Annotated in this window: 53 protein-coding genes (2 of these 53 cut by a window edge); 32 read left to right on the forward strand and 21 right to left on the reverse strand. The window is 70.7% G+C overall.

Features of this window, described 5'->3' with window-relative positions:
• The 3 genes from V1351_RS00560 to V1351_RS00570 all read left to right on the forward strand — a co-directional run.
• Positions 1-957, forward strand: partial view of a DUF4365 domain-containing protein gene (locus V1351_RS00560; protein WP_338749694.1) — the final stretch only. 1,818 nt of this gene lie to the left of the window's left edge; the window shows 957 of its 2,775 coding nt (coding positions 1,819-2,775); the start codon falls outside the window, past its left edge; its stop codon occupies positions 955-957.
• A gap of 491 nt (positions 958-1,448) precedes the next feature.
• Positions 1,449-2,519: an IS110 family transposase gene (locus V1351_RS00565; protein ID WP_338749696.1), complete on the forward strand. Its 1,071-nt coding sequence runs from the start codon at positions 1,449-1,451 to the stop codon at positions 2,517-2,519.
• 754 nt (positions 2,520-3,273) lie between these two features.
• Entirely contained in the window at positions 3,274-3,696 is a 423-nt protein-coding gene (locus V1351_RS00570; protein ID WP_338749698.1) for a hypothetical protein, read from the forward strand.
• Between the two features lie 92 nt (positions 3,697-3,788).
• On the opposite strand, the gene V1351_RS00575 is transcribed toward V1351_RS00570, so the two are convergent.
• Positions 3,789-4,610 (reverse strand): GIY-YIG nuclease family protein, encoded by an 822-nt coding sequence (locus V1351_RS00575; RefSeq protein ID WP_338749700.1) that lies wholly within the window; start codon positions 4,608-4,610, stop codon positions 3,789-3,791.
• A gap of 180 nt (positions 4,611-4,790) precedes the next feature.
• On the opposite strand from V1351_RS00575, the gene V1351_RS00580 reads away from it, so the two are divergent.
• A complete protein-coding gene (locus V1351_RS00580) occupies positions 4,791-5,501 on the forward strand; it encodes a DUF429 domain-containing protein (protein WP_338749702.1) in 711 nt (236 codons plus the stop codon).
• Positions 5,502-5,679: 178 nt separating this feature from the next.
• Complete coding sequence (locus tag V1351_RS00585) at positions 5,680-7,254, forward strand: DUF4041 domain-containing protein (protein WP_338749704.1); 1,575 nt, start codon at positions 5,680-5,682, stop codon at positions 7,252-7,254.
• A gap of 196 nt (positions 7,255-7,450) precedes the next feature.
• Here the strand turns inward: V1351_RS00585 and V1351_RS00590 are convergent, their stop codons facing one another.
• Positions 7,451-8,665, reverse strand: a complete 1,215-nt coding sequence (locus V1351_RS00590; RefSeq protein ID WP_338749706.1) for an ATP-binding protein — start codon at positions 8,663-8,665, stop codon at positions 7,451-7,453.
• Positions 8,666-8,921: 256 nt separating this feature from the next.
• Here V1351_RS00590 and V1351_RS00595 point away from each other — a divergent pair, with 256 nt between their 5' ends.
• Positions 8,922-10,400 (forward strand): NAD-dependent malic enzyme, encoded by a 1,479-nt coding sequence (locus V1351_RS00595; protein WP_338749708.1) that lies wholly within the window; start codon positions 8,922-8,924, stop codon positions 10,398-10,400.
• Positions 10,401-10,518: 118 nt separating this feature from the next.
• Positions 10,519-11,298: a fructosamine kinase family protein gene (locus tag V1351_RS00600; RefSeq protein ID WP_338749710.1), complete on the forward strand. Its 780-nt coding sequence runs from the start codon at positions 10,519-10,521 to the stop codon at positions 11,296-11,298.
• A gap of 3 nt (positions 11,299-11,301) precedes the next feature.
• Here V1351_RS00600 and V1351_RS00605 read toward each other — a convergent pair whose 3' ends face one another.
• Positions 11,302-13,065: an AMP-binding protein gene (locus V1351_RS00605; RefSeq protein WP_338749712.1), complete on the reverse strand. Its 1,764-nt coding sequence runs from the start codon at positions 13,063-13,065 to the stop codon at positions 11,302-11,304.
• A 180-nt stretch (positions 13,066-13,245) separates the two neighbouring features.
• Here V1351_RS00605 and V1351_RS00610 point away from each other — a divergent pair, with 180 nt between their 5' ends.
• The 3 genes from V1351_RS00610 to V1351_RS00620 are packed head-to-tail and all read left to right on the forward strand — an operon-like array spanning position 13,246 to position 16,064.
• Positions 13,246-14,544 carry a sensor histidine kinase gene (locus V1351_RS00610; protein WP_338749714.1) on the forward strand — a complete coding sequence of 433 codons (1,299 nt, stop codon included), beginning with the start codon at positions 13,246-13,248 and terminating at the stop codon, positions 14,542-14,544.
• On the forward strand, positions 14,541-15,212 hold the full coding sequence (locus V1351_RS00615) for a response regulator transcription factor (RefSeq protein WP_338749716.1): 672 nt from the start codon (positions 14,541-14,543) through the stop codon (positions 15,210-15,212). The genes V1351_RS00610 and V1351_RS00615 overlap by 4 nt, the downstream gene beginning before the upstream one ends.
• A gap of 3 nt (positions 15,213-15,215) precedes the next feature.
• Positions 15,216-16,064, forward strand: a complete 849-nt coding sequence (locus V1351_RS00620; RefSeq protein ID WP_338749718.1) for a hypothetical protein — start codon at positions 15,216-15,218, stop codon at positions 16,062-16,064.
• A gap of 84 nt (positions 16,065-16,148) precedes the next feature.
• Here V1351_RS00620 and V1351_RS00625 read toward each other — a convergent pair whose 3' ends face one another.
• The 3 genes from V1351_RS00625 to V1351_RS00635 form a co-directional block, all read right to left on the reverse strand.
• On the reverse strand, positions 16,149-16,565 hold the full coding sequence (locus V1351_RS00625; RefSeq protein WP_338749720.1) for a hypothetical protein: 417 nt from the start codon (positions 16,563-16,565) through the stop codon (positions 16,149-16,151).
• Between the two features lie 92 nt (positions 16,566-16,657).
• Positions 16,658-17,518: an Fpg/Nei family DNA glycosylase gene (locus tag V1351_RS00630; RefSeq protein WP_338749722.1), complete on the reverse strand. Its 861-nt coding sequence runs from the start codon at positions 17,516-17,518 to the stop codon at positions 16,658-16,660.
• On the reverse strand, positions 17,511-18,587 hold the full coding sequence (locus V1351_RS00635; RefSeq protein WP_338749724.1) for an App1 family protein: 1,077 nt from the start codon (positions 18,585-18,587) through the stop codon (positions 17,511-17,513). The genes V1351_RS00630 and V1351_RS00635 overlap by 8 nt, the downstream gene beginning before the upstream one ends.
• Before the next feature lie 28 nt (positions 18,588-18,615).
• Between V1351_RS00635 and V1351_RS00640 the strand changes: the two genes are divergently transcribed.
• Together V1351_RS00640 and V1351_RS00645 are read left to right on the forward strand one after the other, a co-directional pair.
• A complete protein-coding gene (locus tag V1351_RS00640; protein ID WP_338749726.1) occupies positions 18,616-19,761 on the forward strand; it encodes a hypothetical protein in 1,146 nt (381 codons plus the stop codon).
• 4 nt (positions 19,762-19,765) lie between these two features.
• Positions 19,766-20,086: a putative quinol monooxygenase gene (locus tag V1351_RS00645; protein ID WP_338749728.1), complete on the forward strand. Its 321-nt coding sequence runs from the start codon at positions 19,766-19,768 to the stop codon at positions 20,084-20,086.
• 101 nt (positions 20,087-20,187) lie between these two features.
• Here the strand turns inward: V1351_RS00645 and arsC are convergent, their stop codons facing one another.
• From arsC to V1351_RS00665, 4 genes are read right to left on the reverse strand one after another with little or no spacing between them, the layout of a single operon-like run.
• Positions 20,188-20,544 carry an arsenate reductase (glutaredoxin) gene (gene arsC / locus V1351_RS00650; protein ID WP_338749730.1) on the reverse strand — a complete coding sequence of 119 codons (357 nt, stop codon included), beginning with the start codon at positions 20,542-20,544 and terminating at the stop codon, positions 20,188-20,190.
• A 20-nt stretch (positions 20,545-20,564) separates the two neighbouring features.
• Complete coding sequence (locus V1351_RS00655; RefSeq protein WP_338749732.1) at positions 20,565-21,929, reverse strand: PQQ-binding-like beta-propeller repeat protein; 1,365 nt, start codon at positions 21,927-21,929, stop codon at positions 20,565-20,567.
• A 38-nt stretch (positions 21,930-21,967) separates the two neighbouring features.
• Positions 21,968-22,894, reverse strand: coding sequence for an exodeoxyribonuclease III (locus V1351_RS00660; protein WP_338749734.1), 927 nt, complete (start codon positions 22,892-22,894; stop codon positions 21,968-21,970).
• Between the two features lie 10 nt (positions 22,895-22,904).
• Entirely contained in the window at positions 22,905-23,219 is a 315-nt protein-coding gene (locus tag V1351_RS00665; RefSeq protein ID WP_338749737.1) for a GNAT family N-acetyltransferase, read from the reverse strand.
• 160 nt (positions 23,220-23,379) lie between these two features.
• On the opposite strand from V1351_RS00665, the gene gdhA reads away from it, so the two are divergent.
• Positions 23,380-24,735, forward strand: coding sequence for an NADP-specific glutamate dehydrogenase (gdhA, locus tag V1351_RS00670; RefSeq protein ID WP_338749739.1), 1,356 nt, complete (start codon positions 23,380-23,382; stop codon positions 24,733-24,735).
• 225 nt (positions 24,736-24,960) lie between these two features.
• The gene (locus V1351_RS00675) at positions 24,961-26,433 is read left to right on the forward strand and encodes a DEAD/DEAH box helicase (RefSeq protein ID WP_338749741.1); all 1,473 of its coding nucleotides are present in this window, start codon (positions 24,961-24,963) and stop codon (positions 26,431-26,433) included.
• Positions 26,434-26,517: 84 nt separating this feature from the next.
• Here V1351_RS00675 and V1351_RS00680 read toward each other — a convergent pair whose 3' ends face one another.
• Together V1351_RS00680 and V1351_RS00685 are read right to left on the reverse strand one after the other, a co-directional pair.
• Positions 26,518-27,300, reverse strand: coding sequence for an acyl-CoA thioesterase (locus V1351_RS00680; protein ID WP_338749743.1), 783 nt, complete (start codon positions 27,298-27,300; stop codon positions 26,518-26,520).
• Between the two features lie 20 nt (positions 27,301-27,320).
• Positions 27,321-28,142 (reverse strand): NAD-dependent epimerase/dehydratase family protein, encoded by an 822-nt coding sequence (locus tag V1351_RS00685; protein ID WP_338749745.1) that lies wholly within the window; start codon positions 28,140-28,142, stop codon positions 27,321-27,323.
• Positions 28,143-28,176: 34 nt separating this feature from the next.
• Between V1351_RS00685 and V1351_RS00690 the strand changes: the two genes are divergently transcribed.
• Together V1351_RS00690 and V1351_RS00695 are read left to right on the forward strand one after the other, a co-directional pair.
• Positions 28,177-28,977 (forward strand): maleylpyruvate isomerase family mycothiol-dependent enzyme, encoded by an 801-nt coding sequence (locus V1351_RS00690; RefSeq protein WP_338749747.1) that lies wholly within the window; start codon positions 28,177-28,179, stop codon positions 28,975-28,977.
• Between the two features lie 33 nt (positions 28,978-29,010).
• Positions 29,011-30,021, forward strand: a complete 1,011-nt coding sequence (locus tag V1351_RS00695) for an aldo/keto reductase family protein (protein WP_338749749.1) — start codon at positions 29,011-29,013, stop codon at positions 30,019-30,021.
• Positions 30,022-30,040: 19 nt separating this feature from the next.
• Here V1351_RS00695 and V1351_RS00700 read toward each other — a convergent pair whose 3' ends face one another.
• The 4 genes from V1351_RS00700 to V1351_RS00715 are packed head-to-tail and all read right to left on the reverse strand — an operon-like array spanning position 30,041 to position 33,289.
• Positions 30,041-31,393: a cryptochrome/photolyase family protein gene (locus V1351_RS00700; protein WP_338749751.1), complete on the reverse strand. Its 1,353-nt coding sequence runs from the start codon at positions 31,391-31,393 to the stop codon at positions 30,041-30,043.
• Positions 31,390-32,403, reverse strand: a complete 1,014-nt coding sequence (locus V1351_RS00705; RefSeq protein WP_338749753.1) for an NADP-dependent oxidoreductase — start codon at positions 32,401-32,403, stop codon at positions 31,390-31,392. The genes V1351_RS00700 and V1351_RS00705 overlap by 4 nt, the downstream gene beginning before the upstream one ends.
• Before the next feature lie 5 nt (positions 32,404-32,408).
• Positions 32,409-32,831: an organic hydroperoxide resistance protein gene (locus V1351_RS00710; RefSeq protein WP_338749755.1), complete on the reverse strand. Its 423-nt coding sequence runs from the start codon at positions 32,829-32,831 to the stop codon at positions 32,409-32,411.
• Positions 32,828-33,289 carry a MarR family winged helix-turn-helix transcriptional regulator gene (locus tag V1351_RS00715; protein WP_338749757.1) on the reverse strand — a complete coding sequence of 154 codons (462 nt, stop codon included), beginning with the start codon at positions 33,287-33,289 and terminating at the stop codon, positions 32,828-32,830. Before V1351_RS00715 ends, V1351_RS00710 begins: the two co-directional genes overlap by 4 nt.
• 67 nt (positions 33,290-33,356) lie before the next feature.
• Between V1351_RS00715 and V1351_RS00720 the strand changes: the two genes are divergently transcribed.
• From V1351_RS00720 to egtD, 5 genes are all read left to right on the forward strand, one after another.
• Positions 33,357-33,971 carry a hypothetical protein gene (locus tag V1351_RS00720; RefSeq protein ID WP_338749759.1) on the forward strand — a complete coding sequence of 205 codons (615 nt, stop codon included), beginning with the start codon at positions 33,357-33,359 and terminating at the stop codon, positions 33,969-33,971.
• A gap of 106 nt (positions 33,972-34,077) precedes the next feature.
• Positions 34,078-34,515 carry a hypothetical protein gene (locus V1351_RS00725; protein WP_338749761.1) on the forward strand — a complete coding sequence of 146 codons (438 nt, stop codon included), beginning with the start codon at positions 34,078-34,080 and terminating at the stop codon, positions 34,513-34,515.
• Positions 34,508-34,843, forward strand: a complete 336-nt coding sequence (locus V1351_RS00730; RefSeq protein ID WP_338749763.1) for a helix-turn-helix transcriptional regulator — start codon at positions 34,508-34,510, stop codon at positions 34,841-34,843. The genes V1351_RS00725 and V1351_RS00730 overlap by 8 nt, the downstream gene beginning before the upstream one ends.
• A gap of 149 nt (positions 34,844-34,992) precedes the next feature.
• Positions 34,993-36,243: an ergothioneine biosynthesis protein EgtB gene (gene egtB, locus V1351_RS00735; RefSeq protein ID WP_338749765.1), complete on the forward strand. Its 1,251-nt coding sequence runs from the start codon at positions 34,993-34,995 to the stop codon at positions 36,241-36,243.
• Positions 36,240-37,178 carry an L-histidine N(alpha)-methyltransferase gene (gene egtD / locus V1351_RS00740; RefSeq protein ID WP_338749767.1) on the forward strand — a complete coding sequence of 313 codons (939 nt, stop codon included), beginning with the start codon at positions 36,240-36,242 and terminating at the stop codon, positions 37,176-37,178. The genes egtB and egtD overlap by 4 nt, the downstream gene beginning before the upstream one ends.
• Position 37,179: 1 nt before the next feature.
• Here the strand turns inward: egtD and V1351_RS00745 are convergent, their stop codons facing one another.
• Positions 37,180-40,695 carry a DUF2126 domain-containing protein gene (locus V1351_RS00745; RefSeq protein ID WP_338749769.1) on the reverse strand — a complete coding sequence of 1,172 codons (3,516 nt, stop codon included), beginning with the start codon at positions 40,693-40,695 and terminating at the stop codon, positions 37,180-37,182.
• A gap of 69 nt (positions 40,696-40,764) precedes the next feature.
• Between V1351_RS00745 and V1351_RS00750 the strand changes: the two genes are divergently transcribed.
• Positions 40,765-41,937 (forward strand): MFS transporter, encoded by a 1,173-nt coding sequence (locus V1351_RS00750; RefSeq protein ID WP_338749771.1) that lies wholly within the window; start codon positions 40,765-40,767, stop codon positions 41,935-41,937.
• Positions 41,938-42,027: 90 nt separating this feature from the next.
• Here the strand turns inward: V1351_RS00750 and V1351_RS00755 are convergent, their stop codons facing one another.
• The gene (locus V1351_RS00755; protein ID WP_338749773.1) at positions 42,028-42,690 is read right to left on the reverse strand and encodes a VOC family protein; all 663 of its coding nucleotides are present in this window, start codon (positions 42,688-42,690) and stop codon (positions 42,028-42,030) included.
• 61 nt (positions 42,691-42,751) lie between these two features.
• Between V1351_RS00755 and V1351_RS00760 the strand changes: the two genes are divergently transcribed.
• Positions 42,752-44,212: an HAD-IB family hydrolase gene (locus V1351_RS00760; RefSeq protein WP_338749775.1), complete on the forward strand. Its 1,461-nt coding sequence runs from the start codon at positions 42,752-42,754 to the stop codon at positions 44,210-44,212.
• A gap of 64 nt (positions 44,213-44,276) precedes the next feature.
• Here the strand turns inward: V1351_RS00760 and V1351_RS00765 are convergent, their stop codons facing one another.
• Complete coding sequence (locus tag V1351_RS00765) at positions 44,277-44,918, reverse strand: Ltp family lipoprotein (RefSeq protein WP_338749777.1); 642 nt, start codon at positions 44,916-44,918, stop codon at positions 44,277-44,279.
• Between the two features lie 140 nt (positions 44,919-45,058).
• Between V1351_RS00765 and V1351_RS00770 the strand changes: the two genes are divergently transcribed.
• The 4 genes from V1351_RS00770 to V1351_RS00785 are packed head-to-tail and all read left to right on the forward strand — an operon-like array spanning position 45,059 to position 48,336.
• Complete coding sequence (locus tag V1351_RS00770; RefSeq protein WP_338749779.1) at positions 45,059-46,318, forward strand: sensor histidine kinase; 1,260 nt, start codon at positions 45,059-45,061, stop codon at positions 46,316-46,318.
• A complete protein-coding gene (locus tag V1351_RS00775) occupies positions 46,315-46,980 on the forward strand; it encodes a response regulator transcription factor (protein ID WP_338749781.1) in 666 nt (221 codons plus the stop codon). The genes V1351_RS00770 and V1351_RS00775 overlap by 4 nt, the downstream gene beginning before the upstream one ends.
• Positions 46,981-47,005: 25 nt before the next feature.
• A complete protein-coding gene (nagB, locus tag V1351_RS00780) occupies positions 47,006-47,821 on the forward strand; it encodes a glucosamine-6-phosphate deaminase (RefSeq protein WP_338749783.1) in 816 nt (271 codons plus the stop codon).
• Positions 47,818-48,336 (forward strand): gluconokinase, encoded by a 519-nt coding sequence (locus tag V1351_RS00785; protein WP_338749785.1) that lies wholly within the window; start codon positions 47,818-47,820, stop codon positions 48,334-48,336. Before nagB ends, V1351_RS00785 begins: the two co-directional genes overlap by 4 nt.
• A 112-nt stretch (positions 48,337-48,448) precedes the next feature.
• On the opposite strand, the gene V1351_RS00790 is transcribed toward V1351_RS00785, so the two are convergent.
• Entirely contained in the window at positions 48,449-49,579 is a 1,131-nt protein-coding gene (locus tag V1351_RS00790; protein ID WP_338749787.1) for a diacylglycerol/lipid kinase family protein, read from the reverse strand.
• 96 nt (positions 49,580-49,675) lie between these two features.
• Between V1351_RS00790 and serS the strand changes: the two genes are divergently transcribed.
• Together serS and V1351_RS00800 are read left to right on the forward strand one after the other, a co-directional pair.
• Positions 49,676-51,007, forward strand: coding sequence for a serine--tRNA ligase (serS, locus tag V1351_RS00795; protein ID WP_338749789.1), 1,332 nt, complete (start codon positions 49,676-49,678; stop codon positions 51,005-51,007).
• A gap of 139 nt (positions 51,008-51,146) precedes the next feature.
• Entirely contained in the window at positions 51,147-53,864 is a 2,718-nt protein-coding gene (locus V1351_RS00800; protein ID WP_338749791.1) for a helix-turn-helix transcriptional regulator, read from the forward strand.
• 53 nt (positions 53,865-53,917) lie between these two features.
• Here the strand turns inward: V1351_RS00800 and V1351_RS00805 are convergent, their stop codons facing one another.
• Complete coding sequence (locus V1351_RS00805) at positions 53,918-54,565, reverse strand: DedA family protein (RefSeq protein ID WP_338749793.1); 648 nt, start codon at positions 54,563-54,565, stop codon at positions 53,918-53,920.
• Positions 54,566-54,658: 93 nt separating this feature from the next.
• Here V1351_RS00805 and V1351_RS00810 point away from each other — a divergent pair, with 93 nt between their 5' ends.
• The 3 genes in view from V1351_RS00810 to V1351_RS00820 are tightly spaced (at most 40 nt apart) and all read left to right on the forward strand, a layout consistent with a single transcriptional unit that may run on beyond the window.
• Positions 54,659-55,282 (forward strand): TrmH family RNA methyltransferase, encoded by a 624-nt coding sequence (locus V1351_RS00810; RefSeq protein ID WP_338752422.1) that lies wholly within the window; start codon positions 54,659-54,661, stop codon positions 55,280-55,282.
• A gap of 40 nt (positions 55,283-55,322) precedes the next feature.
• On the forward strand, positions 55,323-55,943 hold the full coding sequence (locus V1351_RS00815; RefSeq protein ID WP_338749795.1) for a LysE family translocator: 621 nt from the start codon (positions 55,323-55,325) through the stop codon (positions 55,941-55,943).
• A gap of 34 nt (positions 55,944-55,977) precedes the next feature.
• A protein-coding gene (locus tag V1351_RS00820; RefSeq protein WP_338749797.1) for a pyridoxal phosphate-dependent aminotransferase crosses the window boundary here: on the forward strand, positions 55,978-56,606 show its 5' portion. 571 nt of this gene lie beyond the right edge of the window; 629 of the gene's 1,200 nt are visible here — the first part of the coding sequence; it begins with the start codon at positions 55,978-55,980; the stop codon falls past the right edge of the window.

The raw sequence follows: 56,606 nt of genomic DNA on the forward strand, positions 1-56,606 counted from the left end.
ATCGCGACCGCTGACCTAGGAATCACACGCATCAACAGACTTCTAAAGGCGGCAGTCAAGCGCGGGGACCACTACGCCATTGACCTGCTCGAGATACTCGGGCCCGCCAGCCCTGGTGCCATCGCGGAGCTCCGAAAACACTCCGCTGCCGGCAGCAAGAACGCCACCCGCTCACTTCTGGTCGCCGGCTCCACCGAGCGCCAGGACTTCATCGCGTTCGGGAGGAGCGCCGCGGAGACCGTGCGAACGATGATCGAGGACGCCCGCGGGAAGGACGGATCCATGGCAGTGAGCGGCTACGTCAACGACCAGCTCGACGACCTCGTCCTCGCCGCGATCAACACCAACGACCAGAAACTTTGGAAGGAAGTGACGGACGCACTCGAGGCGTGCCTTATAGAGCAGACCCAGCAACAACGCGCAGTGCGCCGCCTCGCCGCCCGATTCTCTGACCTGCCTGCGCACATTCAGCGAAAGCTGAAAGCCGTCGCCCCAAGACTGCACGGACGTTCGTTCGGCAGCCCGTTCGGATCACCCAACGAGTTCCCGGCTGCCGTGCAGCATCTGCAGATCGCCGCCGGGATCGTGCCCGACCTTGAAGTCGAGGCGCTGCTCTTACACCAGCGACGGAATGACCCGGTTGGGTTCGTCAAGACCCTTGGGGCCTGGAACTCCGAAAGGAAGTTGCCGTTCCTCGCCATGATGATCGTCGACGATGATCCGACCGTGCGCGCCCATGCTGGTTTCAGCGTTGTCCAGCACGCCACCCACTACCCAGGTGATCGTGACCGAGCGTTTGCGGTCATCCGCAGCGCACTGATGCAGGACAAGGGTTGTGCACTGGCCGACGGGCTTGCAAAGGGACTGGCTGCCTACCCGACGAACCTACTCGCGGACCTGGACAAGAGCCTCCGGGGGCACAGGTCGGCCGTCGTCCGAAAGCGGTTCGTCAACTAGGACAAAGCGCCACGTCCGTTTAGTGTCCGTAGAGGCCAACGGCTGTGGGCCAAGAGTGGTCTGCCGTGTCGGTCTGCCAACATGACCGTAACAGCCGCCGCATCGCGGCGCGTCTAGCGACGATCCGCGCCTGCATCGGTATGTGCAGCTAGAGCAGGGAGGTTGTGTTAGCGCGCTTCGAGCCCGCCACGTCGATGCGACGGTGGAGACGGCTCGCGAATCCCAGGTACTCGAGGGCCTGCCGCGCGTGCAGGTTTACGGGCGAGGCCGTGGCGATATCCGAGCTCGGCGAGGCGGCTCTCGACCGAGCGTTGGCCGATCCAGCGTGGCTAGACGGTATGGAGTGACCGCTTGGGGCGTCTGAGTGGTTGCGGGCCGGGGCCTCTCTCACACATGTTCGTGGGTTACCGAGTAGGGGCTGCCTGCTCGGCCTGTCCGACAGTTGTGGGAGGCCCCGGGTGTTTACCGAGCGTACGAGTGTTGGGCTCGACGTGCACGCACGATCGGTCGCGGCGGCGGCGATCGATGGCGTCACGGGCGAGCTGTTCCAAGCGAAGCTGACTCCATCACGCGAGCACGTCATCTCCTGGGTGCAGGCCCTGCCGGGCCCTGTGGCGGTGACCTATGAGGCCGGGCCGACCGGATTCGGGCTGTACCGGGCACTGACCCAGGCGGGGGTCCGCTGCGAGGTCGCCGCGCCGAGCAAGCTGCAAAAGCCCTCTGGTGATCGGGTCAAGACCGACGCCAAGGACGCGCTCCACTTGGCTCGACTGTTGCGGCTGGACGAGGTCATATCGGTGGCGATCCCGAGCGTGGATCAGGAGGCCGCCCGGGACTTGGTCCGTGCCCGTGAGGATTGTCGCGGTGACCTGATGCGGGCTCGGCACCGGTTGTCGAAGTTGTTGCTGCGTCACGGGATCGTCTACTACAACGGCGCGGCGTGGACGGGCAAGCACGATGTGTGGCTAGGCACCGAGGCGCTGGCGCAGCTGACCAGCCAAGCCACCCGAGTGACCTTCGACTCCGATTACGAGGCCGTGTTGACGGTCAAGGCACGCCGCGATCGACTCAACGCGGCGATCCAGGAAATGGCCGAGGACGGCGAGTACACCGACCTGGTGCACCGGCTTGGGTGCCTGCGCGGGGTTGGTGCCCTGACCGGTTTCGCGTTGGCGGTCGAGGTCGGCGACTGGCACCGGTTCACCGGTAACAGCATCGGGTCTTTCGTCGGGCTCGTACCCAGCGAGTACTCCTCCGGCAGCTCGCGCGTGCAGGGATCGATCACCAAGACCGGCAACACCCATGTACGTCGGTTGCTGGTCGAGGCCGCGTGGCACCACCGCCCCAGCTACCGAATCGGCAAGACCATGCGTGATCGGTGGGACCTGGCCCCCGCTGCCGCGAAGTCCCGCGGGGACGCGGGCAACCGGCGCCTGCACGAGCGGTGGGTGAGGTTCAACGAACGCAAGAAGAGGCCCACTATCGCCAACGTCGCGATCGCTCGCGAACTGGCCGGCTGGTGCTGGTCCCTGGCAGTGCTCGAGGAGCCGTCCATGTCATAGGCCCCACGAACTGCTTCGTCGCCGCGCCGGTACTGGTAGCAGCGCGTGGAGCGATCCGCGAAACACCTATGAGCAGCCCGACCCGCTCGGGCGACGCTCGTTGCTAGACACGCGGTTCCCGCTCCTGCCGAAAGCACCGTCCTGCGGTAACCAACCCGCGCATATCAGTCTGACCGCGCGTCGGGAAACGACACGCTCGCCAGCACCACGACGACGAAGCACGAGGCGCCCGCCCCCTTGATCCGGGGACGGGCGCCTCACCCTGCCACTTGACAGGAAGTCACTCCATATCAGCTGTAGCAGCGGCTGGCAACGTTGCTGACCGAAGGCCCGAGAATGGAAGCGATGCGTCCTTAGCCGACCTGGACTCGGTGGCCGCCTACGTACTCAGATAGGTCTTGTCAGTCGGAGCGCCCCCGGTACCCGAGCATGCAGCACCCTAGTTTGCGCGTAGCTCGAGCTCCCCAGCCCGAGGCGGGTGTCCGGCCAAGAAGACACCGAGGCAGTTGACGACCTTTCACTGGCGCGTCCTCCCGTCAGAGGATTTCAGGGAGCCATAGCAAGATGTCTGCATGCAGGTTGCGTCACTCACCATCTCTGTCCTCGCTTGCTCTTTACAGTCGCTACCTTCTGGTGGTTGTGGGCCCGTAGAGGTTCGGTGGTGAGCTTTCCGGTGACCGCCTACGCCGCCGCCTACGCCAACGACACGTTCAGGATCAGGGTCCCAGTCGTCTTGGCCAACCGAGGTGCAGCTATGCGCGTGGTCGTCGATGCGAGGCTGTGCGTGGAAGGTCAACACGGGAGGTCGATCCTGAAGTGGGGTCTTACGCGCAAGACCCTCCAGCCCGGATCCGACGACGTCGAGGACTTTCCCACTCCGCAAACGATGCCAGGGCGCAGCGCTATTCGCATCCACATGGAGTTCCGAGGTGACCTACTCGAGCATTTGCCTGAACCGGTCGACTACAAGTTCACGATCGAGTTGCTGCTGGACGACTCCATAGCTTGGCAAGTGGCAGGAACCGGAGTGTTGCGCTTCGGTCACATGGTGCATCCCGATCGCTACATCACGTACGACAACTCAGCGGAGCCCTGCTCACCGAATGAGCCAATCGAGGCCCGAGAGGCACTGGTCGCACTTGCTAGCCGCCAGAACCTGACCCTGCCCTGGCAGTGAGGTGCCCAGCATCCTGAGCGCCTGGACGAGGGTCATAGCGCCGCATGTGGCTTGACGGATCGAACGGGAATGCGAGCTTGGGCGCTCGCACGTCAGCCGAGGTTGAGCCCGAACTCCCGACTGAGCAACTTGCCCTTCCAGTAGGACTCAGTCTGCTCGATTGTCTCGTCGGGGGTGTTTTCATCGACCACCTCGAGTACAGAGACCTGATAAGTCGGTCGACCCATCTTGGTCGCCTCTTTGAGCGCCAGGTTGCCACCGTGGCCGTCGGTCGCGTAATCCATCCATCTACCCAGCAGACTGTCCTCTCCTTTGGCCGAGCCGACGTACTGCTGGCCGGTCTCTACGTCGACGAGGAGGTAGACACCCTTGACGCTGCGAAGCACTTGTTGCCATCCGCTGGGCAGCGTTGGGACGTCGTCGACGAGCCGAATGAAACGACGGAAGCCTGGGAACTTCGGCTCGTACTGCTCGGCGAGCTCGATTACCGGCTTGGCCTGATTTGCTGCCTGTTGAACCCAGACCCTTGTGCCGGGCCCCCACTCGATGGCGAGCTTGTCGCGGTATTCGGACAGCACGTCGAGCAGCTGCAGGTCGTACTTGAACTGGCCGGAGACATCGCTGTTTAGGAGGGCATCGGTCGTACCAGGTGGACAGCTGCCGACGCTGCCGACGCTGTACATCCCCACGAATACCGTCTTGCCGGCATCGGTGACGATGAAACTGGCCAAGAAGGCGTCGATGGGGAAGACGTCGCGCACCTGGGCGCTCTGGTAGTTCTCGAAAGTCTCCCGGTCGTTGTGCCACGCCTCGTAGAGCCGTCCCGCACGGAGGCGTCGGTCCTGGTGTCGTACGAGACGCACCTGTCTCGGGTCGACGCCTTGGAGAGTCAGCAGATCGTTGAATGTCAGCACCAGCGCCTCCGACTGGTCAAGAATTGATCGTGACTCGAGGCTATCCGCTGCGGGGACTCGGGTGGGCTGTCCGGAGCGTCACGTAGTTACCGACGCCATGGGGCTGCCGCGAGGCCCGGATTAGCCGGACGACGCCCGTTCCGCCGCGAGCGGGCGTCTTCATTCCACCACAATGAAGGCATGAGTCCCCATACGTCACGTCTCGGTGTTCAACGCCCACGGGTCGTGGGTATCGACGCCTGCAAGCAAGGCTGGATCGGCGTGACAAACGACCTCCGCGGGTACTTCGGTGCGAACATCACCGAGGTGCTCGCGGTCATCCTGGACGAGGGCGACCTCGACGTAGTTGCGATAGACATCCCCATTGGACTGCCCGTCAATGGTTCGAGGCAGGCCGACTCGCTTGCACGCAGACTCGTCGGCGGACGCGCATCGTCAGTGTTCTCCACGCCGGTGCGCGCGGCTTTGGGGGCACCCTCACATGCCGAAGCAACGGCCATCAGCGTGCAGTCCACAGGCAAAGGGATCAGTCAACAGGCCTATGCACTACGCAAGAAAATACTGGAAGTTGACTCATGGGCACGGATTGCCTCTCAGCCCGTCATCGAGGTGCACCCGGAGGTCTGCTTCGCCGTGATGAACGGTGAGGCGTTGCGGCATCCCAAGTCGTCATGGGCAGGCTTCGAGCAGAGGCGCAGGATCTTGGCGAAGTCAGGATTCTGCCTCCCGTCCGACCTCGGAACCGCCGGTGAACTGGCTGCGACGGATGACGTCCTCGACGCAGCAGCTGCAGCTTGGACCGCAGCGCGCTTCGCGCAAGGGACCGCTGTCTCGTATCCGTCGACACCCGAGAACTTCGGTGACGGCCACGAGGCTGCGATCTGGGCATAGGCCAACTACTCCGCTGATCGACTTGTCTGTCATGAGACTAGGAACATTCCGCCGCGTAGCGCGCCGAAGTCGCCGGTCAGCGTAGGAGTGGCTCCTTCCCCGCCAGGTCGGGTTTCGTGGACCACCGGAGGCGTCTTGCCGCTCGCGAGTAACCTGACCGGGTCGAAGGGGGCAACACATGACGAGCAACGCAGCACCGGGGTGGCACCCCGACCCGATGGGGCGCTTCGAGCACAGGTACTGGGACGGCAGTCAGTGGACCGAGCACGTCAGCGCGGGCGGCTCGCAGTCCACTGATCCACTACAGCCACCGAGCCCGGCCCATGAGGAAGACCGCGAGCCTGCCGTGCCTGTGGAGGCAGCCGTACACCAACCGGATCACCAATCTCCGACAGCCCAGACACCCCCTCCGGCGGAGGGGGAAGCTGTGACACCGACGGCCAGCGCCGCCACGGAGAAGATCACAACGTTCAACGCCAAGCGTGTGGCCACCCAGCTCCAGGCTGAGAACCAACACCTCCACCGAGAGGTTGCCCGTTGCGAGCGCCTGCTGTCCGATATGGGCGTGCTCGACATGGTGGCCCGCGAGCAGCGCATGGCCACTCAGCGCGAAACCGAGGAGGCCCTGCGCCGCCGCGTCGCCGACCTCCAGCGGCAGGCCAGCGAGCTGGACCGCCAGGTGATCATCAACAGGGACCGTCTCGTGCTTGAAGAGGTCGGGCTCTTCGACTTTGAGCACCCTGCTGAGTCCTCAGCGGCGTTGGCAACAGAACTGGAGTCGCTCCGGTCAGAGATACGGCAGACGAACAAGCTCGGGTCGGCGATCACGGCCACATCGAACTTCACGTTCAACAACTCCGCGTCCAAGGGACAGACGTTCGTCAACCAGATGAGCCGAATCATGCTCCGCGCTTACAACGCCGAGGCCGAGAACGCTGTCAAGACCGTCAAGGCCGGCAACCTTGCCTCTGCGCAAAAGCGGCTATCCACGGCCCGGGAGCAGATCGCCAAACAGGGCCGGATGATCGACCTCTCGGTCACTGACCGCTACCACTGGCTTCGCCTCAAGGAGCTCGAGCTGGCGGCCCGCCACCAGCAGGCCAAGACTGCAGACCGGGAGAAGGATCGCGAGCGCAGGGCCGAACTGCGCGAGCAGAAGGCCCTTGAGGGCGAAATCAAGCGTGAGAAGGAACGCCTGGAGAAGGAACGGGCCCATTACTTCAACTCGATTCAACGGATGCGCGACTCCGGTGATTCCAGCGGGGCCGAAGCGTTGCAGGGTGAACTGGACCGCATCGACGCCGAGATCGCTGCGGCGGATTACCGTGCCGCCAACATCCGTGCGGGCTACGTCTACGTCATCTCGAACATCGGGGCGTTCGGTGAGGGCGTTGTCAAGATCGGGATGACGCGGCGCCTCGAGCCCGAAGACCGCATCCGAGAACTCAGCGACGCGTCAGTCCCCTTCAACTTCGACGTCCATGCACTCTTCTTCAGCGAAGATGCCGTCACCGTGGAAGCGGTGCTCCACCGAGAGTTCGCGGCCGAGAGGCTGAACAAGGTCAACACACGACGCGAGTTCTTCCGGGTGCACCCGCAACAGGTTCTCCACGCGCTCACCGAACACAAGGTTTCGGTGCTGGAGTTCACCACCCACGCGGCCGCAGACGACTACCGAATGAGTTGGCCCGATGGATACCCGCTAGATCGCGAAGCTGGAGCTGTCGTTGCGGGTGAGCCCGCGCCCAATTAGGCCTTGAGCCAACAAATGAAGGACAGGTCTCCGCACGGACTGCGGCCGTGGGTGAACCTGCGTCTCTTCGCCGCGTATGACGTGGCCCAGGTTTGCCAGCCGTCCGAACTGCCGCGATGGGTCCTGATCCGTCTCACGCAGTCTCATGCTCGTCGGTAGATCTCAAGATCGCTCCCCGGCTGACAACTGCTGCGGCTCAGGTCTGCTCGCGCAGATACCTCCCGAAGTGCGGAACGGTGAAGGCGATCCGCCCCCGCTCGGCGGAGTAGATCAGGCCCTTCTTCAGCAACGCGTCGCGTGCGGGGGAGAGGGACTGGGGCTTCTTGTCGAGGACTCGCGCAACCTCGGAGGTGGGGACGGACTCGATGTCGTCGAGTTCCTCCTCGCCCGTCGCTGCGACCTCGGCGGCGACGTCGGCCATGGCGCGCAGGTACTCCCGCTCGCCCGGGGTCGCCCGCTCGTAGCGCGAGCCGAAGAAGCCCACCGCCAGCTCCGACTCGGCCTCCGGAGAGGCGACCCGGACGTCGTCCGCGCGGATCGGGGACTGCGGCGCCTGGTCCCAGACCGCCTTGCCGTAGGCCTGGATGAAGTACGGGTAGCCGCCGGTCGCGAAGTACAGGGCGTCCAGCGCCTCCTGCTCGTACTCGGCCAGCTCGTCGGCCGCGGGTGCGGTGAGCGCGTGGTCGGCCTCCTCACGGGCCAGCCGGTCGATGCGCTGGTAGCGGAAGAGCCGCTCGCTGTAGGACTTGCTCGCCGACAGCACCGCCGGCAGGTGCGGCAGGCCCGCGCCGACGACGATGAGGGGCGCGCCGTTCTGACTCATCTCGTGGCAGGCCGCGCAGATCGCCGACACGTCGTCCGGGCCGAGGTCCTGCATCTCGTCGATGAAGACCGCGATGCCACGCCCGAGGTCCGCGGCCAGACCGCCGACGTCGGTGAAGAGCTCGACGAGGTCGATCTCGATGTCACCGGAGTCCGCGCGCCCCTTGATGGCCGGGACGTCGATGCCGGGGTTCCAGACCTCGCGCAGCTTCGTGCCGGGTTTGGCGTCGCGCTGGGCGAATGACTTGATCACGCCGAGCACGTGCGCGACCTCGTCCTCCTGGGTGTGGCCGAGCTCGCGGACCGCTTGGTGCAGCGCGCTGGAGAGCGGCCGGCGCAGCCCCTGGTCGGGTCGCGCCTCGAGCTTGCCCGTGCCCCACTTGGCGCGCACCGCGGCCGAGCGCAGCTGGTTGAGCAGCACCGTCTTGCCGACGCCGCGCAGGCCGGTCAGCATCAGGGAGCGCTCGGGGCGTCCGCTGACGATGCGCTTGAGCACGACGTCGAAGCGCGAGATCTGCTCGTCGCGGCCGGCGAGCTCGGGTGGGCGCTGGCCGGCGCCGGGGGCATAGGGGTTGGTGATCGGGTCCACGATGCGACCGTATCCGCATGTATAGGCGGTGACGGATATTTCGGCAGAGTCCGCAAGTCGTGTTGCGTGATGGTCCACGACAGGCGCGGGCGAAGGGGGGCGGCCGAGCCCCCCAGCACCCGATGTCGATATCTATTAGATTCTATTCTTCAGGGAAGAAAACAGAAGAATCGTGCATCGTTGCTGGTGACGCACGCCGTGTCCTGTCCGTCGGGCGCGGTTCGGCCAGCCGGGCCCGTGGTGAGACACTGCTCACATGGCCGCTGCGACCCCCTCTTCGTACTCCGTCACCATCCGCCTGCACACCTCTCCCGACTACGCCGTCGTCGGTCGGGTTGCCACGGTGCTCGCCGAGCAGGGCGGCATCGTCACCGCCATCGATATCGCCGACTCGCGGCACGACCGGCTCACCGTCGACGTCACCTGCTCGGGCATCAACGTCGACCACACCGACGGCCTGGTCGAGGCGGTGGAGTCGGTCGAGGGGGTGACCGTCCACAAGGTCTCCGACCGCACCTTCCTGCTCCATCTCGGCGGCAAGATCCAGGTCCGCTCCAAGGTCGCCCTGAAGACGCGTGACGACCTGTCGATGGCCTACACCCCGGGCGTCGGTCGCGTCTCCTCCGCGATCGCGAAGAACCCCGAGGACGCGCGTCGCCTGACGATCAAGGGCAACACGGTCGCCGTCGTCACCGACGGGTCCGCGGTCCTGGGTCTGGGCAACATCGGCCCCGAGGCCGCGATGCCGGTCATGGAGGGCAAGGCCGCCCTGTTCAAGCAGTTCGCCGACATCGACGCCTGGCCGATCTGCCTGGCCAGCCAGGACACCGACGAGATCGTGCGGGCGGTCGAGATGATCGCCCCCGGTTTCGGCGGCATCAACCTCGAGGACATCGCGGCCCCGCGCTGCTTCGAGATCGAGCGCCGCCTGCGCGAGAGCCTCGACATCCCCGTCTTCCACGACGACCAGCACGGCACCGCCATCGTCGTCCTCGCCGCCCTGCGCAACGCCCTGCGCGTCGTCGGCAAGCAGCTCGAGGACTCGCACGTCGTCGTCTCCGGTGGTGGCGCCGCCGGCTCGGCCATCGTCACCCTGCTGCTGGCCGCCGGGGCGAAGGACGTCGTCGTCTTCGACCGCGAGGGCCTGCTCTCCCGCGACGACGAGTCGCTCCTGCCCGCCAAGCAGGAGCTCGCCGCGCGGACCAACCCCCGCACGATCCGCGGCGACCTGCCGGACGGACTGCAGGACGCCGATGTCTTCATCGGCGTCTCCGCACCGAACCTGCTCAAGGCCGAGTGGATCCGCGACCACATGGCGCAGGACCCGATCGTCTTCGCCCTGGCCAACCCGGACCCGGAGATCGACCCGGCCGAGGCCGCCCAGTACGCCAAGGTCGTCGCCTCGGGCCGCAGCGACTACCCCAACCAGATCAACAACGTCCTCGCCTTCCCCGGCGTCTTCCGCGGGCTGCTGGACGCACACGCCGAGAACGTCACCACCGACATGCTCATCCGCGCCGCCGATGCCATCGCCGGGGTCGTCACCGACGAGGAGATCAACCCCTCCTACATCATCCCGAGCGTCTTCCACTCCGAGGTGGCCGACGCCGTCGCCGTCGCGATCTCGGGCGAGGGCAAGTCCACCACCGGCACGCCGACCGGGCCGATCAAGGTCGGTTCCCGCTCCACGGCCGCACCGGTGGACGACACGGGCATCCTCCCCCGCGTGCGGTAGGCGGACGCGGGCCGATGGGAGCGTGGTCCGGCTCAGGGAGCGAGGAACGAGCGACCAAGGACCACGTTGCCATCGGGCTGCGCGAAGCGGTCGCCCGCAGGATGGCAGGCTTGACCACGTGAACGAGCCGCGCACCTACCGCAAGGACACCTCCGCCGCGCCCCGTGGCTACTCCTCCTGGGAGGCGGCCGGGCTGCTCTGGCTCGCCGAGGCCGAGGAGGGCGGCGGCGCCCACGTCGCCGAGCTGCGGGACGTCGACATCACCCACATCGACCTCGTGCAGTACGCCCCGGCGCCCTCGACGAATGTCGCAGCCGACGAGTTCGGCGCCGCCCTCGCAGCCACCCACGCCGCAGGTGCGCCGGCCTTCGGTGCCCCGCCCGCACGGTGGACCAGCCACGGCTTCATCGGACCCGGGGAGTCCCCGATGCCGATGCCGGTGGAGCCGACGCAGTCGTGGGGCGCCTTCTTCGCCGAGCAGCGCATCCGTCACATGCTGCGCGCCGGGCGGTCCCAGGGGTTGTGGCAGGAGGAGGGCGAGCTCATCGAGCGCGTCGCCGCCCGCCTGGAGTCCGGTGAGTTCGACGACGGCCGCCCGCCCGCGCGGATCCACGGCGACCTGTGGGCCGGCAACGTGCTGTGGACCCGGGAGGGCGCCGTCCTCATCGACCCGGCCGCGCACGGCGGCCACCCCGAGACCGACCTCGCGATGCTCCTGCTCTTCACCGCGCCGCACATCGCCCGCATCATCGCCGCGTACGACGAGGCCGCGCCCCTGGCTGACGGCTGGCAGGAGCGCGTCGGTCTGCACCAGCTCTTCCCGGTGATGGTCCACGCGGTGATCTTCGGTGGTGGCTACGTCCAGCAGGCCGTGGACATGGCGCGCAAGTACGCCTGACCCTCACCCGGCGTACAGCGCCTCGATCTCCTCGGCGTAGGCGTCGTCGATCGGCTTGCGGCGCAGCTTCAGCGTCGGCGTGAGCACGTCGCTGCCCGGTGCCCAGTACTCGGGGAGCACCCGGAACCGCTTGACCTGCTCCACGCGCGAGAGCTTGGCATTGCCCGCCTCGATTCCCTTGTCGATCTCGGCGACGAGCGCCGGGTGCTCCGCGAGGACAGCCGGGTCGGCGGCGACCCCGGCCTTCTCGGCGAACGCGGCGGCCGCGTCCGGGTCGAGCGTCACCAGGGCGACGTTGTAGGGACGGCCATCACCCACGACGACGATCGTCGCGGCCAGCGGAGTGGTCACCTTGAGCGTGTTCTCGATGGTCGAGGGGGACATGTTCTTGCCGCCGGAGCTGATGATCAGCTCCTTCTTGCGGTCGGTGATCGTCAGGTAACCGTCCTCGTCGAGTGTGCCGACGTCCCCGGTGTGCAGCCACTCGTCCTCGTCGATCGCCTCGGCGGTCTTCTCGGGGTCGTGTCGGTAGCCGGTCATGATGCCCGGCCCGCGGAAGAGGACCTCGCCGTCCTCGGCGATGCGCAGCTCGCAGCCCGGGATCGCGGGACCGACGGTCCCGACCTTGATCTTCTCCGGGGGGTTGATCGTGCCCGCCCCGGTCAGCTCGGACATGCCCCAGAGCTCGCAGACGTTGACGCCGATCCCCATGAAGAAGGACAACGTCTCCGGCGCGATCGCCGCAGCGCCCGACCACGCCCAGCGCAGCTCGTCCAGTCCGAGCGCGGCGCGGACCTTGCTCAGCACGAGGCGGTCGGCGAGCCGGTACTGCACGGCCTGCGTGCCGGTGAGCGGCTGGCCGGCCAGGAGGGCGGCGCCCTGCTTCTCGGCCATCTGCAGGGCCCAGCCGCCGAGCTTCCGCTTCACCGGGCTCTCGGCCGCCGCGGTCTTGGCCTCGATGCCCATCTTGATCTTCTCCCACACCCGGGGCACGGCGAACCAGACCGTCGGGCGGGCGTCCGGCAGAGCAACGGCGATCGTCCTGGGGTCGGGAACGTAGGTGACCTGGACCCCCTTCGTCAGACCGAAGTACTGGGCTGACGCGCGGTCGGCGATGTGGGCAGAGGGCAGGAAGGAGGTGATCCGGTCCCCGAAGTGCACGTCGACGACCTGGGAGGCGGCCGCGGTCGTCAGCATCACGTTGGCGTGGGTGAGCTGGACCCCCTTCGGCGGACCGGTGGTACCGGAGGTGTAGATCAGCGTGACGAGGTCGTCCGGCTGGACCGCCCGCCAGGCGGCCTCGAAGTCGAAGGCGGGGTCGCCGACGGCCTCGAGGTCGGCGAGGCTGTGGGTCGCGCCCTCCGGGGTGCCGTCCACGACGATGATGTGATCGAGGGCGACCCCGGAGTCGAGGATGGCCGGCAGCAGGGCGGTCTCCGTGACCGCGATCCGGTTGCCGGCATTGCCGAAGAGGTACTCGATCTGCTCCGGAGCCGACGTGTTGTAGATGGAGAACGGCGCCATGCCCAGGTGCATGGCGCCGGCGTCGACCCAGGCGAACTCGGGCCGGTTGGTGAGCATGATCCCGAGTGTGTCCCCGCGCCGGTACCCGAGGGCGGCCAGACCGGCGGTCACCGACTGCACGTGGTCGCCGTACTCGGCCCACGTGATCGAGACGGCGTCCCCGGCCGTGCGCAGCGCGACCGCCTCCGGGTCGACGGTCAGGGTGTGCTGGAAGGCTTCGCAGAGGGTGGCGGCGTCAGCCATGGCGTCTCCATCGCAGGTGCCCTCCACGGTGAGGGCGATGCCACAGAGTAGGGCTCGCCGACGTCGCGCCACAAGGACGACGCCGCCCCGCTGCTTCCGGGCGAAGGGGGGGACATCCCCCCTTCGCCTTGGGGGAGAACTCGGCAGACCCGGCCGTCACCGGCTGCGAGAGTTGTCCTCGTGACCACGCAGACGATGAATCCACCACTGGAGCGGCTGGAGCGGCCGAGCCTCGGGCGACGCTGGCTCGCCGGCTGGGGGAGTGTCCTGCTGCTCGTGACGAGCGTGCTGACCTCCTTCGGGGCCTTCGTGCTGACCATCGCGATCGTCAGCGCCGCCGTGCTGATCACCGTCGGGGGCCTGGGTCTGCTGCTGCTCATCCCGCTCGTCTGGCTGGCCGGTGTGCTCGGCCACGGGGAGCGCCACCGGATCGTCGCGCTCTCCGGTCGGCGGGTCCATCCGCCGGCGCGGCGTGACCAGCCGCTGTGGCGGCGGCTGCTCCTCGACGAGCACTCCTGGCGCAGCGTGGCCTACTTCGTCCTGCACTCGATGTGGGGTGCCGTCACCGGGTGGATCGCCCTGACCGCGCTGGCCCAAGCACTGCTGCTCCTGCTGCTCCCCGCCTTCGCCGGCGGCATCCCGGACGAGGGGATCTCCCTCTTCGGCTTCCTCACCGTGGACGGGATCGTGGCGCTGTCCGTCGTGTGGGTGATCGCCGTCGTCACCGTCCTGCTGCTGCCACCCGTCGCCCATCTGGTGACCTCCGTCGACGTGATGCTCGCCCGGTGGCTGCTCGGCCGGGACGAGGGCAAGGTGCTCGAGCACCTCACCGCCCGCGTCGACACCCTCACCGACTCCCGCCGCGAGGCCGTGGACTCCGTCGAGACCGAGCGCCGCCGGATCGAGCGGGACCTGCACGACGGGCCGCAGCAGCGCCTGGTCTCCATCGCGATGACCCTCGGCATGGCCCAGCAGGCAATCCACGAGGACCCGCAGACCGCGGCCGGGCTCGTGGACGAGGCACACCGCTCGGCCAAGGAGGCCATCGTCGAGATGCGCCACGTCGCCCGCGGGATCGTCCCCCCGATCCTCGCCGACCGTGGCCTGGAGGCCGCGCTGCCCGCGCTCGCCGCCCGCTCCGCGGTCCCGGTGTCCGTGGACGTGCGCGACGTGGGCCGGCTCGACCCGACGACCGAGGCGATCGCGTACTTCGTCGTCAGCGAGGCGCTGACCAATGTCGCCAAGCACTCCGGTGCCGGGCGGGCCCACGTGGGCGTCACCCGCGACGAGCAGCACCTGACGACGATCGTCACCGACGACGGCCGGGGCGACGCCGATCCGGCCCGCGGTACCGGCCTGACCGGGCTGCGCCAGCGGGTCAGCGCCGTTGACGGTGCCCTCCAGGTCGACTCCCCACCCGGGGGAGGGACTCGTCTGACCGCAACCCTCCCCCTTCGCACCGGACGGAGCCTGTCATGAGCGACCGGACCACCCCCACCAAGGTCGTGCTGGCCGAGGACTCGGTCCTGCTGCGCGACGGCATCGTGCGGCTGCTGACCTCGGCGGGCTTCGAGGTGGCGGCCGCGTGCCCCGACGCGCAGACCTTCCTGGCCGCCGTCGAGGAGCACGGCCCCGACCTCGTCGTCGTCGACGTGCGGATGCCCCCGACCTTCACCTCCGAGGGCATCGTCGCCGCGCTGCGGGTCCGCGAGAGCCACCCCGAGACCGCCGTCATGGTGCTCAGCCAGTACGTCGAGGAGCAGTACGCCACCGAGCTCGTGGCCTCCCGGTCGAAGGGGGTGGGCTACCTCCTCAAGGACCGCGTCGCCGACACGAGTGACTTCATCGCCGCCGTGCGGGACGTCGCCGGCGGCGGCACCGTCCTCGACCCCGAGGTCGTCACCCAGCTGCTCACGCGGGCCCGACACGCCGACCCGCTCGCGGCGCTCACCCCGCGCGAGCGGGACGTGCTCGACCTGATGGCCCAGGGCCGGACGAACTCCGCGATCGCCACCGAGCTCTTCGTCTCCCACGGTGCGGTCGAGAAGCACGTGACCTCGATCTTCACCAAGCTCGACCTGCCGCCCGCCGAGGGTGACCACCGCCGGGTGCTCGCCGTGCTCCGCTGGCTCGACCAGGAGGACTGACCGATGACCCAGACCCCGACACCCATCCCTCCCGGCGTGCCACAGGACCCGGAGCTGCGCGAGCGGTACCTCCTCGATGCCGAGCGGGCCCGGCAGGACAAGCGCTCCGAGTCGGCCCGGATGGCCGCGGAGGTCCCCCCTTCGCGCACACCGTCCGGCCCGATCTGGGTGGTCGCGGCACTGGTGTCCCTGGTCCTGGTGGTGGGCACCGGCGCGGCCCTGGCCGGACCCATGCTCAGGCAGAGCGAGGCGACCGAGCGTCCGCTTCCGGTGGCGCTCTCCCGGGTGGAGGTGGGCAACGGCACCGGTGACGTGCGCGTGCGCGTCGCCGAGCCCGGTGAGCGCCCGGCGGTCACCTCCACGGTCGAGTGGGGGCTGCGCAGGCCCACGACCCGCATCGACGTCTCCGGCAGCACGGCGGCGCTGCACGGCGAGTGCCCGAACGGCTTCATCACGGTGTGCAGCACGGACTGGCTGGTCGTCGTCCCGGCCGGCACTGCCATCGACATCAGTCAGGGCCTCGGCGGCGTCACGGTCGAGGGACCGCGCGGTGAGCTCGACATCGAGGCGGGCGTCGGGGACATCGAGATCACCGAAGCGCAGTCGCAGCAGATCGACGTGCGGACGGGCGTCGGGTCCGTGCGGATCGAGTCGGTGGAACCACCGCAGGTCCTGCAGGCCTCCGTCGGAGTGGGCGACCTGACGGCTCGCCTGCCGGGGACCGCCACCTACGACATGGACACCGACGTCGGGACCGGCGAGGTCAGCAACACGCTCGGTAGTACCCCGGGAGCGGACCATCGGGCCCACCTGGAGGTCGGCGTCGGCGAGATGAACGTCGCCGGCTCCTGACGGCTCGAACCCGACCGATCGTCATCGACGTGCCTGATCGGATCTCGTGCGTCGTAGCGCAGCGGGACCATGGGGCCCTCGCGGTCACCGCCCCGTGTGGGCCTCAGGAGCCGTCCGGCGCAGACCGGTCAACAGCCCGCCGATGAGGGCCGGGACGGCCACGAGGGAGGTCAGGAACGGCCCGATCTCCCACAGGTCGGACACGACGACACCGCTGTCAGGAGGCCAGGGGTCGAACGTCGCGATCATCGCCACCGCGACGAGGACGGCGGTGGCGACCCAGATGACCACGGTCGAGAGGACCCCGACCCGCCGCCCGTCGATCAGACCGCCGAGTCCGGAGAGCACCATGAGCAGGACGAAGGTGAGCAGACCGGCCCCGATGTTCGCGCCGCCGGAGGTGTCGAGCAGGCCCACGAACCACGACAGCCCGAGGTGCACCCCGATCACCGTGACCGTACGCACGGCGATGTCACGCAGGATGCAGGCGGTGGTGGTCATGGAGACATCCTTCCGCGATCGAGGTCAGGGCACATCCGCACGCGTACTCACTCGCGACCACGTCCGACCCCTCGTGCCGCCGTCGGACGGGATCACTTGAGGAACTTGCTGGTGCGCCGGTCGGCGAGCACCTTGCCGTCGGTCTGGCAGGTGGCGCAGTACTGCAGTGAGCGGTCGGCGAAGCTGACCTCGCGCACCACGTCCCCGCACACCGGGCACGCCCCGCCGGTACGGCCGTGGACGCGCATCCTCTCGCGCTTGGCGTCCTTGAGCTCCTTCGCCGGTCTGCCGGAGGCGGCGGCGACCGCGTCGGTCAGGGTCGTGCGCAGGGCCCGGTAGAGCACGTCGACCTCGTCGTCGGTGAGCTTCGCGGCATGGGCGAAGGGAGACAGCCGCGCCACGTGCAGCACCTCGTCGGAGTAGGCATTGCCGACGCCGGCGATGAGGGACTGGTCGCGCAGGACGCCCTTGATCTGCGCCGACCGCCCGGCGAGGACCTCGCCGAAGGCCTCCCGGGTGAAGCCCGGTGAGAGCGGGTCCGGGCCGAGGCGGGCGACACCCGGCACGTCCTGCACGTCCCGGACCAGGTAGGCGGCGACGCTCTTCCTCGTCCCCGCCTCGGTCAGGTCGAAGCCGGAGCCGTCGGACATCCGCAGCCGTAGCGCGATCGGTGACGTGCCCGGGCGCAGCATGGTCCGGGGCAGCTCCTCGCTGAATCGGACCCATCCCGCGCGGGCCAGGTGGATCACCAGGTGCGTCCCGTCGCAGTCGACGTCGAGGAACTTCCCGTGCCGGTGCACCCCGTCGACCGGGGCGCCGGAGAGCGCCTGCGGCGGTGGGTCGACCGTCTTGAGGACGGTGAAGGAGGCGAGCTCCAGCGCCTCGACCGCGTGCCCGCGCAGCCGCTCGTCGAGGAAGTCGACGAGTCCCTGCACCTCGGGCAGCTCAGGCATCGCGTCGCTCCGCAGGTGCGATCCCGAGGGCCTGGCGCATCTGCTCCAGCATCGTGTAGCCGTCCGCCGCATGGCAGATCGGTAGCTGGACCCCGACGTGCTGCTCGTAGGCGTCGGTCGCGATCGGGGTGAAGTGGCTCAGCAGCTGCTCGGTCGCGGACAGCACCCGGATACCGATCGCCCGCACGCGGTCGGGACGCTGCTCGGCGAACTCGCCGTAGATGCTCGGGTCGTGCTGCCCGTCGTCACCGATGAGCACCCACCTCACCTCGGGCAGCTCGCGCGCCAGCCGGTGCAGGCAGGCGCGCTTGTGGTCCTGGCCCGAGCGGAACCAGCCGGTGTTGGTCGGACCCCAGTCGGTCATGAGCATCGGTCCGAGCGGGTAGCCGGCCCGACGCAGGAACCGGGTCAGCGGTGGCACGGCGTTCCACGCGCCCGTCGAGACGTAGATGATCGGCGCGTTCGGGTGCTCCCGCAGCAGCTCGCGGTACATCGTCGCCATGCCCGGCACGGCCCGGCGGGTGCCCTCGTGACGGAAGAAGGTGTTGTACGCGGCGATCATCGGCCGCGGCATCGTCGTGGTGATGATGGTGTCGTCGATGTCGGAGACGATGCCGAAGGTCTCCTGCGGGTCGACGATGAAGACCGCCGCCGTCGTGTCCGCGGCCCGGGGCGAGGAGACGTGCAGGTGGTGCCAGCCCGGCGCCAGGTCGTGGCCGGTGATCGTCAGGTCGAGGATGCCCGACCGGTCCACGCGGGTCCGGAACTCCTTCTCCCCGACGGTCACGGTGACCGGCTCGCCACTGGCCGGGGTGGCGAAGAAGAAGCGCCACCCCCTTCGCTCGTTGTCGGCGGTCCGCAGCTCCAGCCAGGTCGCCCGCGCATCGGCCGCGGCGGGCGCGTAGGGGCGGCGGGTCATCAGGACCCGGCCGAGGACGCGGACCCGGTCGACGCTGCCGTATCCGGTGTGGGCGAGCACGCGTGTGCCCCAACCACGGCGACGCATGGCGCCCGCCACTTGGCGGTGCCAGGCGTCCTCGATGATCGCGGCGAAGTGCGGTCTCGGCATGGTCCCGAGCCTAGGGGAGGATGGCCGGGTGAGTGACCCGACGAAGGGGGAGGTCCGTCACCTCGACATGGTGTCGATGGGGTGCCGGTGGGTGCTCGACGTGTCCGAGCTCGACGAGGCCCCTGCCGCGGAGACCGCCGCCCGGTGGCGGCGGTGCATCGACTTGGCCGGCCGGAGCACACCGATCCTCGACGACGAGCCGCAGACGGTCCGCGCCACGGCCACCCGACAGTCCTACGACCTCTCCCGCGAGCTGACCCGCACGGGCCTGGTGCGACTGCGCGGCCGGGTCACCCTCCTGCACGCGGCGGCGCTCGCCGACGACTCGGGGCGTGCGCTCGCCCTCGTCGCCCCCTCGGGCGGCGGCAAGTCGACCGCCACGCGGGTCCTCGGCCGAGCGTTGGGGTACCTCTCGGACGAGACACTCGTGCTCCTCGAGGACCACGCGATCGCCCCCCACCCCAAACCGCCCTCCCTGGTCGTCGACCCGGCCGACCGCTGGCGCAAGCACGAGCCGTCGCCGGACGAGCTCGGACTCGGCCCGACGCCCGGGCACGCCCGGCTGGCACGGCTGCTCACCCTCGATCGCGACACGGACGTCACCGAGCCGTCCATCGAGCCGGTCGGCCTGATCGACCAGCTCCTCGCGGTGCTGCCCGAGACCTCCTCGGCCTGGCTGGTGCCGGACGGCCTGGACCGGCTGGCCCGCGCGGTCACCGTCGGCGGGGCACCGGCTCGGATGCGTTACGCCGAGGTCGACACCTGCCACGACCTGGTGCGCGAGCACCTGGCAGCGCCCGGGACGGCGCCACCGATCTGGGAGCACCTGCCGCCCGACGCGACGGAGCAACTGACCACAGAGCAGGTCACCGGCGCGGACCCGGCGACCTCGCAGGTGAGCGGCGCCGACCTGGACGGGGCGGACCGCCTGGTGCGGGCGCCGTGGTCGGATGCCATCGCGCACGACGGCGAGGTGCTCGTGCTGGCCGGGCCGCGCCCCCTTCGTCTGGCCGGCGCCGGGGCCGCCCTCTGGCTGGGTGCCCGCCCCGGGCACACCCTCGACGAGCTCACCGACGTGGTCGTCGCCGAGCTCGGGGAGCACCCCGACAGCGGCGCCCTCGTCCGCGCCGCGGCCGCTGACCTGCTGCGCCACGGGGTGCTCGCGCTAGCGTGAGGCCATGATCCTGATCGTCGTGAAGTACAAGACCAAGCCCGAGTGGACACAGCAGTGGCCCGAGCTCGTCACGGAGTTCACGCAGGCCACCCGCGCCGAGCCGGGGAACATCTTCTTCGAGTGGAGCAAGAGCCTCGAGGACGAGCACGAGTGGGTGCTCGTCGAGGCCTTCCAGGACGACGCGGGCGAGGCCCACGTGACCAGCGACCACTTCGCCAAGGGCCTGGCGGCCATGAAGCCCGCCCTCGCCGAGACCCCGCGCATCATCAGCCGCGTCGTCGACGGCTCCGGGTGGGAGGAGATGGGCGAGCTGCGGGTCGACTGACGCCTCGTGAGCCCCTCGAATATCGGGTGACCCGATATTCGTCTGGTTCACCGGAGTATCGAACTCCTGCGAACCCCAAGAAACTCCAGCCAGGCGGGTGCTCAGCCCTGGACGAAGGGGGCGACCCGCTCCTTCGGGCGGCCGATGATCGCCCGGTCGTCCTTGACGATGACGGGCCGCTGCATCAGGCGGGGGTGCTCGACGAGCACGGCGACGACTTGGTCGACCGTGGCGACGTCAGCGTCGGTCAGGCCCTGGTCCTTGAAGAAGGAATCCCGGCGCACGAGGTCGCTCGGCTCGTCCTCGAGCTTGCCGATCAGCTCGCGCAGGGCCGCCTCGTCGAGGGGCTCCTTGAGGTACTGGACGACCTCCGCCTGCGCGCCGGACGCGTCGAGGGTCTCGAGGGCGGAGCGGGAGGTCGAGCACTTCGGGTTGTGCAGCACGGTGAGGTCACTCATGCCCGCCACGGTAGCGCTGCCTACCGGGCCTGATAGACCGTGACCGTCTCCTCACCGGCGGCGCCCGCGCTGATCACGGCGAAGCGCTCGGCGGTCCCGGACGGGTCGAGCGCCTTGATGACCCGCACACCGTCCCACTGGCCGTCGACCGACCACGCCTGCTCGCCCGTCTCGGGATCGAGCGCGGTGAGGCCGTCCTCGTCGGCGACGAGGAGGTGCTCGCCGTCGCAGGAGATGGCCGCGTCGCCCGAGAGGGGGCGCTGCCACAGCTCGCTGCCGTCGTCGAGCGCTCGCATGGACACCGCGTGCGCCGACTCGTCCTCGGTCAGGGCGACGGCGCCACCACACACACTGCTCAGTGCCGTGCCGGCGGGGACGGTCCACAGCGGCTCCTCGTCCACGTCCCCGGCCGGGAGCATCTTGGTGCGGCCGGCGTCGAGCAGGAAGCGGTAGTCCGCAGCGCTGCCGTCGTCGACGAAGGAGTGCACGGACTCGCTGAGCCCGGTGAGCGCGTCGGCGTTGTCGGCGGACATCGTGACGCGATCGCCGGTCTCCGCGGACAGGGCGAAGGGCTCACCGTCCTGCGAGGTCACGTGGGTGATGACGATCTGGTCGCCCAGGCGGTAGGTCTCGCTGAGGATCCCGTTGCCGATGCTGGCGGGGGACTGGTGGTGCCAGACGATCGACCCGTCGGCGGCGATCTGTGCGGCGTGCACCGAGGCCGTCCGGGTCCTGGCGTCGTCCTCCTGGACGAGGACGCTCACGTGGTAGGCGTCGCCGCGACGCTCCGCGCTCATCCCGACGATGCTCGACTCCTCGGGGGCGGGTGCCTCGACGAAGGGGGCTCGCGCGACCTGCTCACCGTTCTCCGCCGAGATGGTGCGGAAGGCGTACTGGCCGGGCCCCGTCTCGACGCAGACCAGCGACTCGGCGCTCCCGCCCAAGCAGATCTCGCCGGCGTCGGCCTGTCCCGGCGGGACTGGCGCGGAGTTCGACCACGCCGTCGTGCCGGTGGTCAGATCGAGCGCGGTGCGGAAGGCGTGGCGGCCCTCCCTGCTGTTGCTCCCGACCGTCCCTTCGGCCACGACGGTGTCGGTGCTCAGCGGTCGCCAGGTGACCACGCACGCCGACTCTCGGCACTCACCCCGCGGGTCCATCTCGGCAACGGGGAGGGTGAACAGCTCCTTGGGGGCACTGCCCATCGACGCCAGCAGGTCGTGGGTCGGCGGGCGGCCGGTGTCGCGGATCGCATCCACGCGCTCCTGCGCCTGCACTGCCTGCTCACCCTGCGGCGCGGGCTCGTCAGCACCGACGAGGCTGCACCCGGTGAGGACGCCGACGGCCAGGACAGCGCCGATCGCGCGGATCCGCGATGTGTGCGTCATGCCAGCAAGGTCCTCTCCGGTCTGTCGGTTCGCGTTGCTCAGGCGTCGGCGTAGTCGACGACGACGGCCGCGTGGTCGCTGACCCGCGTGTCAGCGCTGGCCGGTCGATCTGTCCCGGCGGTCACCGCACGCGTGGCCAGCGACGGCGTCGCCAGGTGGTAGTCGATCCGCCAGCCGGTGTCCCGGTCGAAGGCGCCACCCATCCACGACCACCATGACATCGGGCCGTCCGCGTCGGGGTGCACGCGCCGCACGACGTCCACGAGCGTGCGCGGCGAGGTGATCGAGGAGAACCACTCCCGCTCCTCGGGCAGGAAACCCTCGGACTTGGCGTTCCCCCGCCAGTTGGTCAGGTCCTGACGGGTGTGGGCGACGTTGAGGTCGCCCAGGAGCAGGAACTCCCGGCCGGCTGCCTTCGCTGCCTTGCGGGAGCGGTCGAGCTGCCGGGCGAACGAGGCGAGGAAAGCCATCTTGCGGTCGTACTTCGCTCCGCCGTCGGGCTGCTCACGACCACCCGGCTTCTGCAGGTGGGCCGGCAGACCCCCCTTCGGCAGGTAGAGCGAGGCGACGGTCACCGGCGGGGAGTGCGGAGTCGACACCAGGTCGACTTCCACGTACCTCCCCTCGGAGGCGAAGGGGGAGAGCCCTCGCGCCATCGTCCCGGGCGGGGAGGGCTCACGGTGGGTGTGCTCCTCGCCGGGCGCACGCATCAGCACCTCGCCGTCCCAGGTGCGCACCGCGGCAGGACGCTCGCGGGTGAGCACGGCGACACCGTTGCGCCCGGCGACGTGACCGGGCTCGTAGGTCAGGTGGTACCCGCCGAAGACGCCCTCCGGCAGCTTGTCCGGGGAGCAGCGGACCTCCTGCAGGGCGACGACGTCCGGGTCCCGCTCGGCGAGCCAGGACTCGAAGCCGCGGCGCTGCGCCGCCCGGATGCCGTTGACGTTGAAGGTGGCGACGCGCATGCGGGCCGGGTCAGGCGCCGATCGCGGCGAAGTCGTCCGCGGTGGGCTTGGCGGTGATGTCCTCGTGCTCGGTGTGCTTGGTCAGCCACTTCTTGACGTAGGGGCAGATCGGGATCACCGTCAGGCCCTCCTCTCGGGTGGCGGCGATCGCCTCGGCGACGACGATCCCGGCCAGGCCCTGCCCGCCGAACTCCTCACCGATCTCGGTGTGGAAGAAGATCCGGTGTCCGTCCCGGTCGAGGAACTGGGCGAACCCGGCGACGGTTCCGTCGCTGGTGATCTCGAACCGGTCCGGGTTGCTCTCACGGGTCACGGAGGTACTCATGGAGCCCACTGTGCCACGCGCCCAACGTGTGAGGGACGTCACTTCCGCGGATTCATGGGGCTGTGATGACCTTCTCACCCACGGGACCGGCATTCGGATCCAGCGCCCTGGCCGCTACCGTGTCCCTCCTGAACCTGCCCCGACGACGATGGAGATCTGCATGTCCGCTCCCGCGCTCCACCCCCTCTTCACAAGCCATTTCGATGAGGTGATCGCCCGCAACCCCGGTGAGAAGGAGTTCCACCAGGCTGTCTACGAGGTGATGTCGTCGCTGTCGCCGATCGCCGGCCGGGTTCCCGAGTACGCCCAGTGGTCGATCATGCAGCGCATCTGCGAGCCGGAGCGCCAGATCATCTTCCGCGTCCCGTGGACGACCGACACCGGCGAGGTCCAGATCAACCGGGGCTTCCGCGTCGAGTTCAACTCCGCGCTCGGACCGTACAAGGGGGGTCTGCGCTTCCACCCGAGCGTGAACCTGTCGATCATCAAGTTCCTCGGCTTCGAGCAGGTCTTCAAGAACTCCCTGACCGGCATGCCCATCGGCGGTGGCAAGGGCGGCTCCGACTTCGACCCCAAGGGTCGCTCGGACCAGGAGATCATGCGCTTCTGCCAGTCCTTCATGACCGAGCTCTACCGCCACATCGGCGAGTACACGGACGTCCCCGCCGGCGACATCGGCGTCGGCGGCCGCGAGCTCGGCTACCTCTTCGGCCAGTACAAGCGCATCACCAACAGCTACGAGTCCGGCGTCCTCACCGGCAAGGGCCTGTCCTGGGGTGGCTCGCAGGTGCGTACCGAGGCGACCGGCTACGGCACCGTCTTCTTCGCCCAGGAGATGCTCAAGGAGAAGGGCGAGTCCCTCGACGGCAAGACCGTCGTCGTCTCCGGCTCCGGCAACGTCGCGACCTACGCGGTGGAGAAGATCCACCAGTTCGGCGGCAAGGTCATCGCCGTCTCCGACTCGGGTGGCTACGTGGTCGACGAGGACGGTATCGATCTCAAGCTGCTCCAGGAGATCAAGGAAGTCCAACGCGGCCGCCTGACCGACTACGCCGAGGCCAAGGGTGGCGCGGTGCGTCACGTCGAGAACGGCGCGATCTGGGATGTGGCCTGCGACGTCGCCCTCCCGTGCGCCACGCAGAACGAGCTGTCCGAGGAGCACGCCCACGCACTCGTCAAGAACGGCGTGCAGCTGGTCGCCGAAGGCGCGAACATGCCCTGCGTCCCGGGTGGGGTCGAGGTCTTCCGGGAGGCCGGCGTCCTCTACGCACCAGGAAAGGCCTCCAATGCCGGGGGTGTTGCCACCTCCGCCCTGGAGATGCAACAAAACGCCAGCCGTGACTCCTGGGGGTTCGAGGAGACCGAGGCGCGTCTCGAGGACATCATGCGCGACATCCACCGCAACTGCGTCGAGACCGCGGACGAGTTCGATGCCCCCGGTGACTACGTCACGGGCGCCAACCTCGCCGGGTACATCAAGGTCGCGGACGCGATGGTGGCGCAGGGCGTCATCTGATCTGCTCGTCCCCTCAACGAACTGCGGCTGGCTCTACTTCGTAGGGTCAGCCGCAGCTCGTGGTCAGCCACGACCTTCGCCACCTGTAGACTGATTCCAGCAGTCGCCCAGTTCTGCAGCGTGCTGCTCCTCTTCTTGCACCGATGCCAACGCGCCGCGACCGCCCTGTGCGGGTCCGCGCCGGGCAGAACCGAAGCATCACGACTCCGTTTGGAGCACCCCTTCGTGACCACCACGTTCGCCGACACCGGCGTACCCACCGTCCTGACCTCGATCCTCGAGAAGGACGGCATCACCACCCCCACCCCCATCCAGGCCGCGACGCTGCCGGACTCCCTCGCCGGACGCGACGTCCTCGGCCGTGGGCGCACCGGGTCGGGCAAGACCCTGGCCTTCGTGCTGCCGATGCTCGCCCGCCTCGCGGCCAGCAAGCAGCGCCCGCAGAGCAAGCGGCCCCGCGCCCTCATTCTCGCGCCGACTCGTGAGCTGGCGACCCAGATCGACGAGGCTCTCACCCCCTTCGCCAAGGCGCTCGGCATGCGCAGCCGCACCGTCTTCGGTGGCGTCGGCCAGAACCCCCAGGTCACCGCGATCGGCAAGGGTGTCGACGTCGTCGTGGCCTGCCCCGGCCGCCTCGAGGACCTGATGAACCAGGGCCACGTCAACCTCGACTCGATCGAGATCACGATCCTCGACGAGGCCGACCACATGGCCGACCTCGGCTTCCTCCCCGCGGTGAAGCGCATCCTCGACAAGACCCCGCGCGGCAGCCAGCGGATGCTCTTCTCCGCCACCCTCGACGGAGCGATCAACCAGATCGTCAAGCGCTACCTCGAGAACCCGAAGACCCACGAGGCCGACTCGGCGCAGTCCCCGGTCGCGAAGATGAGCCACCACGTGCTGCACATCCAGTCCACGCAGCACATGCAGGTCCTCACCGACCTCGTCGCCGCCCCCGGTCGCAAGGTCGTCTTCACCCGCACCAAGCACCGCGCCAAGCGGATGGCCCGCCAGCTCAACGCCGCCGGTGTCCCCGCGGTCGAGCTGCACGGCAACCTCAGCCAGGGTGCCCGCACCCGGTCGATGGACGCCTTCCACTCCGGCGCGGCCCAGACCCTCGTCGCGACGGACATCGCCGCCCGCGGCATCCACGTCGACGACGTCGCCCTGGTCATCCACGCCGACCCGCCGGTCGAGCACAAGGCCTACCTCCACCGCTCGGGCCGCACCGCCCGCGCGGGCGCCGAGGGCACGGTCGTCACGCTGATGACCGACGAGCAGGTCCGCGACGTGCGTGACCTCACCCGCAAGGCCGGTATCAAGCCGACGACGACGAAGGTGACCGCGGGTCACGAGCTGCTCAGCGAGCTCGCCCCCGGTGAGCGGTCCTTCCCCGGCGGCTTCGTGTCCGCTCCCCAGCAGCAGGGCGGTGCGAAGGGGGGTTCCGGCGGTCGTGGCGGCTCCGGTCGTGGCGGCTCCGGTCGTGACGGCAATGGCCGCGGTGGCCAGGGCGGCAGTGGCCGCAGTGAGCGCGGCGGCGCCGGTCGCAACCGGAACCAGGGCCGCGGAGGCTCCGGCGGTCGCGGTGGTCAGTCCCGCGGCTCCGGTCAGGGTCGCAGTGGCGGTTCGCGTCAGGGCAACGCCCGCGGCGGCAGCGTCGTCGCCTTCTCCAGCAGCAGCACGGGTCGCAACCGCTGACCCTGTGCACACGAAGGACTCCTGGTGCGGATCAGCCGAGAAATCGGCCTCTTCCGCTCCAGGAGTCCTTTTTGTGCACGGGCCTCAGCCGAAGACCGACACCGTCTGCCGGCTGATCGCGACGAGCCGGCCGTCCGGGTGCCAGATCCGCGCGTCGGTGTGGGCGTACCCCTCGGCGGCGTGATCGGTGTGCACGGCGTAGGCCCAGTGCGTGTCCGGCTCGGCGGCGACCTCGTCGACCAGCTCGAGGGTCCAGGTCATGCTGCTGCCGGGTGCGGGAGTGGCCAGCATCTGGATCACCGCCGGCGGCCAGGAGTCGGCGAGGCTGACGAAGTGTCGCTCGTCGAAGGTCGGCGGCGCCTCCCGGAAGCGCATCCAGCCGGTCATGTGCGAGGTCGTCGTGTCCGAGTAGGGCACACCACCGTCGGCCAGGCGCATCTCCACGTGCTGGAAGAAGTCCGGGGTCGCCCCGGAGATGTACGGCAACGGGTCGATCGTCATCGGCTCGGGAAGCTGCGGCATCGCCATCGAGGACGACACCCGGATCGCGGACTCGCGGGGGGCGCCGAAGGCCGCCAGCGCAGCCGCCACCACCGACTCCCCCTGACGCAGCGTCACCAGCCCCTGCGTCGCGCTCTTGCCGGAGCGCAGGATCTGCACGTCGGCCGCTGCATCGCCGGGCGTGACGGGCCCGACGAAGTTGACGGTGATGCTGCGCAGCGGCGCCGGCGTGGGCAGCCGGGCGCGCAGGGCCGAGTGCATCAGGCCGGCGACGAGCCCGCCGTAGGTGGCCCGACCCTGGCCCCAGCCCTCCTGGACGTGGACGGTGCCGGTGGCGGCCTGGTCGAGCATCTCCTGCAGGGTCATGGGCTCACCCTAAGCAGGCGTCAGGAGTCGCGCTCCAGCTGTGCCCGGTACCCCTCGCGGAAGGTCGGGTACTGCAGGTGAAAGCCGCTCTCCCGCAAGCGGGTGTTGATCATCCGGCGCACGCTGGGCTCGGTGCTCCCCGACGGTGCCGGCCGCGGCAGCCCGAGCTCGTCGGCGAGGAAGTCCCGCACGGCGCCGGCCGTCGACGGCTCGTCGTCGGTGCCGACGTACAGCGGCTCCGGGTCGGCGTCACGGGTGAGCAGGTGGACGATCGCCGCGGACGCGTCGTCACGGTGCATCCGGTTCGTCCACCTCCCCGGGTCGGGGTTCTCGCCGCGCCGCACGCCGTCGATCATCCGGGTGCTCGTGCCTCCGTACAGACCGCTGAGCCGCAGGACCGTCCCCTTCGTCATGTCGCGGAAGAGACGCTCGGCCTCGAGCAGGACCTCGGCCCGTCCGGTGGCCGGCGCGGGTTCGCTGTCCTCGTCGAGGTCGCCGGGGAGATCACCGTAGACGCTCGTCGAGGAGATGAGCACGGCCCGCTGCGGGGTGCCGGCGCGCAGCACGGCGTCGAGCCCGCGGCGCATCGCCTCGACGTAGGTGTGCCGGTAGCCGGACTCGTCGCGCTGGTCCGGCGCGAGCGCGACGAGGAGCAGGTCGGCGGGCAGGTCCGGCAGATCGTCGGTGGCGAGGTCGGCGGAGACCCCGCAGATCTGCTCGGGCAGCGCGGAGACGGTGCGCCGGACACCGGTGACGTGGTGTCCGGCGTCGGCGAGGGCGGTCCCGACGCGGATCCCGAGGTCACCGGCGCCGATGAGCACGACACGAAGGGGGAGAGTCACCCCTGCAGCGTGCCACGGCTCCTAGGGTGTCGCCATGACGAACCCTGACCCGCTGACCGTGTGGGACGAGGCCGCGCAGGACCTCCTCGCCCTCGTCCACGAGTTGTCCGACGAGGAGTGGGACCGCCCGGCGCTCCCCGGTTGGACCGCCCGGGACGTCCTCGCCCACGTGGCCCACCTCGAGTCCGAGGCGGCGGGCTTCGAGCAGCCGGCAGGCGGTCGGGTCGTGGTCGAGCCGGGGCGCAACCGGCCCATGCCGACCGAGGTCACCGAGGCCGGGGTCGCGGCCCGCCGTGACCGGTCCGTGGAGGACCTGCTCACCGAGTTCGAGCGGGCCTGCGTCGTGCGTCGCGAGGCCATGACGAACGTCGACCGGAGCGACCCGAAGGCGCCTGCCCCCGGTCTCGCCGGCGAACTGGGATGGGATCTGCGGACCTGGCTGACCAACCGCCCCATCGACCTGTGGGTGCACGAGCAGGACATCCGGCGCGCGACCGGCCGGCCGATGGTCACCACGAGCGCCGGCGCGGCCCACGTCGCCGCCGTGATGACCGCGGCCTTCCCGGCCGCCCTGCGCAAGCTGCCCGCCGGTACCTCCGTCGTCGCCCACGTCACCGGACCGCAGGGCCGGGTCCTGGCCGCACGGGTCGGCGAGGACGGGCGGGCCGCTCCCGTCGACCCCGCCGACGGGAGCGACGTGACCCTCGAGATGGACGATGCCACCTGGCTGCGACTCACCGGTGGCCGGATCGCGCCCGCGGACGCCGCGGTCGTGGTGACCGGCGACGCGGACGTCGCCGCGCAGGTGCTGCGGCGGCTCAACGTCACTCCCTGAGGGTTGTCGGCCGACGGGCGTAGCGTGGGCGACATGCAGCATCGATACCTCGGCAACAGCGGTCTGAAGATCTCCGAGATCGCCTACGGCAACTGGCTCACCCACGGCTCACAGGTGGAGGCCGACGCGGCGAAGGCGTGCGTGCGGGCGGCGCTCGACCACGGCATCTCGACCTTCGACACCGCTGACGTCTACGCCAACACCGCCGCGGAGACCGTCCTCGGACAGGCGCTCGCGGGGGAGCGGCGCGAGTCCCTGGAGATCCTCACCAAGGTCTACTGGCCGACCGGTCCCAAGGGCCCCAACGACTCCGGCCTGTCCGCCAAGCACATCCGCGAGTCGATCGACGGCTCCCTGCGCCGCCTGCGCACCGACTACGTCGACCTGTACCAGGCGCACCGCTTCGACACGGAGACGCCGTTGGAGGAGACGATGCAGGCCTTCGCCGACGTGGTGCGCTCCGGCAAGGCGCTGTACATCGGGGTCAGCGAGTGGACCGCTGACCAGATCCGTCAGGGGCACGCCCTGGCCCGGGAGCTGGGGATCCGCCTGGTCTCCAGCCAGCCGCAGTACTCCATGCTGTGGCGGGTCATCGAGGGCGAGGTCGTCCCGACGAGCCAGGAGCTCGGCCTCTCGCAGGTCGTGTGGTCCCCGATCGCGCAGGGGATCCTCACCGGCAAGTACCAGCCCGGTCAGCCGTTGCCCGAAGGGAGCCGGGCGGCCCACGAGGAGGCCGGCCAGTCGATCGCCGGTCGGGTGGGCGACGAGGAGCTGCTCACTGCCGTGCAGGGGCTGCGGCCCGTCGCCGAGGACGTCGGCCTGACGATGGCCCAGCTCGCGGTCGCCTGGGTCCTGCAGAACGACAACGTCGCCGCGGCGATCATCGGCGCCTCCCGGCCCGAGCAGGTCGCGGAGAACGTCGCCGCGTCCGGGGTGGTCCTCGAGCCGCAGGTCATGGCCCGGATCGACGAGGTCCTCGGGGAGCACGTGGTGCGTGACCCGGGCAAGACCCAGCAGATGGCTCCCACCACGCGCCCGACCTGATCGACCGGCGGGAGCGCGACTAGGACTTTGCTGCCTCGTAGCGCTCCAAGGCCACCGTGCGCTCCTCGGCGTGGTCGACGATGCGCCGCGGGTAGTCATGGTCGTAGCCGCCGTCGTGTTTCCACGGCTCGTGGGCTGCCGCTCCCGGCAGGTGTGCCAGCTCCGGCACCCACCGCCGCACGTAGGCCCCGTCGGGGTCGAAGCGCTGCCCCTGGGTCACCGGGTTGAAGACGCGGAAGTAGGGGGAGGCGTCGGTGCCGGTCCCCGCCACCCACTGCCACCCGTGGTTGTTCGAGGCGAGGTCACCGTCGAGCAGGTGGTCGAGGAAGTGCTGCGCTCCCACCGGCCACCACACGTGCAGGTCCTTGGTGAGGAAGCTCGCCGTGACCATGCGCACGCGGTTGTGCATCCACCCCTCGCCGAGCAGCTGCCGCATGCCCGCGTCGACGAAGGGGAATCCGGTGCGTCCTGCGCGCCAGGCGTCGATGGCGTCCTGCGGCTCGTCGTAGGCCACCGGCAGCGGCCGCAGGTCCTGCCAGGCGGAGTCCGGCTGCGTCAGGAGCACGTCGGCGTAGAACTCCCGCCAGGCGAGCTCGGTGCGGTACGCCTCGGCGCCCGCCCCGGTACGCCCGCGCAGATCGTCCAGGAGCTGGCGGGGGTGGACGACTCCCAGGTGCAGGTCAGCCGACATCCGTGAGGTGCCCTCCCGGTCCGGCCGGTCCCGATCGTCGTCGTAGTCCGACAGCGGGCCGTCGAGGAAGCGCTGCCACCGGCGGTGGGCCGCCTCCTCGCCCGCTGCGGGCAGGTCGATGGGGCTCTCCCGCAGCGCCTTGTCGAGCATCCCGTCCACCCGACCGTCGCTGCCGGCGGTGGCCCAGCGCACCCCCCGCGGAGCGGGTCGGGCGCTGTCCCACCCGTGCTCGCGCCACGCCGCGGCGAAGGGTGTGAAGACGCGGAAGGGGGTGCCCCCCTTCGTCAGCAGGGTGCCGGGGTCGACCGCGTACGGGGAGCCCGAGGCCACGCCCTCGACCCCGATCTCACGCAGGGCCGCGACGACCCGGCGGTCGCGGGCCATGCCGCCGGGCTCGTTCTCCCGGCTGACGTGCACCGAGCCGGCGCCGACCTCGCGCGCCACGCGGGGCACGACCTGCTCGGGGTCGCCGAGACGGATGACCAGACGCCCGTCGAGCGAGTCGTCCAGGCTGCGCAGGGTGGCGGCCAGCCAGGCGAGCTTCGCTCGCCCGGCAGGCCGCCACAGGGCCGGGTCGATGACGAAGAGCGGCAGCACCTCGCCACGCCCGGCGGCCTCGTGCAGGGCCGGGTGATCGCGCAGGCGCAGGTCCCGGCGGAACCACACGAGCGCGGTACTCATGACAGACGTACGAGCATCTTGCCGGTGTTGGCCCCGCCGAGCAGGTCCATGAAGGCCCGCGGGGCGCCCTCGAGCCCGTCGCGGAAGGTCTCGTCACCGACCAGGCGCCCGTCGGCCAGCCAGGTGGCGGCCTGTGAGCGGTACTCGTCGGCCAGGTGCGGGTACTGCCCGACGATGAAGCCGCGCAGGGTCAGTCCCTTGCCGATGGCCTGGAAGAGGTTGCGCGGTCCCGGGGCGGGCTCGGTCGCGTTGTACTGGGAGATCGCTCCGCACATCGCCACGCGACCGAAGCGGTTGAGGTGACCGATCGCGGCCTCGAGGTGGTCGCCACCGACGTTGTCGAAGTAGACGTCGATGCCGTCGGGCGCGACCTCGCGCAGACCCTCGCGGACGGGCGTCTCCTTGTAGTTGAAGGCGGCGTCGTAGCCGAGCTCGAGCAGTCGCTCGATCTTCTCCGGGGAACCGGCCGAGCCGACGACGCGCTCAGCGCCGAGGGCCTTGGCGATCTGGCCCGCGACCTGGCCGACGGCGCCGGCCGCACCGGAGATGAAGACGGTGTCGCCCTCACGCATCCCGGCGACGGCGGTCAGGCCCACGTAGGCGGTCACCCCGGGCATGCCCAGGACGCCGAGGTAGGCGGAGGCCGGTGCCGCGTCCGTGTCGATGACCGTCACGTTGGACGCGTCCAGCGTCACGTGCTCCCGCCAGCCGAGACCGTGCAGGACGTGGGCGCCGACCGGTACCTCGGCGGAGTCCGAGGCGATGACCTCGCCGACCGCCCCGCCGTCCAGCGGCGCATCGATCTGGAAGGGGGGCACGTAGGACTTCACGTCGTTCATCCGACCGCGCATGTACGGGTCGACGGACATGATCTCGTTGCGCACGAGGACCTGGCCCTGGCCCGGCTCGGGCAGGTCGACGCTCTCGAGGCGGAAGTTCTCGTCCGTCGGCGCGCCGTGCGGGCGCGAGGCGAGGACGATCTGGCGGGTGGTGGTGGGAGTGCTGGTCATGTGCATCAGTCCTTGGTGACCGTGATGGTCACGTCGATGTTGCCGCGGGTGGCGTTGGAGTAGGGGCAGACCTCGTGGGCCCGGTCGGCCAGCTGTTGGGCGGCCTCGCTCTCGAGGGTGGGCAGGGCCACCTCCAGCTCGACCGCGAGCTGCATCCCACCGGTCTCGGTCTGGCCGATGTGCACCCGCGAGCCGACCGAGGAGTCGGTGACGTCGGCCTTCGCCTCGCGGGCCACCAGCTGCAGAGCGGAGTGGAAGCAGGCCGCGTAACCGACGGCGAAGAGCTGCTCGGGGTTGGTGCCCTCGCCCGAGCCGCCCATCTGGGTCGGGACGGCGAGGTCGAGGTCGAGGCGCCCGTCGGCGCTGCGGCCGTGCCCGTCGCGCCCGGCTCCGGTGGCCAGGGCCTCTGCTGTGTACAGGGTCTTCATCGTGGTGCTCCATCTGTGGTGGGGTTGGTCAGGTCGGTGGTGGACCGGGAGAACCGCTGGGCGAGCCGCCGCAGCGTGGCCAGCTCGTCCGCGTCCATGTCGACGCACTCGTACAGGCGACGCTGGATCGAGGCGACCTTCTCCTCGAGATCCCGCCCGGCGGCGGTCAGGTGGATGCGCACCTGACGCCCGTCGGCCCCTTCGCGTCGGCGCTCGAGGAGGCCGGAGCCGGCCAGTCGCCCCAGGAGGGGGGAGAGCGTCCCGCTGTCGAGGTGCAGCACGGACCCCAGGTCGGAGACGGTTCGTCCGTCCTGCTCCCAGAGCGCGAGCAGCGTGACGTACTGGGTGTACGTCAGGCCCAGGTCGGCGAGCGCGTCACGGTAGGCGCCGGTCGCCGCCTTCGCCGCCGCATACAGGGCGAAGCAGACCTGGTGGTCGAGCTGGTGGTCGGGGTCCATGACAACACCATTGCACGCAACTTAGTTGTGTGCAACCAAGGCCGTCGACCGTGGTTGGATGGGGCGCATGGCGACGCAGATCATCGATCGATTCGACGGCAGGATCCTCGGGGCCGGGTCGACGAGCGGTCTGCGACTGGTCATCGGTGACTGGTGGCGCACGCCGCTGGGCGCCTTCAGCGGCGTCATGATCGCCACGGCGGACCACCGGCGCGTCCTGCTCGCGATCAACGAGCGGGTGGCCGAGTACGTCAGTGCCACCTACTCCTTCGACGAGGTCGTGCTCACGCCGGTGACGGTGACCGAGCGCGACGGTGGCGCCCGGTGGGAGGTCGACGCCGGCCCCCTTCGCGCCAGTGTCGGCCTCGGGGGCCGTACCGGTGTCGGGCGTCTCCTGCGGCTGCTGCCCGGCCCGCTCGCGCGCAGTCGGGCCTTCGCCACGCTGGCCGACCCGGTCGCCCGCCGGGTCTTCCCCGGGGTGCGCACGCGCGGCAGCGCCGGCAACGGGCGTCGGGAGTACTACGGCGCTCGGGACCAGCGCGCGGTCACCCGGCTCAGCGGTACCTGGCACGGCGTCGAGCTCGGAGCGCTCGCGGACGTGGCGCCGCCCCCGCAGTTCGGCTTCAGCTCCACCCCGGTGCGACCGAGCCTGACCGAGGTGACGACGACCGTGGTGCGGTAGGGCTCCGCGCCCTCGAGCCCACCTCCACCCGGGCGGGATCGCGGCGGCCAGGAGTGGCGTCTCGATGGTAGTGTACCTAAGGTACACACCCTCAGGGAGGCCAGTCATGTCCCAGACCCAGCTCAACGCCAGGCGCGTGATCCTGCCGTATCTCGCCACCATGGTGGTGCTCAACATCCTGCTGCAGCTCGGGATCGCCGCCACCGGCAACCGGATCGACCTCACCGCCGCCCTGATGACCGCGGTGGTGGCCGTCGTCTACGCGCTCTACCACTGGAGACGCCGACACGCCCTGTCGCAGATCCGGTTCGGGCGACTCGTCGCCCACCTGTGCGGGTTCATCACCGTCAACCTCGGCTTCCACATCCACGCCGCGGTGCTGATCGTCGGCAACGAGGAAGCCATCCGAGGCGATGCGAACTTCCCGATCGACGACCAGTGGTTCGGCGTGCTGTTCGGCATGTTCGTCATCTGGGGCGTGGGCCTGCTCATCCACCTGACGGCGAGCATCGCCTCGCGAGGGTTCGAGGACCTCCATGCCTGAGAGCGAGGAGGAGGAGCTGCTCGACGAGCTCGTGCGCGGCTGGGTCGAGGTCTACAAGAAGAGCGCCACCACGCTGGTGCTGCTGCGCCTCATCGCCGAGGCCGTCGAGGCGGACACCTCGACCATCGCCGAGACGCTCGCCCAGCGCACCGGGTGGGAGCACACCGAGCGAGGGCTCTACCGGGCCCTACGACGACTGCGCGGTCTCGGACTGCTCAGCGTCCGGGAGCAGCCGGGGCACCGCACCGGGGCGCAACGCCACCTCTACGGGCTCACCGACCGGGGCGCTGGCTACCTGCACCGCATCGAGTCGGCGCTGATCGACTGAGGCAGGGACCTCCGGCGCCCGAAGCGTCCGCGGTGGCAGGTCGGCACGCCGCGACAGCGTCCCCGTCCCGGAGTAGGGTCGATGTCGTCCAAAGCTCGATCTCTCGATGCCCGGCGCGGTTCGTCAGACCTCGTCGCACGGAGGACATCATGACCACCGTCTCCACCCGCCAGGACACCACCGCCCTGCTCGACCGCTTCCGTGACGTGCGCGCCCGCACCGACCGACTGGTCCGGGACCTCACCCCCGAGGACCAGACGCCGCAGTCGATGACCACGGCCAGCCCGGTGAAATGGCACCGCGCCCACACGACGTGGTTCTTCGAGGAGTTCGTCCTGGGGGCGGACCCCGGCTACCGGCCGCGCGATCCCGCCTTCCGGTACCTGTTCAACAGCTACTACGAGACCGTCGGCGAGCGGCACCCGCGGGCTGCTCGCGGCCAGGTGACCCGCCCCGGGGTCGCCGAGGTCGCGGCCTACCGGGCGGATGTCGAGCAGCAGGTCGCCGACCGGGTCTGCGCCGGCACCCTCGACGAGTCGTCCCTGGCGCTCGTCGAGCTGGGCTGCCACCACGAGGAGCAGCACCAGGAGCTGCTCCTGACCGACTTCAAGCACTTGCTCTCCGGCAACGTGATCCAACCGGCCCACGTCGACCGCGCTGCGGATCCCGACCCGACGGCCGAGCCCGCCCCCCTTCGCTGGATGCACGTCCCCGGCGGGGTCACGCGGGTGGGCGACGCCGGGGAGGGATTCGCCTTCGACAACGAGCGGCCACGCCATCGGGTCTGGCTCGAGGACGTCGAGCTCGCCGGCCGGCAGGTGACCAACGCCGAGTGGACGGAGTTCATCGCCGACGGCGCCTACGAGCAGCCGGACCTGTGGCTCTCCGACGGGTGGGCGACGCTCCAGTCGCAGGGATGGCGCGCGCCCGGGTACTGGCGCCACGACGAGGACGAGGGGTGGACCACGTTCACCCTGTCGGGACGGCGTCCGGTGGTCGCCGCCGAGCCGGTGTGCCACATCTCGTTCTTCGAGGCCGACGCCTTTGCCCGGTGGGCGGGGTACCGCCTGCCCACCGAGCACGAGTGGGAGGCCTGGGCGGCCAGCGGCCAGGAGGTGCGCGGCGGTCTGCTGGACCCGGAGCGTTGTCACCCCGACCTCGCCCGTGAGGTGACCCTCGGCAACGTGTGGGAGTGGACCGCCAGCGCCTACCTGCCCTACCCCGGCTTCGTCACGGCACCCGGCGCCGTCGGGGAGTACAACGGCAAGTTCATGAACGACCAGCACGTGCTCCGCGGCGCCTCCGCCGTGACGCCACCGGAGCACCCGCGGATCACCTACCGCAACTTCTTCCCCGCGGACTCCCGCTGGGTCTTCGCCGGACTGCGGCTCGCCCGGTGACCCGCGCCCAGCTCGAGACGGACCTGCGCGACGGCCTGTGGTCGAGTCCGCCCTCCCTGCCACCGCGATGGTTCTACGACGAGCGCGGCAGCCGGCTCTTCGACCAGATCACCGCCCTGCCGGAGTACTACCCCACACGGGCCGAGCACGAGATCCTGCAGGCCCGCAGCCCCGAGATCATCGCGATCACCGGAGCCCGTGGCGTGGACGAGCTCGGTGCCGGGACGTCCGCGAAGACCCGAGTGCTCCTGGACGCACTCACGGCCGGTGGTCGCCGTGCCGTGTACGCGCCGCTGGACATCAGCAGTGAGGTGTTGCTGGAGACCGCTGCCCAGCTGCGGTCGGAGTACCCGACGCTCACGGTCGAGCCCGCGGTCGCCGACTTCCTGCACCTCCCACCACTCGTCGGCGAGCCGGGCGAGCGGCTGCTGCTCTTCCTCGGGGGCACGATCGGCAACTTCACCGACGCCGAGCGCGACGACTTCCTCGCGATGGTGTCTCAGGCGCTCGCCCCGGGGGACCACTTCCTGGTGGGGGCGGACCTGGTCAAGGACCCCACCCGACTCACGGCCGCCTACGACGACGCCGCCGGGGTCACGGCGCAGTTCGACCTCAATCTCATCGACGTCATCAACCGCACGGTGCCGGTCACCGGCCTGCACCGCGAGGACTTCGCGCACGAGGCGGTCTGGGACGAGCGGGCCTCGCACATCGAGATGCGGCTGCGCGCCGTCCGCGACGTCGACGCGGACTTCACCGGCATCGGTCGGCGCTGGCGGTTGGCGAAGGGGGAGTACCTGCGCACGGAGATCTCCCGCAAGTTCCGCCTCGAGGAGCTGCACGCCGAGCTCGCCACGCACGGGTTGGCGCCCGACGGGGGCTGGACCGACGAGGCGGAGGACTTCTCGCTCACCCTGGCCCGCGCCACCGGTTGACTCAGTCGCCGGCGGGCGCCCGGTCGGTTCCCGGGAAGCGCCGCAGGTCGAGCGTCACCGGGAAGTCGGTCACGGCAGGGCCGAGGCTCGACAGCGGGTCGGGCAGCGCATCGACGTCGATCGGCCCCGGGGTGTGTCCGCCGACGACGAATCGTGCCGCCCGCCGGGACTCGGCCGCCGCCGCGTTGACCGGGAAGGAGTCGTAGCTGATGCCACCGGGGTGGGTCACGTGGTGGGTGAACCCACCGAGCGAGCGTCCCGCCCACCGGTCGACGAGGTCGAAGACGAGCGGCCCGTGCACCCCGATCGTCGGGTGCAGCGCCGACGGCGGTGCCCAGGCGCGGAAGCGGACGCCACCGACGAAGGCGCCGGTCGCCCCCTTCGCCCCGACCGGGCCACCCCATCCCTGCTCAGCCACGGGGACCATCGGGACCGGGACGCCGTTGCACGTGACCACGTGTCGCCCCTCGACGAGACCGACGGCGCGCACCTGGACCTTCTCCACCGAGGAGTCGACGTAGCGGGCGGTACCGGACTGGCTGACCTCCTCGCCCAGGACGTGCCACGGCTCGATCGCGCTGCGCAGCTCCAGCTCGACCCCGCCGACCACGGTGTCCCCGAGCCGGGGGAAGCGGAACTCGAGGAAGGGGTCGAACCAGGCCGGGTCGAGCCGGTCCACGCCCCGCGAGGTCAGGTAGCGGTTGACGTCGTCGAGCACGTCGCGCAGGTCGGCGGCGACGAAGGCCGGCAGCAGGTACCGGTCGTGCAGGCGAGTGCCCCAGTGCACGAGCGGGGCGGCGTAGGGCTCCTCCCAGAACTTCGCGACGAGCGAGCGCACGAGCAGCGCCTGCAGCAGCGCCATCCGTGGGTGCGGCGGCATCTCGAAGCCACGCATCTCGAGCAGGCCGAGGCGTCCGCGCTCGGTGCCGGGCGCGAAGAGCTTGTCGATGCAGAACTCCGCGCGGTGGGTGTTGCCGGTGATGTCGGTCAGCAGGTGCCGCAGCAGCCGGTCGACGAGCCACGGCCGGGTGTGCTGCTTGACGTAGGAGTCCTCGGTCAGCGGCTCGGTGACGTCCAGCTCGTCGTGCTCCATCGCCAGGACGTGGTCCATCTGCGCGAAGGCGATCTCGAGCTCGTAGAGTGCGTCCGCCCGTCCCTCGTCCACGCGAGGAGCCTGCGAGGTCGGCCCGATGAAGCGCCCGGAGAAGAGGTAGCTCAACGACGGGTGGTGCTGCCAGTACGTCACGAGCGAGCGCAGCAGGTCGGGGCGACGCAGCAGCGGGCTGTCGGCGGGAGTGGCGCCGCCGAGGGTGAGGTGGTTGCCGCCACCGGTGCCGGTGTGCGAGCCGTCGAGGTCGAACTTCTCGGTGGCGAGGTGGATCTGGCGGGCGTGCTCGTGCACGGTCTCGGTCTGCTCGACGAGCTCGGACCACGAGGAGGTCGGGGAGACGTTGACCTCGATGACGCCCGGGTCGGGGGTGATCGACATGGTGCGCAGCCGCTCGTCACCGGGCGGCGGGTAGCCCTCGAGGACGACCGGCTGTCCGACCTCACCGGCGGCCGCCTCGATGACGGCGATCAGCTCGACGGCGTCCTCGAGGTCCTCCAGCGGCGGCAGGAAGACGAAGAGGTGACCGTCGCGGTGCTCCACCGCGAGGGCGGTCCGGGGAGCCTCGTCGATCGGGATCACCCGTGCCGGACCCCGCGCCTGCGTGGGCTCGTGCGACGGAGTGCCGGGGGCAGAGGCAGCGGGGAGCGCTCCGCGCGGGGCGAAGGGGGATCGTTCCGGCGTGACCGGGCCCTCGCCCCACGCGATGGAGCCGAGGGGCAGACGCAGCCCCGCGGGTGAGTCCCCCGGGACGAGGGCGAGGAAGCCGCGGCGGGTGCGCCAGGTCGTCGTCCCCCAGCCCCGGCCGTCGGGTGCGGGGAAGACCGGCAGCACCCAGGCTGCCGGAGTGTCAGGGTCCACGTCGGCATCGACCTGGGCGACCCGCGCGGCCCGCGACTGCGCGTCGGCCGCCCCGGGGTCGTCCGGGGCGAGGTCGCCGGGAGCCGGTTCCGACCCGGTCGGGCGGCGAGCCTCCCGGACGAGTCGCTGCAGCGGGTCCTCGACGGCCGCAGCGAGGTGCTCGACGTCGATACCGAGCCGTCGGGCGATCGCGACGGCGAGGTCGCGGGCGGCGCCGGCGGCATCGGGAGAACCGGACTCGAGCCGGGCCTCGCCCCACGGGTCATCGAGCAGGTCGCGGTCACGCCACAGCGGCCGGCCGTCGGTGCGGTCGGCCAGCATGATCGCCCACCGGGGCAGCGGCTCGCCCGGGTACCACTTGCCCTGGCCGTGGTGCCGCAGCGTGCCGGTCCCCGACAGCCGCCGGGCGAGCGCCATCGCGAGCGTCCGCTTCTGTTCGCCGTCGGCGGCGGTGTGCCACTGCGGGTGCGTCGTCCCACCGGCCGCGACGAAGGTCGGCTCGCCGCCCATGGTCAGGCGCACGTCCCCCTTCGCCAGCAGGTCGTCGACCGCCGCACCGATCTCGGTGATGCGGGACCACTGCGCCTCGTCGACCGGTCTGGTCACGCGCGGGTCCTCGGCGAGCCGGGTGATCGTGTTGGCGAAGTCGAAGTCGACCGAGACCGGGCCGGTGGCGCCGCTGATCGGGGCGGCCGAGGAGGGGTGCGGGGTGCACGAGAGCGGGATGTGCCCCTCGCCGCAGAGCAGCCCGGACGTCGCGTCGAGCCCGACCCAGCCCGCACCGGGGATGTAGACCTCGGCCCACGCGTGCAGGTCGGTGAAGTCCTCTGCGGGCCCGTCGGGGCCGTCGACCGCGGACTGGTCGGTGCTCAGCTGCACGAGGTACCCGGAGACGAAGCGCGCAGCCAGACCGAGGTGCCGCAGTGCCGCGACGAGCAGCCACGCGCTGTCGCGGCACGAGCCGATGCCCCGCTGGAGGGTGTGCGCGGGCGTCTGCACCCCCGCCTCGAGGCGGACCGTGTAGTCGACGCTCTCGCGGATGGCGCGGTTGAGGCCGACGACGAAGCTGACGATCGGCGTCCCGGCACCGACGGCCGCCTCCCGCGGCGCGGTCAGCAGCGACGGCAGCCGATCCTCGAGCCACGCGACGACGTCGGCAGAGGTGCCTCCGCCCCCTTCGCCGCCCACGGGGTGGAGGTAGGGGGACAGGTCGTCGCGCAGCTGCGCCGGGTAGGCGAAGGGGAAGGTGGCCGCCCAGTCCTCGACGAAGAAGTCGAAGGGGTTGATCACGGTCATGTCCGCGAGCAGGTCGACGGTGATCTCGAGGTGGTCGACCTTGTCGGGGAAGACGACGCGCGCCAACCAGTTGCCGAAGGGGTCCTGCTGCCAGTTGACGAAGTGGTTGCCCGGTTCGATCCGCAGCGAGTAGCTCGGGACCGGCGTACGGGAGTGCGGTGCCGGTCGCAGCCGGATCGTGTGCGGGTAGACCTGCACGGGCTGGCTGAAGCGATAGCTCGTGCGGTGCTCGAGGGCCACGCGGATGGTCACTCCACCACTGTAGGCGCGGGCGAGGTGCCGGATGCCGGGACGAGAGGCCGCGTCCGCGACAATGCGGACATGACATCCGCCTCCACCACGCCCGTCTGGCGTCTGCCCGGCATGCCGGTGCTGCTGGCGGCGACGGCGGCGGGGTTCAGCGGCTTCTCGGCACTCATGCCGGTCGCGCCGCTGTGGGCGGCACACGGTGGCGCCGACTCCGCGGGTGTCGGGGCCGTCAACGGCGTCCTCATGCTCTTCACGGTGCTCACCCAGCCCTTCGTCCCGGTGGCGGTGCGTCGGTTCGGGTGGGGGCCGGTCATGGCCGCGGGGCAGCTGCTGCTGGGCCTGCCGGCGCTGGCGCACCTGGTCTCCGACGACCTGACGTGGGTCCTCGTCCTCGCCGCAGTGCGCGGGCTCGGCTTCGGGATCCTCACCGTCACCGGCAGCGCTGCCGTGGCCAACCTCTTCGACCCCCGTCGGCGTGGGCAGGCGGTCGGCATCTTCGGGTTGGCCATCGCGGTGCCGCAGGTGGTCTTCATGCCGCTCGGCCCGTGGGTGGCGCAGGAACTGGGCTTCTGGCTGGTCTTCGCCGCCGGCGCCCTGCCGCTCATCGGCGCCGTCCCGGCCTGGTTGGCAGGCCGGGCGCTCGTCGTCGAGCCCGACGACTCGCCCGTGACGCACTCGCGGGTGCAGGTCTACCGATCCCTCGTGCGCGCGATGCTGCTGCTGCTCGGGGTGACCCTCGCCGGCGGTGCCCTGATCACCTTCTCCAGCGAGCTCGCGGGCGCCGCTTGGCTGGCCACGATGGCGCTGCTCGTCCTCACCGGCGCCGCCGCCCTGACCCGGTGGAAGATGGGCGCGCTCGCCGACATCTACGGCACCCGACCCTTCCTGTGGCCGCTCGTGCTCATCACGACCATCGGCCTCGTGCTCGTCGCGGTGTCACTGACCCAGGACGGCGCGCTCGCCGCCGTCCTGCTGCTCCTCGGCGTCCTGTGCGTCGGCATCTCCTACGGGGCGCTGCAGAACCTCACCCTGCTGCTCGCCTTCGCCTCCGTCTCACGGCGGGACTACGGCACGGCCAGCGCGGTGTGGAACATCGGCTTCGACGCCGGCACCGGGCTCGGCTCGGTCCTCGTCGGGGCGATCGCCGCAGGCGCCTCCTTCACCCAGGCGCTGCTCGTCGCGGCGGTGCTGTCGTTGGCGACGCTGCCGCTGGCCCTGGTGCGGGGGCGCCCCGCCGGGAGATGACGAAGGGGGGAGCACCCCTTCGTCATCGCACCTGCCCCAGCAGGTGCGCAAGGAGTACTGCACAAGCCTAGGCAGTTGCGAGCGGGCGGGTCAGCTGTGCGGTTGCGAGGTGCACACGCAGGCCCGGTTGCCGTCGGCGTCGGCCAGCGCCCACCAGGCCGGGGCGAACTCGTCGGTGACGAGCACTCCGCCGGCGGCGAGTACCGCGTCCACCCGCTCCTGCGCGAGGTCGTGCGGGACGTGGACGTCGAGATGCGTGCGGCCGCGCTCACCGGGGTCATCGCTCACCTGGAACCAGATCTCGGGCAACTGGCCGTCGGGGCTCGGCAGGGAGGTGCTGTCGTGGGGCGCCGGGGTGTGCCCGGTCAGGGTGGCCCAGAAGTCACGAATCGCATCCGGGTCGGCGGTGTTGATGCCGACGGTCATCGAGGTGACGACCTCCGGGGCGTGCGTGGCCTCGCGCTCCTCGGCGATGCGGGAGATCACGCCCGCCAGCTCGATGTCCCGCGAGGTGATGCCCCCCACGTCGTGGCTGACCATCGCCAGACCGACCCAGCCGTAGCGCAGGTCGATGTCCGGGTGGTGGTTGGCCTCGTCGGCGGCGGAGGCGATCTCCTCGACGAGGCGCAGGGACTCCGCAAAACCGCCGGTGGTCAGGCGCGTGCGGAGCATCCCGCCCACGTCGCGCCACCCGACGGGGGCCTGGTCGTGGACCTGCTGGCTGGTCAGGATCTGCTTGGCGTCGTTGCTCATGTGATCCACGGTATGTCCATCGCGGTTCACCCGGCAGTCTTCCGCTCGGTAATCTCGCTGCATGACTGGCGCCGCGTTCTTCGACCTCGACCGCACCCTCCTGCCGAAGGCCTCGGGTCCGGCCCTGTCCGCGGCCATGCGGGAGACCGGTGTCGTGTCCGCGCGGGTGCCCGGGGAGTCGCTGCTCTTCGGCTACTTCAACCTGCTGGGTGAGTCGCTGGGCTCGATCGCGCTCGCCCGCCAGGCGGTGCTCGTGGCCAGGGGCCGGCCGGCCGATGCCTTCGACGAGGCCGCCGAGCTGGCCGCCGACGTGCTCGAGCCGATGGTCGGGCCGTTCGCCCGGATGCTCATCGACGAGCACCACGAGGCCGGCCGCCCGGTCGTGCTCGCGACGACGACGCCGGAGCACCTGATCCTGCCCTTCGCCGAACGGCTCGGCATCGACTACGTCATCGCCACCCGCTACGAGGTGGACGACGCGGGCCACTTCACCGGCCGCAACGACGGCCACTTCGTGTGGTCGCTGGGCAAGGTCGCCGCGGTGCAGGAGTGGGCGGACGAGGAGGGCATCGACCTCGAGGAGTCCTTCGCCTACTCGGACTCGATCTACGACGCCCCGTTGCTGAAGGCCGTCGGCCACCCCGGCGCAGTCAACCCCGACCCGCGTCTGCAGGCCGTGGCGACGGTGGCCCGGTGGCCGGTGCTGCACTTCGACGCCTCACCCGGTGTCTTCAAGGTGCCGGTCTGGGGCGTGGAGCTGCAGCGGCTGATCACGATGCTCGCGCGGCCGGAGGTCTTCCCGTACGCGAAGTTCACCGTCCGGGGCGCAGAGAACGTGCCCGGCGACGGACCGGCGATCATCGTGGGCAACCACCGCTCGTACTTCGACGTCGCCGCGATGCTCGTCGCGATGGGTCGCACCGGCCGTACGGCACGCTTCCTGGGCAAGAAGGAGCTCTTCGACGTCCCGGGGCTCGGCAGCGTCTTCCGCGCCGGAGGCGGGATCAGCGTCGATCGGCGCCAGGAGGACCCGGACGGCCCCGATGCCTTCGCCGCGGCCGTGCGCTCCCTCGCGGGCGGCGAGATGGTCGCGATGATGCCCGAGGGCACGATCCCGCGCGGCATCCACTTCTTCGAACCGGGCATGGCCGGCTTCCCCGGCGCGGCACGTCTGGCCCACCTGAGCAGGGTGCCGGTCATCCCCTTCGCCATCACCGGGACCGAGAAGGTCTGGCCGCGCTCCTCGCGGGTGCCGCGCGTGCTGAACCTGCTCGACCGGCCCGAGGTGACGGTGACCTTCGGCGAGCCGGTGGACCTGAAGTACCGATCCGTCCCACGTGACATGGAGCGGATCTTCGACGCGATCACCGGCATGCTCCCGGACGAGGTCGCCAACCCGTCCCGGCCCACGTTGGCCGAGCTGGCACTGACCTACCCGGACGGCAGGGTCCCCGACGAGGACCGGTGGTTCGCCGTTGATGCAGACGAGGACCATGAGCACGTGGACACTAGCGAGGTTTGACCCCCCGCAGCAGCACGAAGGGGGTGGCCACGGCCACCCCCTTCGCTCCTCCCCCCGGAGGTCTCTACAGGCCGACCTGATCGGCCGCGTGCTCAGCCTGCTCCTGCGTGTATCCGTCACCGGCGTCCGAGGTCAGCTGGTCGATCAGCCCGGAGCGGGAGAAGGCCATCAGGTCCAGGTAGCTCTCCGCGGCCTTGACGGCCTGCTCGTCCCAGTCGACGTCCGACTCGATGTGCTCCACGGCGAACCGGGCCACGTCCCGGGGGTAGCCGTCGCCGGCGGGGGAGGAGAGCTGGTCGATCAGACCCTGCTTCGAGAAGGGCATGAACTCCAGGTAGTCCTCCGCCGCGCGGATCGCGTTCTGCTGCTCGGTGCTCAGCTCCGGCTCCTCCGGGGCAGCGTCCTTCGACTCTTCGGCTGTCTCCTGCGTCTCGGGGGCAGCCTCCTTCGACTCTTCGGCCGTCGTCTCGTCGGTGGCGTCGTCGCTCTCCTGCGTCGCCTCGGACGTCTGCGAGGACTCGGTGCCCGCGCTGGTGGACGAATCGTCGCCACCCACACTGAGCACGCCTGCGCCACAGCAGATCAGGACGACCACGAGGACGATCCCCAGGACGACGGACAGGACCTTGTGCCGGGCGAACCAGCTCTGCCGGGCCTGCGGTACGGGCGGGTTGGTGGGCTGCCACTGCGGGGGCTGCTGGCTCATGGTCTGGCTCCTGTGTCGTCATTCGTTGTCACCCCGGATACAACCCCAGGGTGGGGGAGGGGCGCCTCGACCGAACGGTTCGATCCCGGTGACCGAAGGGAGGAGTCCGGTTGTCCCCGAGCGCCCCTACGATGCGGCTCATGGAGCTGATGGAGAGGGCGAAGGGGTGGGGCCGGGCCACGTGGTGGCGCTCGGTCCTGTGGACCTTCGCCTGCATCAGCAGCACGACCTTGGCTGTGGCCTCGGGAGAGGTCCGCTCAGAGCGGGTCGCCGGCCGGCCGCCCGACGACCTCAGCTCGGGTTGGTGGCTGTTGCTGTGGCTCCTGGGGATCGCCCTGATCGTGCTGCTGTGGTGGCGTCGCCGGTGGCCCTGGCAGATCGCCGGCGTCGCCTCGGTCGCGACGCTCGTGACCCCGCTCGACCCGCTCGTGGCCCTCGTCGCGCTGATGCACGTGTGGATCCGCTGCGGATGGCGGACGGTTGCGGCCAGCACCGTGCTCGTCACCGCGGCGACCTTCGCTGCCACCTGGCGCGACACGCGGGGTGTCTCGTCGGACGGATCCTTCTGGTGGACCTGGTTCTCCAGCGAGCAGGGCGAGACGATGGGTGCCTTCGAGTGGTGGGTGCCCGTCCTCATCACCGTCGTCGTCGTCACGCTCTTCGCCGGGGTCGGGGGGCTGCGCCGGGCCCTGTCGCAGAGCCAGGCGTCGGAGGAGGGCCATCGGGCGGTCGCCGCTGAGCTCTCCGACGAGGTCGCCCGCCAGGCGGAGCGTGAGCGCATCGCCCGCGAGGTCCACGACGTCATCGGACACCGCCTGTCACTGCTGTCCATCCACGCCGGCGCGCTCGAGGCGCAGACCCGCGACCGGGACGAGCGGCTGGCCGGGTCGGCCGCCCTCGTGCGCGAGTCCGCCGCCCAGACCTCCGCTGACCTGCGCTCGCTGTTGGAGGTGCTGCGTCGCCCCGACGACCCGGACCTGGCCGAGGCCGTCCCCGGACTCGACGCGGTCCCTGCGCTCGTCGACGAGACGGTCGCCCACGGCATGCACCTCGTGGCCACCGTGATGATCGACGCAGTCACGACGCTGGACCCGGCAGTCGGGCGGACCGCCTACCGCGTCGTCCAGGAGCTGCTGACCAATGCCCGTCGCCACGCGCCCGGGTCCGGCGTCAGACTCGTGGTGCAGGCCCGCCCCGACCTCGGCGTGACGATCGAGGCGGCCAACCACCGCCTCGATCCGGGTCCGCTGGTCAAGGGCAACGGCCTCACCGGCCTGGACGAACGGGTTGCCCGGGCAGGTGGCGAGGTGCACGTGCACGTGGACGATGACGGCGTGCTGCGCACGGCCGTGCGGCTGCCCTGGTTGCTCACCACCGCGACCGACGGGACCACACCATGACCGACACCCCCATCCGAGTGCTTCTCGTCGACGACGACCCGCTGCTGCGGTCCGGGCTGCGCTACATGCTCGAGGCGGCGCCGGACCTGCTCGTCGTCGCCGACATCGGCTCCGGGGAGGAGGCCGTGCCGGCGATACACGCCCACCGACCCGACGTCGTGCTCCTGGACTACCGGATGGGCGAGCTCGACGGCATCGGCACCACCCGGGAGATCCGGCGGCTCGATCCGTCCCCGAAGGTCGTCCTGCTGACCACCTTCGACATGGACGACCTGCCGATGAGGGCCGTGCAGGCCGGCGCCAACGGGTTCCTGCTCAAGACGGCCGGCCCGGACGAGATCATCCGAGCGGTCCGGGATGCCGCCGCCGGGCACGCCCCCTTCTCCCCGCAGTCGGCGCAGCACGTGGTCACCCGCGTGCGCGACGACCACACGGGTGGGCGTCGCGAGCAGGCAGCCCGACTGGTCGCCACGCTGACCGAGCGCGAGCGCGAGATCTGCGTCCGGCTCGCCGACGGGGCGACGACGGGGACGGCCGCCGACGAGCTGTACCTCTCGGAGTCGACGGTCAAGACGCATCTGCGCAGCGCCGAGACCAAGCTCGGTGTCGGTTCCCGCGCCCAGTTGGCGGTCATCATCGAGCGAGCCGGCCTGCTGAGCTGATCGGTGCAGCGCTAGGGTCCACCGGATGGAGATCACCGTCTCGCGCGACCCTGAGCAGATCGCGGCCCGCGGCGCCGACATCATCGCCCAGCACGTCGCGGACAAGCCGGCGACGGTGCTGGGCCTGGCGACGGGTTCCAGCCCCCTTCGCATCTACCGGGAGCTGGGAGAGAGGGTCGCAGCCGGCCGGCTCAGCCTGCGTGAGTGCCACGCCTTCCTCCTGGACGAGTACCTCGATCTCCCGTCCGGCCACCCCGAGGCCTATCGCGCGGTCATCGAGCGCGACTTCGTCCGACTGGTCGACATCGACCCGGCGCACGTCCACGGTCCCGACTGCACCACCGCCGACCCGGTTGCAGGGTGCGCGGCGTACGAGGAGCTGATCGCCGCCCGCGGAGGTGTCGATGTGCAGTTGCTCGGCGTCGGCGGCAACGGGCACATCGCCTTCAACGAGCCGGGGTCCCCTTTCGCCTCCCGCACCCGGGAGATGATGCTGACCGAGCAGACCCGCCTGGACAACGCGCGGTTCTTCGGCGACGACGTCGACGCGGTGCCGCAACGCTGCCTGACCCAGGGCGTGGGCACGATCCTCGAGGCCCGCCACCTCCTGCTCATCGCCACCGGCGAGCACAAAGCACAGGCGGTGCGCGCGCTCGTCGAGGGACCTGTCAGCGACGCGTGCCCGGTGACCGCACTGCAGCAGCACCCACACGTCACCGTCCTGCTCGATGACGCGGCAGCCTCACTGCTGCAGCCGCAGGAGCACGACCTCCCCGGAGACCTTCGTCGGTACCATCGGCATCGTGCGTGCCCTCCTGCTCAGTCCGGCGTTCTGAGATGACCCTTCACGTCGTCGTCATGGGCGTCTCCGGCAGCGGCAAGTCGACCGTCGCCGAAGGGATCGCCCAGCGGCTGGGTTGGACCTTCGCCGAGGCCGACCAGTTCCACCCGCAGTCCAACATCGACAAGATGACGGCCGGGATCCCGCTGGACGACGAGGACCGAGCGCCCTGGCTGCGCGGCTTGGCCACCTGGATGGCACGGCAGGCGGCGAAGGGGGAGGACACCGTCATCGCCTGCTCTGCCCTCAAGCGGTCCTACCGCACCATGCTCCAGCGCGACGTGGCCGCCCTCGACGGCCCGCACCGGGTGGTCTTCGTGCACGCCCACGGGCCCTTCGGAGTCATCGCCGATCGCATGGAGGGGCGTCGCGGGCACTTCATGCCCGAGTCCCTCCTGCAGTCGCAGTTCGACACGCTCGAGCCGCTCGGTGCGGACGAGGGCGGGTTCGAGCTGGACGTGCGCCACCCGCCGGACGAGCTGGTCACCGAGGCGGTCCGGCGCATCTGCTCCTGACCGCCCCGTGCCCGAAGAGGACTTCCGGAGCACTTCCGCCCGATCCCTCGGGGTGTCGGTCGCCGAGAGTCCCGTTCGGGCACGGAACCTGAGGCTGGTCCGCCCGGACCGCTCAGCCCGTGCCGGCAACCCGGACGATGACCGCCTGCCGGTCGACAGTCAGACGCATGCGGCTGGCCCCGCCGATGACATCGCCGTCGACCTGGACCGAGCGCGGCTCGTCGACGTCGACGGTGTAGGTCGTGCCCGAGGTACGGATCAGCTCCGCTGCGTCCCTGCGCGAACGGCCGATGACGCGCACGGCGACCGAGCCCCAGCCGATGATGGTCTTGGGAGCCACGACGACCGCGTCGAGACGACCGTCGTCGTACACCGCGTCGGGCAGGAGCTGCAGGCCGCCCTGCAGCGTGCCGCAGTTGCCGAAGAGGATCGTGCGGGCATGTACCTCCGGCTGCTTCCGGCCCTCGATGCTCCACCGGACGCGGAACCGCTTGACGAAGAGTTTGCGACCACCGGTGACGAAGTAGGCGCTCCAGCCGACCCGGCTCTTCAGCTCCTCGCTGGTGCCGCCCATGATCTCGGCGTCCAGGCCCATCCCCGCCATGACGAGGAAGGGGTGGCGCACCACCGGTGGACCCTCGACCGGGTCCTGCGCCTGGCCCTTGTCCGAGGTCGACGGCTCCTCGACCGGGTCCAGCTCGAGCCAGCCGACGTCGATCGGCTTGTTGCGCCCGCCGTAGGCGACCTTGAGCGCCTCCGTGACGTCGGTGCCGAAGGGGATGTCGAGGTTGCGGGCCAGCAGGTTGCCGGTGCCGCGGGGCAGCAGCCCCATCGGGGTCCGGGTACCCGCCAGGGCAACGGCCACGGCGCGGATCGTGCCGTCACCGCCGAGGGGGCAGACGACGTCGACGCCCTCCTCGATGGCCTGTCGGGCCTGCCCGGTGCCCGGGTCGTCGATCGTGGTCTCGATGAAGAGCGGCTCCATCCAGCCGAGGTCCCGGCTGGCGGCGGTCAGCTCCTGCCGGACGGCGGCGAGGTCGTCGAACTTCGTCGGGTTGATGATGATCCCCGCCCGCCGGGGTTCCCGCTTCTCCTCCTTGCGCCGGAACGTGCTGCGCTCCGGGCGCGCCGGTGCGCCGCGCCGGCGACGCACCCCCGGGCCCATGAGCACGAGGGCGACGGCGACGCCGATGAGGAGGAGACAGAGGGCCACGACGAGGGCCAGCAGGGTCCAATCAGACACGGCGGTGACGCTACCGCAGGCGTGCCTGCGGGGTCGGGAGGGCGAGGTGGCCACGGCGAACGCGGTCCCGGCGCCATCACGGATATCCTGCGAGGCGTGATCGACCTCAAGTTCCTGCGCGACCAGCCCGAGATCGTCCGAGCGAGCCAGCGTGCCCGCGGTGAGGACGCAGCCCTCGTCGACGCGGTGCTCGCCGCCGACGAGCGACGCCGCACGGCGATCGGGGCGTTCGAGTCCGCCCGCGCGGAGCAGAAGGCCGCGAGCAAGGAGCTGGGCCCCGTCATGGGTCGGTTGAACGCACTGCGCAAGAGCGACCCGGGCAGCGCCGACCTCCCCGCCCTCGAGACGGAGGCGACCGCGCTGCGCGAGAAGGGCGCGGCCATGTCGGCCCGCGTCAAGGAGCTCGAGGCAGCAGCCGAGGCGGCGAAGGGGGAGCTGGACACCTCCCTTCGCTCCATCGGCAACGTCATCCAGCCGGGCGTGCCCGCGGGGGGCGAGGACGACTTCGACCTCGTCGAGGAGGTCGGGACCGCTCGCGACTTCGCGGCGGAGGGTTTCGAGCCCAAGGACCACCTCGAGCTCGGCGAGCTGCTCGGCGCCATCGACATGGAGCGCGGGGCCAAGGTCAGCGGTAGCCGCTTCTACTACCTCAGGGGGATCGGCGCGCGCCTGGAGTGGGCGCTGATGGGCCTGGCCCAGCAGATCGCGGGCGAGGAGGGCTTCACGCCGCTCGTCGTGCCCAACCTCGTGCGCACGGAGACGATGGCCGGCGCCGGATTCCTCGACGCGCACGACGACGAGGTCTACCAGCTGCCCGCGGACGACCTCTATCTCACCGGAACATCCGAGGTGGCCCTCGCCGGGTTCCACGCCGACGAGATCCTCGACCTCACCGACGGCCCGCTGCGCTACACCGCGACGTCGACCTGCTACCGCCGCGAGGCCGGCAGCTACGGCAAGGACACCCGCGGCATCTTCCGCGTCCACCAGTTCCAGAAGACCGAGATGTTCGTCTTCTGCCGTCCCGAGGACGCGGTGGCCGAGCACGAGAACCTGCTGCGCATCGAGCGCCGGGTCCTCGACGCCCTCGAGCTGCCCTACCGCGTCATCGACGTCGCTGCCGGGGACCTCGGCGGGCCCGCGAGCCGCAAGTACGACTGCGAGGCATGGGTGCCGACCCAGGAGAAGTACCGCGAGCTGACCTCGACGAGCAACTGCACGACCTTCCAGGCGCGCCGGCTGGACATCCGCGAGCGCGACCCGCAGGGGTCGGGGACGCGGACGCTCGCCACGCTCAACGGCACCGCGATCACGAGCACCCGGCCGATCGTCGCCCTGCTGGAGAACCACCAGCAGGCCGACGGATCGGTGCGCGTGCCGGAGGCACTGCGTCCCTTCCTCGGCACGGACGTGATCTCGCCGCGCTGACCGCGTCTCCCGACGTCGTGCCCCCTCCGGGGTGCAGGGCGAAGGGGTCCGGGCCTCCCGCTTTCCTGGTGTCGGGTTACGTTTGGGACACGACATCGAGCAGGAGGGTGCATTGAACCTGGCATTGCGGCATCTTCCGGTGGGCCCCAATGACCCGGTCGGCCGTGCCCGCCTCGTCGCGTCGGTGACGGCTCGCGTCCTGGACGGCCAGGCGGTGGCCGTCCACGGCCCGCGAGGCATGGGACGCAGCACCTTCCTCGCGGCGGTCGCCGCCGGTGTCCAGCACGCCATCAGCGTGCGGCTGCAGCGTCGGGGCGTGCCCGGCCACGGCGTCTCGGTGATCGCCGCCGGGTTCCCGCAGGCGACCCTCGACGAGCTTCCCGACGGGATGCGCTCGCTCCTGCTCGACCCCCGGTCGCTGCCGGACCACGATCCCCAGGAACGCCTCGGGGATGCCCTCACCGAGCTGCTCACCGCCCAGGCAGCGGCCGCCCCCTTCGTCCTGGTCATCGACGACGCCCAGCACATCGACGGCGTGAGCCTCGCCGCGCTGCGGACGGCGGCCTCCCGCTCCCTCGGCCCCGGCGCCTTCGGGGTCCTCGCTGCCGTCGGCCCGGCTGAGATCGATCCCGCGACCGGCCACCCGCGCAGCATCGCCGCGCGTGAGCTGTCCCTGCTGCACGTGGATCTGCAGCCCTTCGCCGCGGCCGACACCGTCGAGCTGCTCGCTGCCGAGGGTGTCCCGACCGACACCGCACTGTGGGCGCACCGGGAGTCCGGGGGCAATCCCGGGCTGGCCCGCGACATCGCCGCAGCCGTCGACGGGCTCGCTCCCGACCGGGCCGCCCGCGAGCTGGGCAACCTCGCGCGCACCCGGGTGCACGCACTCACCGAGCCCGTGCGCGAGACCCTCCAGCGGGTCGCGGCCATGCACCAACCGACGACGGCGATCCTCCAGCGCATCGGTGGCGACACCGCCGTCGCGAGCATCCGCGCTGCTCGGGCGCTCGGCCTGGTCGTCACCGAGGACGAGTACCTACGGCTCACCCCCGAGGTCCTCGGCGACGTCCTCCTGGAGTCCGTCGACAGCGACGAGCTGATCGCCCTGCACCGCGAGCTCGCCGCGCACGCGGACAGCGAGGGCCTGACCCGCTACCACCTCGCCCTCGCCGGCGACACCGCGACGACTCCAGCCGACCTGGCCGCCGCCGCGACCGGCTGCGCGGCCAAGGGCGCGCACGACCTCGCCGCCCAGCTGTACCTGCTCGCTGCTGACGCCGGCACCCCGGAGCGCGACGAGTGGCTCACCCTCAGCCTCGAGAACGCGGTCATCGGCAAGGAGACGCGCGTGCTGCACCGGGCCACCCGGGCTGTCGCGGACCTGACGGAGCCCAGCCTCTCCGTGCGCGCCAAGCTCGCACTCGTCGAGCTCGGGGACCCGGCCCCGGACGAGGTCCTCGTGGCCGCCCTCTACGAGTCCCGTGACGACCCGACCCTGCAGGCGCGCGTCCTCCTCCAGCGGGCCCGCCTCCTCCTGGGCAGCCAGGACCTGAGGGCCGCCCTGGACGTCGCAGGTCGCGCGGTGGAGCTGGCCCGGCGTGCGGGTCGCCGCGACATCGAGGTCGACGCCCTGACGGTGGGGGCGGCAGCCGGCCGCACCCTGGGCGACCCGGACGCGCTCCGGCTCATCGAGCAGGCCGCAGCGCTCGCGGGTGACCCGAAGCCCGGTCAGGTGCACACCTCGGCGCGCTACATCGCGGCGCGCTTCTCGCTCCACGACGACGACCTGCGCCGCGCCCGGGCGGCCTTCGTCGACATGCTCACGGGTGTCGGCCCGGACGCCGGGCTCGACACGGTCCACGTCCTGCGCTCCCTCGTCGAGGTCGTCGCGCGGCAGGGGCGCGGTCGCGAGGCGCTCGAGCTCGCCGGCCGGGCCACGCGGGCGGCCACGCACTTCGACACCCCGATGTCGACCACCTGGTTCATCGAGGCGATCGCGGAGAGCGTCGGCGGCACCTTCGAACGGACCAGGATCGTCAGCGCCCGCGGCGTCGACCTCGCGCGCAGCGAGCACGACCAGCGCTACCTGCGGCGCCATCTGGGCTATCTCGGCCTCGCGCTGCTGCACCTCGACGACCCCGAGGGAGCCGTCGCCGCCTACCGGGAGCTGCGCCGCATCGACGCCGACGCCGGGATCAGGGACCTGACCTCGGTCCGGTGGCACACCGACGCCGTGATGGCCCTGGTGGCCACCGGCGCGACGGACGAGGCGGACGAGCTGCTCGCCGAGGTGCAGTCCGCCCTCGAGGACGGGCTGGGGGCGCCCGGGGTGGCCGTGGCCGCTGATCGGGCCGCTGCCGAGATCGCCGCGGCCCGTGGCGAGCTGGACACCGCACGCACCCTGGCCGCGCGCTCGGTCGCCGCCGCGCAGGAGCGCCGGCTGCCCATCGAGATGGCCCGCTCGCTCGTCACGCTCGCCCACATCGAGCGCCGCGCCCGCCGGGGTGGTCGCAGCCGTGAGGCCGCCGCCCGGGCCCGTGAGGTCCTGCGACCGGTGCACGCGGTGCCATGGACGGCGTGGGTCCAGGCCCGCTTCCCGGAGGGCGCCGCGCTGCACACCCTCGAACCGGAGGAACCGGACACCGCGGACCCGCACGCCACGCTGGCCACGCTCACGCCCACCGAGCAGCAGGTCGCCGGTCTGGTGGCCGAGGGCGCGAGCAACCGCGAGATCGCCCAGCGGTTGCACCTGAGCGTCAAGACCGTCGAGGGCAGCCTGACGCGGGTCTACCGCAAGACCGGGGTGCGTTCACGCACCCAGCTGGCCGCGCTCGTCCTGGGCCACGGCTCCCGCTGACCGCAACCCGCCCCCTTCGCAGGAGCCCAAGCAGTTGCAAGGGGGGAGGCGATTCAGTCCGTCTCGAGGTCGACGAAGTCGTCCGGGTCCCGCCGACGACGCATCGCACGGCGGGCCATCCAGGCGACGGTCGCCAGCACGGCGATGATGATCAGGACGTAGACGACCTTGCTGATCGGGTCCATGTACTGCTCGACGAGGTGGTACCGCCCCCCGAGCTGGTAGCCGATCCAGACGAAGAGCGAGTTCCACAGCAGCGACCCCGCCGTCGTGAAACCGATGAAGGTGCTCACCCGCATGCGGTCGATGCCCGCGGGGATGGAGATCAGGCTGCGGACCCCGGGGATGAAGCGCCCGAAGAAGACCGCCTTGGACCCGTGCCTGGTGAACCACGCGTCGGCCTTGTCCACGTCCGCGACGTCGACGAGCGGCATGGTCTTCGCGATCAGGCGCAGTCGGTCCAGGCCGAGGGCGGCGCCGATGCCGTAGAGCAGGACCGCGCCGAGGACCGAGCCGAGCGTCGCCCACAGGACGGCCTCGACCGGTGAGTACCGTCCCTGCGAGGCGGTGAAGCCGGCCAGCGGGAGGATCACCTCGCTGGGGATCGGCGGGAAGATGTTCTCCAGCAGGATCCCCAGCGCGATGCCGGGGCCCCCGATCCGCTCCATCAGGTCGAGGACCCACTCGACGATCGTGTTCATGAGGCCTTTCTGGGGCGGTGGCGTCTACGGTGGTGGCTCGTGGGCACCCCGGATGATCAGGACAAGGCTACGGGGGCCCCCTCACCGCCGCCTGTGCGCCACGGCGTCGGCCCGTGGTCGGGGCCGTGGCCGGACGACCCCCGGCTCGACCCGGACCTGCTGCGCGAGGGCGACCGGCGCAACGTCGAGGACCGGTACCGCTACTTCTCGCACGAGGCGATCACCGCCGACCTCGCCTCCCGACGCCATTCCTTCCACGTCGCGATCGAGAACTGGGAGCACGACTTCAACATCGGTTCCGTCGTGCGCACCGCCAACGCGATGGGCGCCGCGGCCTTCCACGTCGTCGGCAAGCGGCGGTGGAACCGCCGCGGCGCGATGGTCACCGACCGCTACCAGGTCGAGCACCACCACCGGTCCGTCCCGGACCTCGTGGACTGGGCGAGGACGGCGGGCGAAGGGGGGACCCCCCTTCGCCTCATCGGCATCGACAACGTCCCCGGCTCGCTGCCGATCGAGACCCACGACCTGCCGCGCGAGTGCGTCCTCGTCTTCGGGCAGGAGGGGCCCGGGATCTCCCCGGAGATGCTCGCGGCCTGCGACGACGTCCTCGAGATCAGCCAGTTCGGCTCCACCCGATCGATGAACGCCGGTGCCGCCGCCGCGATCGCGATGCACGCCTGGGTGCGGCGACACCACTTCGGGCAGGGCGTCTAGCGGTATTCCTCGGTCGGTGTCCGGCCCCTATCATCGGTGGGTGAGCCAGTACCTGACCTTCGTCGCCTTCGCGGCGGTCGTGGCCGTCGCGCCCGGGCCCGACACCCTGCTGACCCTGCGCAGCTCGGTCGTCGGCGGGCGGGTGCGCGGCACGTGGACGGCGCTGGGCATCTGTGCCGCCGGTGTCGGGCAGGGTGTGCTCGCTGCTGCCGGTCTGAGCGCGGTCGTCGTGCACGTCGAGCCCCTCTTCCAGGTGATCCGGTGGGTCGGGGTGGCCTACCTGGTCTACCTCGGGGTGACGGCCATCCGCTCGTCGCTGGCCCGTGACGGCGCGTGGGCCGTGGGCGAGTTGAGCGGGCCCGTGCAACGCCCGTGGCGCGCCTTGGCGGCCGGGTTCCTGTGCAACATCACCAACCCCAAGGTGCTGCTGTTCAACCTTGCCGTCCTGCCCCAGTTCCTGTCCGCCGGGGCGGGGACGGTCACCTTCATCGCCTACGCGCTGACCCTCACCGCGCTCGGCGCAGTCGTGCTGCTGGCCATCGTCCTGGCCGCCGGGGCCGCCCGGGGAGCCCTGCAGCGGGCCCGAGTGCGACGCGGTGTCGACGGCGGGACCGGTGCGGTGATGCTCGGCTTCGCCGGCGCGCTCGCGGCGGGGCACTGACCGATCAGCTGAGCCGGACTGCCACGATCGAGCCATGAGCCCTGCACCATCCCATCGTTCCGAGGTCGCCCCCTTCGAGGTCATGGATGTCCTCGCCCGCGTGGCGGCCATGCGCGCCGAGGGGCGTGACGTCATCTCGTTGTGCGCGGGTGAACCGAGCCAAGGCGCTCCGGCCGCCGTGCACGCCGCCGCGGCCCGGGTCCACACCGAGCGCCGGGCGCTCGGCTACACGCCCGCGTTGGGGACCGCCGCCCTTCGCTCGGCCATCGCCGGGCACTACGCCGGCTGGTACGGCCTCGACCTCGACCCGACCGAGGTCGCGGTGACGACCGGCTCCTCCGGCGGGTTCGTGCTCGCCTTCCTCGCCGCCTTCGACCACGGGGACCGTGTCGCGCTGGCCCGCCCCGGCTACCCCGCCTACCGCAACATCCTCGCCGCCCTGGGCTGCGAGGTCGTCGACCTGCCGACCGGGCCGGTCGAGCGATACCAGCCGACCGTCGCCCAGCTCGAGGCCGCCCACGCCGAGGCGCCCCTGGCCGGGCTCATCCTCGCCTCCCCGGCCAACCCCACCGGCACGATGGTCGACCGTGGCGAGCTCACGGCGATCGCCGCCTGGTGCAGCGCGCACGGCGTTCGCCTCGTCAGTGACGAGATCTACCACGG

The sequence above is a fragment of the Janibacter sp. A1S7 genome (genome assembly GCF_037198315.1).
In the GTDB taxonomy this organism is placed as follows: Bacteria; Actinomycetota; Actinomycetes; order Actinomycetales; family Dermatophilaceae; genus Janibacter; species Janibacter alittae.

Bases quoted from the DNA above. Each gene is read 5' to 3' on its own strand.
- V1351_RS00570 (WP_338749698.1), top strand. From the start codon at position 3,274: ATGCGCGTGGTCGTCGATGCGAGGCTGTGCGTGGAAGGTCAACACGGG.
- V1351_RS00580 (WP_338749702.1), top strand. From the start codon at position 4,791: ATGAGTCCCCATACGTCACGTCTCGGTGTTCAACGCCCACGGGTCGTG.
- V1351_RS00585 (WP_338749704.1), top strand. From the start codon at position 5,680: ATGACGAGCAACGCAGCACCGGGGTGGCACCCCGACCCGATGGGGCGC.
- V1351_RS00595 (WP_338749708.1), top strand. From the start codon at position 8,922: ATGGCCGCTGCGACCCCCTCTTCGTACTCCGTCACCATCCGCCTGCAC.
- V1351_RS00605 (WP_338749712.1), bottom strand. From the start codon at position 13,065: ATGGCTGACGCCGCCACCCTCTGCGAAGCCTTCCAGCACACCCTGACC.
- V1351_RS00615 (WP_338749716.1), top strand. From the start codon at position 14,541: ATGAGCGACCGGACCACCCCCACCAAGGTCGTGCTGGCCGAGGACTCG.
- V1351_RS00620 (WP_338749718.1), top strand. From the start codon at position 15,216: ATGACCCAGACCCCGACACCCATCCCTCCCGGCGTGCCACAGGACCCG.
- V1351_RS00625 (WP_338749720.1), bottom strand. From the start codon at position 16,565: ATGACCACCACCGCCTGCATCCTGCGTGACATCGCCGTGCGTACGGTC.
- V1351_RS00630 (WP_338749722.1), bottom strand. From the start codon at position 17,518: ATGCCTGAGCTGCCCGAGGTGCAGGGACTCGTCGACTTCCTCGACGAG.
- V1351_RS00635 (WP_338749724.1), bottom strand. From the start codon at position 18,587: ATGCCGAGACCGCACTTCGCCGCGATCATCGAGGACGCCTGGCACCGC.
- V1351_RS00645 (WP_338749728.1), top strand. From the start codon at position 19,766: ATGATCCTGATCGTCGTGAAGTACAAGACCAAGCCCGAGTGGACACAG.
- arsC (WP_338749730.1), bottom strand. From the start codon at position 20,544: ATGAGTGACCTCACCGTGCTGCACAACCCGAAGTGCTCGACCTCCCGC.
- V1351_RS00655 (WP_338749732.1), bottom strand. From the start codon at position 21,929: ATGACGCACACATCGCGGATCCGCGCGATCGGCGCTGTCCTGGCCGTC.
- V1351_RS00660 (WP_338749734.1), bottom strand. From the start codon at position 22,894: ATGCGCGTCGCCACCTTCAACGTCAACGGCATCCGGGCGGCGCAGCGC.
- V1351_RS00665 (WP_338749737.1), bottom strand. From the start codon at position 23,219: ATGAGTACCTCCGTGACCCGTGAGAGCAACCCGGACCGGTTCGAGATC.
- gdhA (WP_338749739.1), top strand. From the start codon at position 23,380: ATGTCCGCTCCCGCGCTCCACCCCCTCTTCACAAGCCATTTCGATGAG.
- V1351_RS00680 (WP_338749743.1), bottom strand. From the start codon at position 27,300: ATGACCCTGCAGGAGATGCTCGACCAGGCCGCCACCGGCACCGTCCAC.
- V1351_RS00690 (WP_338749747.1), top strand. From the start codon at position 28,177: ATGACGAACCCTGACCCGCTGACCGTGTGGGACGAGGCCGCGCAGGAC.
- V1351_RS00695 (WP_338749749.1), top strand. From the start codon at position 29,011: ATGCAGCATCGATACCTCGGCAACAGCGGTCTGAAGATCTCCGAGATC.
- V1351_RS00700 (WP_338749751.1), bottom strand. From the start codon at position 31,393: ATGAGTACCGCGCTCGTGTGGTTCCGCCGGGACCTGCGCCTGCGCGAT.
- V1351_RS00705 (WP_338749753.1), bottom strand. From the start codon at position 32,403: ATGACCAGCACTCCCACCACCACCCGCCAGATCGTCCTCGCCTCGCGC.
- V1351_RS00710 (WP_338749755.1), bottom strand. From the start codon at position 32,831: ATGAAGACCCTGTACACAGCAGAGGCCCTGGCCACCGGAGCCGGGCGC.
- V1351_RS00715 (WP_338749757.1), bottom strand. From the start codon at position 33,289: ATGGACCCCGACCACCAGCTCGACCACCAGGTCTGCTTCGCCCTGTAT.
- V1351_RS00720 (WP_338749759.1), top strand. From the start codon at position 33,357: ATGGCGACGCAGATCATCGATCGATTCGACGGCAGGATCCTCGGGGCC.
- V1351_RS00725 (WP_338749761.1), top strand. From the start codon at position 34,078: ATGTCCCAGACCCAGCTCAACGCCAGGCGCGTGATCCTGCCGTATCTC.
- V1351_RS00730 (WP_338749763.1), top strand. From the start codon at position 34,508: ATGCCTGAGAGCGAGGAGGAGGAGCTGCTCGACGAGCTCGTGCGCGGC.
- egtB (WP_338749765.1), top strand. From the start codon at position 34,993: ATGACCACCGTCTCCACCCGCCAGGACACCACCGCCCTGCTCGACCGC.
- V1351_RS00750 (WP_338749771.1), top strand. From the start codon at position 40,765: ATGACATCCGCCTCCACCACGCCCGTCTGGCGTCTGCCCGGCATGCCG.
- V1351_RS00755 (WP_338749773.1), bottom strand. From the start codon at position 42,690: ATGAGCAACGACGCCAAGCAGATCCTGACCAGCCAGCAGGTCCACGAC.
- V1351_RS00760 (WP_338749775.1), top strand. From the start codon at position 42,752: ATGACTGGCGCCGCGTTCTTCGACCTCGACCGCACCCTCCTGCCGAAG.
- V1351_RS00765 (WP_338749777.1), bottom strand. From the start codon at position 44,918: ATGAGCCAGCAGCCCCCGCAGTGGCAGCCCACCAACCCGCCCGTACCG.
- V1351_RS00770 (WP_338749779.1), top strand. From the start codon at position 45,059: ATGGAGCTGATGGAGAGGGCGAAGGGGTGGGGCCGGGCCACGTGGTGG.
- V1351_RS00775 (WP_338749781.1), top strand. From the start codon at position 46,315: ATGACCGACACCCCCATCCGAGTGCTTCTCGTCGACGACGACCCGCTG.
- nagB (WP_338749783.1), top strand. From the start codon at position 47,006: ATGGAGATCACCGTCTCGCGCGACCCTGAGCAGATCGCGGCCCGCGGC.
- V1351_RS00785 (WP_338749785.1), top strand. From the start codon at position 47,818: ATGACCCTTCACGTCGTCGTCATGGGCGTCTCCGGCAGCGGCAAGTCG.
- V1351_RS00805 (WP_338749793.1), bottom strand. From the start codon at position 54,565: ATGAACACGATCGTCGAGTGGGTCCTCGACCTGATGGAGCGGATCGGG.